The 54,895-nt window shown below is 51.6% G+C and carries 66 protein-coding genes, 1 pseudogene and 1 other annotated feature (1 of these 68 cut by a window edge); of the genes and pseudogenes, 19 read left to right on the forward strand and 48 right to left on the reverse strand.

Annotated elements, in window-relative coordinates:
* Nucleotides 1-109: 109 nt before the first annotated feature.
* Nucleotides 110-568 (reverse strand): IS200/IS605 family transposase, encoded by a 459-nt coding sequence (gene tnpA / locus OGY06_RS11935; protein WP_057069660.1) that lies wholly within the window; start codon nt 566-568, stop codon nt 110-112.
* 197 nt (nt 569-765) lie between these two features.
* Nucleotides 766-3,363: a type I DNA topoisomerase gene (topA, locus tag OGY06_RS11940; protein WP_003833325.1), complete on the reverse strand. Its 2,598-nt coding sequence runs from the start codon at nt 3,361-3,363 to the stop codon at nt 766-768.
* Between the two features lie 398 nt (nt 3,364-3,761).
* Here topA and OGY06_RS11945 point away from each other — a divergent pair, with 398 nt between their 5' ends.
* Nucleotides 3,762-4,013, forward strand: coding sequence for a YciN family protein (locus OGY06_RS11945; RefSeq protein WP_003020616.1), 252 nt, complete (start codon nt 3,762-3,764; stop codon nt 4,011-4,013).
* Nucleotides 4,014-4,121: 108 nt separating this feature from the next.
* Here OGY06_RS11945 and sohB read toward each other — a convergent pair whose 3' ends face one another.
* Nucleotides 4,122-5,168 carry a protease SohB gene (gene sohB, locus OGY06_RS11950; protein WP_032934465.1) on the reverse strand — a complete coding sequence of 349 codons (1,047 nt, stop codon included), beginning with the start codon at nt 5,166-5,168 and terminating at the stop codon, nt 4,122-4,124.
* 221 nt (nt 5,169-5,389) lie between these two features.
* Between sohB and OGY06_RS11955 the strand changes: the two genes are divergently transcribed.
* Entirely contained in the window at nt 5,390-6,151 is a 762-nt protein-coding gene (locus tag OGY06_RS11955) for a YciK family oxidoreductase (protein WP_003833331.1), read from the forward strand.
* A complete protein-coding gene (cobO, locus tag OGY06_RS11960; RefSeq protein ID WP_003833333.1) occupies nt 6,148-6,738 on the forward strand; it encodes a cob(I)yrinic acid a,c-diamide adenosyltransferase in 591 nt (196 codons plus the stop codon). Before OGY06_RS11955 ends, cobO begins: the two co-directional genes overlap by 4 nt.
* A gap of 83 nt (nt 6,739-6,821) precedes the next feature.
* On the opposite strand, the gene rluB is transcribed toward cobO, so the two are convergent.
* The 3 genes from rluB to rnm all read right to left on the reverse strand — a co-directional run bounded on the left by rluB (nt 6,822) and on the right by rnm (nt 9,293).
* A complete protein-coding gene (gene rluB / locus OGY06_RS11965; protein ID WP_003020625.1) occupies nt 6,822-7,697 on the reverse strand; it encodes a 23S rRNA pseudouridine(2605) synthase RluB in 876 nt (291 codons plus the stop codon).
* Nucleotides 7,698-7,797: 100 nt separating this feature from the next.
* Nucleotides 7,798-8,418: an L-threonylcarbamoyladenylate synthase gene (locus OGY06_RS11970; protein ID WP_003833336.1), complete on the reverse strand. Its 621-nt coding sequence runs from the start codon at nt 8,416-8,418 to the stop codon at nt 7,798-7,800.
* On the reverse strand, nt 8,415-9,293 hold the full coding sequence (gene rnm / locus OGY06_RS11975; protein ID WP_008784938.1) for an RNase RNM: 879 nt from the start codon (nt 9,291-9,293) through the stop codon (nt 8,415-8,417). Before rnm ends, OGY06_RS11970 begins: the two co-directional genes overlap by 4 nt.
* 135 nt (nt 9,294-9,428) lie before the next feature.
* Here rnm and trpL point away from each other — a divergent pair, with 135 nt between their 5' ends.
* The 6 genes from trpL to trpA all read left to right on the forward strand — a co-directional run bounded on the left by trpL (nt 9,429) and on the right by trpA (nt 16,097).
* Nucleotides 9,429-9,473: a trp operon leader peptide gene (gene trpL / locus OGY06_RS11980; RefSeq protein WP_012905981.1), complete on the forward strand. Its 45-nt coding sequence runs from the start codon at nt 9,429-9,431 to the stop codon at nt 9,471-9,473.
* Nucleotides 9,450-9,544, forward strand: a sequence feature (Trp leader region). (Overlaps the previous gene by 24 nt.)
* Nucleotides 9,545-9,567: 23 nt before the next feature.
* Entirely contained in the window at nt 9,568-11,130 is a 1,563-nt protein-coding gene (locus tag OGY06_RS11985) for an anthranilate synthase component 1 (RefSeq protein ID WP_003833340.1), read from the forward strand.
* The gene (gene trpD, locus OGY06_RS11990) at nt 11,130-12,725 is read left to right on the forward strand and encodes a bifunctional anthranilate synthase glutamate amidotransferase component TrpG/anthranilate phosphoribosyltransferase TrpD (protein ID WP_286605368.1); all 1,596 of its coding nucleotides are present in this window, start codon (nt 11,130-11,132) and stop codon (nt 12,723-12,725) included. Before OGY06_RS11985 ends, trpD begins: the two co-directional genes overlap by 1 nt.
* The gene (gene trpCF, locus OGY06_RS11995) at nt 12,726-14,087 is read left to right on the forward strand and encodes a bifunctional indole-3-glycerol-phosphate synthase TrpC/phosphoribosylanthranilate isomerase TrpF (RefSeq protein WP_444979680.1); all 1,362 of its coding nucleotides are present in this window, start codon (nt 12,726-12,728) and stop codon (nt 14,085-14,087) included.
* Between the two features lie 10 nt (nt 14,088-14,097).
* Nucleotides 14,098-15,291: a tryptophan synthase subunit beta gene (trpB, locus tag OGY06_RS12000; protein ID WP_003020645.1), complete on the forward strand. Its 1,194-nt coding sequence runs from the start codon at nt 14,098-14,100 to the stop codon at nt 15,289-15,291.
* Entirely contained in the window at nt 15,291-16,097 is an 807-nt protein-coding gene (gene trpA, locus OGY06_RS12005) for a tryptophan synthase subunit alpha (protein WP_126317892.1), read from the forward strand. Before trpB ends, trpA begins: the two co-directional genes overlap by 1 nt.
* A gap of 32 nt (nt 16,098-16,129) precedes the next feature.
* Here trpA and OGY06_RS12010 read toward each other — a convergent pair whose 3' ends face one another.
* Together OGY06_RS12010 and OGY06_RS12015 are read right to left on the reverse strand one after the other, a co-directional pair.
* Nucleotides 16,130-17,602, reverse strand: a complete 1,473-nt coding sequence (locus OGY06_RS12010) for a GGDEF domain-containing protein (RefSeq protein ID WP_240389315.1) — start codon at nt 17,600-17,602, stop codon at nt 16,130-16,132.
* Between the two features lie 186 nt (nt 17,603-17,788).
* A complete protein-coding gene (locus OGY06_RS12015; RefSeq protein ID WP_063940823.1) occupies nt 17,789-18,064 on the reverse strand; it encodes a hypothetical protein in 276 nt (91 codons plus the stop codon).
* Between the two features lie 259 nt (nt 18,065-18,323).
* Here OGY06_RS12015 and OGY06_RS12020 point away from each other — a divergent pair, with 259 nt between their 5' ends.
* Nucleotides 18,324-18,761, forward strand: coding sequence for a hypothetical protein (locus OGY06_RS12020; RefSeq protein ID WP_240389314.1), 438 nt, complete (start codon nt 18,324-18,326; stop codon nt 18,759-18,761).
* A gap of 433 nt (nt 18,762-19,194) precedes the next feature.
* Here OGY06_RS12020 and OGY06_RS12025 read toward each other — a convergent pair whose 3' ends face one another.
* Nucleotides 19,195-19,911 (reverse strand): YebC/PmpR family DNA-binding transcriptional regulator, encoded by a 717-nt coding sequence (locus tag OGY06_RS12025; protein ID WP_063940825.1) that lies wholly within the window; start codon nt 19,909-19,911, stop codon nt 19,195-19,197.
* 426 nt (nt 19,912-20,337) lie between these two features.
* Nucleotides 20,338-20,976 (reverse strand): outer membrane protein OmpW, encoded by a 639-nt coding sequence (gene ompW / locus OGY06_RS12030; protein WP_003833354.1) that lies wholly within the window; start codon nt 20,974-20,976, stop codon nt 20,338-20,340.
* Nucleotides 20,977-21,268: 292 nt separating this feature from the next.
* Here ompW and OGY06_RS12035 point away from each other — a divergent pair.
* The 4 genes and pseudogenes from OGY06_RS12035 to yciA all read left to right on the forward strand — a co-directional run.
* Nucleotides 21,269-21,346 (forward strand): annotated as a pseudogene (locus OGY06_RS12035) (YkgJ family cysteine cluster protein); the annotation flags it as partial.
* Between the two features lie 28 nt (nt 21,347-21,374).
* On the forward strand, nt 21,375-22,118 hold the full coding sequence (locus tag OGY06_RS12040; RefSeq protein ID WP_003020663.1) for a YciC family protein: 744 nt from the start codon (nt 21,375-21,377) through the stop codon (nt 22,116-22,118).
* Nucleotides 22,119-22,172: 54 nt separating this feature from the next.
* Complete coding sequence (locus OGY06_RS12045) at nt 22,173-22,712, forward strand: septation protein A (protein WP_003020667.1); 540 nt, start codon at nt 22,173-22,175, stop codon at nt 22,710-22,712.
* 165 nt (nt 22,713-22,877) lie between these two features.
* Nucleotides 22,878-23,279, forward strand: coding sequence for an acyl-CoA thioester hydrolase YciA (gene yciA, locus OGY06_RS12050; RefSeq protein WP_003020670.1), 402 nt, complete (start codon nt 22,878-22,880; stop codon nt 23,277-23,279).
* A 64-nt stretch (nt 23,280-23,343) separates the two neighbouring features.
* Here yciA and tonB read toward each other — a convergent pair whose 3' ends face one another.
* Entirely contained in the window at nt 23,344-24,072 is a 729-nt protein-coding gene (gene tonB / locus OGY06_RS12055) for a TonB system transport protein TonB (RefSeq protein WP_168150127.1), read from the reverse strand.
* A gap of 215 nt (nt 24,073-24,287) precedes the next feature.
* Here tonB and OGY06_RS12060 point away from each other — a divergent pair, with 215 nt between their 5' ends.
* Both OGY06_RS12060 and OGY06_RS12065 read left to right on the forward strand, forming a co-directional pair.
* A complete protein-coding gene (locus OGY06_RS12060; RefSeq protein ID WP_003020675.1) occupies nt 24,288-24,584 on the forward strand; it encodes a YciI family protein in 297 nt (98 codons plus the stop codon).
* 151 nt (nt 24,585-24,735) lie between these two features.
* Nucleotides 24,736-25,404 (forward strand): SOS response-associated peptidase, encoded by a 669-nt coding sequence (locus OGY06_RS12065; protein WP_149335268.1) that lies wholly within the window; start codon nt 24,736-24,738, stop codon nt 25,402-25,404.
* Here OGY06_RS12065 and OGY06_RS12070 read toward each other — a convergent pair whose 3' ends face one another.
* Nucleotides 25,405-25,794: a HumD family translesion DNA polymerase gene (locus OGY06_RS12070; RefSeq protein WP_008323363.1), complete on the reverse strand. Its 390-nt coding sequence runs from the start codon at nt 25,792-25,794 to the stop codon at nt 25,405-25,407.
* Between the two features lie 2 nt (nt 25,795-25,796).
* On the reverse strand, nt 25,797-26,039 hold the full coding sequence (locus OGY06_RS23295; RefSeq protein ID WP_436537486.1) for a DNA polymerase V: 243 nt from the start codon (nt 26,037-26,039) through the stop codon (nt 25,797-25,799).
* 75 nt (nt 26,040-26,114) lie between these two features.
* Between OGY06_RS23295 and OGY06_RS12080 the strand changes: the two genes are divergently transcribed.
* Nucleotides 26,115-26,354: a DinI family protein gene (locus OGY06_RS12080; RefSeq protein ID WP_126957515.1), complete on the forward strand. Its 240-nt coding sequence runs from the start codon at nt 26,115-26,117 to the stop codon at nt 26,352-26,354.
* Nucleotides 26,355-26,439: 85 nt separating this feature from the next.
* Here the strand turns inward: OGY06_RS12080 and OGY06_RS12085 are convergent, their stop codons facing one another.
* A complete protein-coding gene (locus tag OGY06_RS12085) occupies nt 26,440-26,850 on the reverse strand; it encodes a hemerythrin domain-containing protein (protein ID WP_048217473.1) in 411 nt (136 codons plus the stop codon).
* A gap of 191 nt (nt 26,851-27,041) precedes the next feature.
* On the reverse strand, nt 27,042-27,374 hold the full coding sequence (locus tag OGY06_RS12090) for a hypothetical protein (RefSeq protein WP_003841689.1): 333 nt from the start codon (nt 27,372-27,374) through the stop codon (nt 27,042-27,044).
* Between the two features lie 78 nt (nt 27,375-27,452).
* On the opposite strand from OGY06_RS12090, the gene OGY06_RS12095 reads away from it, so the two are divergent.
* On the forward strand, nt 27,453-27,695 hold the full coding sequence (locus tag OGY06_RS12095) for a DinI family protein (protein WP_008322426.1): 243 nt from the start codon (nt 27,453-27,455) through the stop codon (nt 27,693-27,695).
* A 134-nt stretch (nt 27,696-27,829) separates the two neighbouring features.
* Here OGY06_RS12095 and OGY06_RS12100 read toward each other — a convergent pair whose 3' ends face one another.
* From OGY06_RS12100 to OGY06_RS12240, 29 genes are all read right to left on the reverse strand, one after another.
* Complete coding sequence (locus OGY06_RS12100) at nt 27,830-29,188, reverse strand: phage tail fiber protein (RefSeq protein WP_164562736.1); 1,359 nt, start codon at nt 29,186-29,188, stop codon at nt 27,830-27,832.
* 57 nt (nt 29,189-29,245) lie between these two features.
* Complete coding sequence (cor, locus tag OGY06_RS12105; RefSeq protein ID WP_164562735.1) at nt 29,246-29,485, reverse strand: phage exclusion lipoprotein Cor; 240 nt, start codon at nt 29,483-29,485, stop codon at nt 29,246-29,248.
* A gap of 108 nt (nt 29,486-29,593) precedes the next feature.
* Nucleotides 29,594-30,268: a hypothetical protein gene (locus tag OGY06_RS12110; protein WP_164562734.1), complete on the reverse strand. Its 675-nt coding sequence runs from the start codon at nt 30,266-30,268 to the stop codon at nt 29,594-29,596.
* Nucleotides 30,268-30,582, reverse strand: a complete 315-nt coding sequence (locus tag OGY06_RS12115) for a hypothetical protein (protein ID WP_003826224.1) — start codon at nt 30,580-30,582, stop codon at nt 30,268-30,270. Before OGY06_RS12115 ends, OGY06_RS12110 begins: the two co-directional genes overlap by 1 nt.
* Nucleotides 30,582-33,791 carry a TipJ family phage tail tip protein gene (locus tag OGY06_RS12120; RefSeq protein WP_286605375.1) on the reverse strand — a complete coding sequence of 1,070 codons (3,210 nt, stop codon included), beginning with the start codon at nt 33,789-33,791 and terminating at the stop codon, nt 30,582-30,584. The genes OGY06_RS12115 and OGY06_RS12120 overlap by 1 nt, the downstream gene beginning before the upstream one ends.
* 54 nt (nt 33,792-33,845) lie before the next feature.
* Nucleotides 33,846-34,442 (reverse strand): tail assembly protein, encoded by a 597-nt coding sequence (locus tag OGY06_RS12125; protein WP_181640962.1) that lies wholly within the window; start codon nt 34,440-34,442, stop codon nt 33,846-33,848.
* Nucleotides 34,430-35,161: a C40 family peptidase gene (locus OGY06_RS12130; protein WP_286605378.1), complete on the reverse strand. Its 732-nt coding sequence runs from the start codon at nt 35,159-35,161 to the stop codon at nt 34,430-34,432. The genes OGY06_RS12125 and OGY06_RS12130 overlap by 13 nt, the downstream gene beginning before the upstream one ends.
* 12 nt (nt 35,162-35,173) lie before the next feature.
* Nucleotides 35,174-35,947: a phage minor tail protein L gene (locus tag OGY06_RS12135; RefSeq protein ID WP_164562730.1), complete on the reverse strand. Its 774-nt coding sequence runs from the start codon at nt 35,945-35,947 to the stop codon at nt 35,174-35,176.
* A gap of 8 nt (nt 35,948-35,955) precedes the next feature.
* Nucleotides 35,956-36,306, reverse strand: a complete 351-nt coding sequence (locus OGY06_RS12140; protein ID WP_164562729.1) for a phage tail protein — start codon at nt 36,304-36,306, stop codon at nt 35,956-35,958.
* A 78-nt stretch (nt 36,307-36,384) separates the two neighbouring features.
* The gene (locus OGY06_RS12145; RefSeq protein ID WP_164562728.1) at nt 36,385-36,882 is read right to left on the reverse strand and encodes a type II toxin-antitoxin system death-on-curing family toxin; all 498 of its coding nucleotides are present in this window, start codon (nt 36,880-36,882) and stop codon (nt 36,385-36,387) included.
* 10 nt (nt 36,883-36,892) lie between these two features.
* Nucleotides 36,893-37,072: a hypothetical protein gene (locus OGY06_RS12150; protein WP_016156674.1), complete on the reverse strand. Its 180-nt coding sequence runs from the start codon at nt 37,070-37,072 to the stop codon at nt 36,893-36,895.
* A 476-nt stretch (nt 37,073-37,548) separates the two neighbouring features.
* Nucleotides 37,549-38,211: a hypothetical protein gene (locus tag OGY06_RS12155; RefSeq protein ID WP_164562727.1), complete on the reverse strand. Its 663-nt coding sequence runs from the start codon at nt 38,209-38,211 to the stop codon at nt 37,549-37,551.
* Complete coding sequence (locus tag OGY06_RS12160; RefSeq protein WP_164562726.1) at nt 38,180-38,662, reverse strand: hypothetical protein; 483 nt, start codon at nt 38,660-38,662, stop codon at nt 38,180-38,182. The genes OGY06_RS12155 and OGY06_RS12160 overlap by 32 nt, the downstream gene beginning before the upstream one ends.
* 102 nt (nt 38,663-38,764) lie before the next feature.
* Nucleotides 38,765-41,812, reverse strand: coding sequence for a phage tail tape measure protein (locus OGY06_RS12165; protein WP_286605383.1), 3,048 nt, complete (start codon nt 41,810-41,812; stop codon nt 38,765-38,767).
* Nucleotides 41,812-42,099, reverse strand: coding sequence for a DUF1799 domain-containing protein (locus OGY06_RS12170; RefSeq protein WP_164562724.1), 288 nt, complete (start codon nt 42,097-42,099; stop codon nt 41,812-41,814). Before OGY06_RS12170 ends, OGY06_RS12165 begins: the two co-directional genes overlap by 1 nt.
* A gap of 17 nt (nt 42,100-42,116) precedes the next feature.
* Nucleotides 42,117-42,455, reverse strand: coding sequence for a phage tail assembly chaperone (locus tag OGY06_RS12175; protein ID WP_164562723.1), 339 nt, complete (start codon nt 42,453-42,455; stop codon nt 42,117-42,119).
* Between the two features lie 41 nt (nt 42,456-42,496).
* Nucleotides 42,497-43,429 carry a phage tail tube protein gene (locus tag OGY06_RS12180; RefSeq protein WP_164562722.1) on the reverse strand — a complete coding sequence of 311 codons (933 nt, stop codon included), beginning with the start codon at nt 43,427-43,429 and terminating at the stop codon, nt 42,497-42,499.
* Between the two features lie 46 nt (nt 43,430-43,475).
* Complete coding sequence (locus tag OGY06_RS12185; protein ID WP_038641028.1) at nt 43,476-43,925, reverse strand: DUF4128 domain-containing protein; 450 nt, start codon at nt 43,923-43,925, stop codon at nt 43,476-43,478.
* The gene (locus OGY06_RS12190) at nt 43,915-44,514 is read right to left on the reverse strand and encodes a hypothetical protein (RefSeq protein ID WP_164562721.1); all 600 of its coding nucleotides are present in this window, start codon (nt 44,512-44,514) and stop codon (nt 43,915-43,917) included. The genes OGY06_RS12185 and OGY06_RS12190 overlap by 11 nt, the downstream gene beginning before the upstream one ends.
* A 1-nt stretch (nt 44,515) precedes the next feature.
* On the reverse strand, nt 44,516-44,869 hold the full coding sequence (locus OGY06_RS12195; RefSeq protein WP_164562720.1) for a hypothetical protein: 354 nt from the start codon (nt 44,867-44,869) through the stop codon (nt 44,516-44,518).
* 1 nt (nt 44,870) lies between these two features.
* Nucleotides 44,871-45,353: a DnaT-like ssDNA-binding protein gene (locus OGY06_RS12200; protein ID WP_164562719.1), complete on the reverse strand. Its 483-nt coding sequence runs from the start codon at nt 45,351-45,353 to the stop codon at nt 44,871-44,873.
* A 2-nt stretch (nt 45,354-45,355) separates the two neighbouring features.
* Nucleotides 45,356-45,541, reverse strand: a complete 186-nt coding sequence (locus OGY06_RS12205) for a hypothetical protein (protein WP_164562718.1) — start codon at nt 45,539-45,541, stop codon at nt 45,356-45,358.
* Nucleotides 45,542-45,580: 39 nt separating this feature from the next.
* Nucleotides 45,581-46,720: a major capsid protein gene (locus OGY06_RS12210; RefSeq protein WP_126957528.1), complete on the reverse strand. Its 1,140-nt coding sequence runs from the start codon at nt 46,718-46,720 to the stop codon at nt 45,581-45,583.
* A 17-nt stretch (nt 46,721-46,737) separates the two neighbouring features.
* Nucleotides 46,738-47,490, reverse strand: coding sequence for a DUF6651 domain-containing protein (locus OGY06_RS12215; RefSeq protein WP_164562717.1), 753 nt, complete (start codon nt 47,488-47,490; stop codon nt 46,738-46,740).
* Nucleotides 47,491-47,615: 125 nt separating this feature from the next.
* Complete coding sequence (locus OGY06_RS12220) at nt 47,616-47,759, reverse strand: hypothetical protein (protein ID WP_158513308.1); 144 nt, start codon at nt 47,757-47,759, stop codon at nt 47,616-47,618.
* A 2-nt stretch (nt 47,760-47,761) separates the two neighbouring features.
* Complete coding sequence (locus tag OGY06_RS12225) at nt 47,762-48,868, reverse strand: structural protein (RefSeq protein WP_065944816.1); 1,107 nt, start codon at nt 48,866-48,868, stop codon at nt 47,762-47,764.
* 1 nt (nt 48,869) lies between these two features.
* Nucleotides 48,870-50,273: a DUF4055 domain-containing protein gene (locus OGY06_RS12230; protein WP_164562715.1), complete on the reverse strand. Its 1,404-nt coding sequence runs from the start codon at nt 50,271-50,273 to the stop codon at nt 48,870-48,872.
* A 4-nt stretch (nt 50,274-50,277) separates the two neighbouring features.
* Nucleotides 50,278-51,849 (reverse strand): terminase large subunit domain-containing protein, encoded by a 1,572-nt coding sequence (locus OGY06_RS12235; protein WP_164562714.1) that lies wholly within the window; start codon nt 51,847-51,849, stop codon nt 50,278-50,280.
* Nucleotides 51,846-52,418, reverse strand: a complete 573-nt coding sequence (locus tag OGY06_RS12240) for a terminase small subunit (protein ID WP_164562713.1) — start codon at nt 52,416-52,418, stop codon at nt 51,846-51,848. Before OGY06_RS12240 ends, OGY06_RS12235 begins: the two co-directional genes overlap by 4 nt.
* A 22-nt stretch (nt 52,419-52,440) precedes the next feature.
* On the opposite strand from OGY06_RS12240, the gene OGY06_RS12245 reads away from it, so the two are divergent.
* Entirely contained in the window at nt 52,441-52,911 is a 471-nt protein-coding gene (locus OGY06_RS12245; protein WP_164562712.1) for a hypothetical protein, read from the forward strand.
* 505 nt (nt 52,912-53,416) lie between these two features.
* On the opposite strand, the gene OGY06_RS12250 is transcribed toward OGY06_RS12245, so the two are convergent.
* The 4 genes in view from OGY06_RS12250 to OGY06_RS12265 are tightly spaced (at most 29 nt apart) and all read right to left on the reverse strand, a layout consistent with a single transcriptional unit that may run on beyond the window.
* Nucleotides 53,417-53,641: a hypothetical protein gene (locus OGY06_RS12250; protein ID WP_164562711.1), complete on the reverse strand. Its 225-nt coding sequence runs from the start codon at nt 53,639-53,641 to the stop codon at nt 53,417-53,419.
* 29 nt (nt 53,642-53,670) lie between these two features.
* Complete coding sequence (locus tag OGY06_RS12255) at nt 53,671-54,189, reverse strand: DUF2514 domain-containing protein (protein WP_257681159.1); 519 nt, start codon at nt 54,187-54,189, stop codon at nt 53,671-53,673.
* Nucleotides 54,189-54,761, reverse strand: coding sequence for a lysozyme (locus OGY06_RS12260; RefSeq protein WP_164562709.1), 573 nt, complete (start codon nt 54,759-54,761; stop codon nt 54,189-54,191). Before OGY06_RS12260 ends, OGY06_RS12255 begins: the two co-directional genes overlap by 1 nt.
* A protein-coding gene (locus OGY06_RS12265) for a phage holin (RefSeq protein ID WP_016150024.1) crosses the window boundary here: on the reverse strand, nt 54,733-54,895 show its 3' portion. Its footprint extends 116 nt past the window's final position; only the last 163 of its 279 coding nucleotides appear in the window; the start codon falls outside the window, past its right edge; its stop codon occupies nt 54,733-54,735. The genes OGY06_RS12260 and OGY06_RS12265 overlap by 29 nt, the downstream gene beginning before the upstream one ends.

Consider the following 54,895-nt stretch of genomic DNA (forward strand, 5'->3'; position numbering starts at 1 on the left):
AATAAATATCCTCCGGCATAGCCGGAGGTTTTTCTGATGCGCCTATAAGGCTCTGTTACCAGCCGCGCCCTAACAGGCGCATACGATCTGACATTTGCATCAGACTTCGTTACTTACGGCCCGTAAACGGGCTACCCGGATAAGGGATCGATAACTGCTCGCCCATTTTATCCTCTGCAAGCTGGTGCTTTATGTATTCCTGTATCCTTGCTGTGTTCTTACCCACCGTATCTACGTAATACCCACGACACCAGAACTCCCTGTTCCTGTATTTAAACTTCATATCACCAAACTGCTCATACAACATCAGACTGCTTTTACCTTTCAGATAACCCATAAAACCGGATACGCTCATTTTGGGCGGGATTTCCACAAGCATATGGATATGATCTGCACAGCATTCCGCTTCCAGGATCCGCACGTTTTTCCACTCACACAGCTTTCTTAATATGCTGCCTATCGCCCTACGTTTCTCCCCGTAGAATGCTTGTCTTCGGTATTTGGGCGCAAAAACTATGTGATATTTACAGTTCCATCGGGTGTGCGCTAAGCTCTTTTCGTCCCCCATTGGGACCCCCTTTTGATTTCTTGTTTAACCCTTGCAGTTGCCAGACCGCAAGGTGTTTTAACAAATCAAAAGGGGTTTTAATAACTGGCCCAAAGCTGAAAGCTTTCCGGAACCCCCAGCCTAGCTGGGGGTTTTCTGTGCACAACAAAAAGGGCCGCTTACGCGACCCTTTGAGGAGGAACTCAGCCAGAATGCTGTTATTTCTTCCCTTCTACCCATTTGCCGTCAACGAAGAACGCGGACCAGCCCGTCGCCTTACCGTCTTTCTCAGCGGCAACGTATTGCTGCTTGGTTTTACGGCTGAAACGAACCATGGACTTGTTACCATCCGGGTCAGTTTGCGGTGCGTCTGCCAGATAACGCAGTTTTTCCGGCAGGCGATCGCGGAAGCGATACAACTCTTCCACCAACGGCGCACGAGTCTCACGTGATTTCGGGAACGTATTGGCCGCCAGGAAGATACCTGCAGCACCATCACGTAACACGAAATACGCGTCAGATTTTTCACACGGCAGTTCCGGCAGCGGAACCGGATCTTCTTTCGGCGGAGCAACTTCACCGTTACGCAGGATCTTACGGGTGTTTTTACACTCGTCGTTGGTACACGCCATGTACTTGCCGAAACGTCCCATTTTCAGGTGCATTTCAGAACCACATTTTTCGCACTCTACGATAGGACCGTCATAACCCTTGATACGGAATTCACCCTCTTCGATCTCGTAGCCGTCGCAGGTTGGGTTATTACCACACACATGCAATTTACGCTTAGGATCGATGAGATAACTGTCCATTGCCGTACCGCACTTCTGGCAGCGGCGTTTGGCGCGCAATGCGTTCGTTTCCGCGTCATCGCCTTCAAGCACATTCAATACTTCGTTTTCCGGCACCAGGTTGATGGTGGTTTTGCAACGCTCTTTCGGGGAAAGTGCGTAGCCGGAGCAACCGAGGAAAACGCCAGTGCTGGCGGTACGAATACCCATCTTGCGCCCGCAGGTCGGGCAATCAATGCTGGTCAGTACCATCTGGTTCGGACGCATACCGCCCTCTTCAGGATCTTTCTCGGCTTTATCCAGCTGCTGAGTAAAATCAGTGAAGAAGTTGTCGAGTACGCCCTTCCATTCGGCTTCGTGATTCGCCACCTGGTCGAGGCTGTCTTCCATCTGCGCGGTAAAATCGTAGTTCATCAGTTCACGGAAATTTTCTTCCAGACGATCGGTGACGATTTCACCCATTTTTTCAGCGTAGAAGCGACGGTTTTCAACGCGAACATAACCGCGATCCTGAATCGTAGAGATGATCGACGCATAGGTGGATGGACGACCAATGCCACGCTTTTCAAGCTCTTTAACCAGCGAAGCTTCACTGAAGCGTGCTGGCGGCTTGGTGAAGTGCTGCGCAGGTGTCAGCTCGATAAGCGTCAAGGTATCGCCTTTGTCCACCGCCGGTAGGATGCGATCTTCATCGCCCTTACGCAGCGCGGGCATCACTTTGGTCCAACCATCGAAGCGCAGAATACGACCGCGCGCTTTCAGACGGAAATCACCCGCCCCCACGGTCAGGGTGGTGGAGTCATATTTCGCCGGCGTCATCTGACAAGCAACAAACTGGCGCCAGATCAGCTGATACAGTTTTTGCGCATCGGCCTCCATATCTTTCAGCGATTCCGCCAGTACGGCGACATCAGAAGGACGGATAGCTTCGTGTGCTTCCTGCGAGTTCTCTTTGCTGGCGTACTGGTTCGCGCTCTCCGGCAAATATTTTTTGCCAAAATTATCACTGATGTAATCGCGAACCATGGTGACAGCATCCTGGCTCAGGTTGGTTGAGTCAGTACGCATGTAAGTGATGTAACCCGCTTCATACAAGCGCTGCGCCATCATCATGGTTTTCTTCACACCAAAGCCCAGACGCGTGCTCGCAGCCTGCTGTAGCGTGGAGGTAATGAACGGTGCGCTCGGCTTGCTGCTGGTCGGTTTATCTTCACGTTCCAGGACGCTATAGCGCGCTTTTTCCAACAGGCTAACAGCGGCAAGCGTTTGTTCCCGATTTACAGGACGGAACGGTTTATCATTTTGATGCGTCACTTCAAGCGGCAACGCGTCACCGCCCGGCGTGGTCGTGTTAGCATCAATTTCCCAGAACTCTTCTGGAACAAATGCTTTGATTTCGCGTTCACGCTCAACCACCAGACGCACAGCCACAGACTGTACGCGACCGGCAGACAGACCACGCGCAATTTTTTTCCACAGCAGTGGCGACACCATATAGCCCACAACACGGTCCATAAAGCGGCGCGCCTGTTGCGCATTAACACGATCGATGTTCAACTCGCCCGGTTTTTCAAACGCCTGGCGAATAGCATTTTTGGTAATTTCGTTAAACACCACGCGACTGTAGCGAGTGTCGTCGCCACCGATGACTTCCCGCAGGTGCCATGCAATGGCTTCCCCTTCGCGGTCAAGGTCGGTTGCGAGATAGATGTGGTCGGCTTTTTCAGCCAGTTGCTTCAGTTCAGAAACAACTTTCTCTTTACCAGGCAGCACTTCATAGCGCGCATCCCAGTTGTGCCACGGGTCAACACCCATACGGTTGACGAGAGCGCCACGTTCATCCTTTTTGGGCTTTTTAGCCGTTTTGGTGGAGGTTGAGTCGGCGCTCTTTTTAGTTGCTGAGCCACTGGTCGGCAAATCACGGATATGACCGACGCTGGATTTCACCACGTAGTCATTACCCAGATACTTGTTGATCGTTTTGGCTTTTGCCGGGGACTCAACGATGACAAGAGCTTTACCCATATTCACCTTTACCTAATTTGATTCTTCCAGAATGCGTCGCACGTTGATTCACCTTCCACTGGCGACGAGACATCGATATGGTCTCTGCGTCGGCGGATATCAACCCCTTAAACTGATTTGCGCTTGTAATGTAACTCTCATGTAACTGAGTTAACAGGCTTTTTTGCTCACAAACGCTCTAGCACGACGAAGTATTGGTCGAATGTCAAGCAAATCTGTTGCCAGATTGACGAAAGCGTCACACTGTACCTGATAAAATGCGTTACGCAACTTTATTAGCATGCAAAAACAAATCTCGCCAGTTGTAACACTGTCGTAAAACCTTCATTTATGTCAGGGAATATTTGCCCATAAGGCGGGCTCAGCGTAGACTAATGTCCTTGTTTAAGGAGTAAATCATGCATAAAGACACTCAACCCATCGATCGCGAAACACTGCTGATTGAAGCCAACAAAATCATTCGTGAGCATGAGGACACGCTGGCGGGGATTGTCGCCACCGGCGTTACGCAGCGAAACGGCGTGCTGGTTTTCAGCGGAGATTACTTTTTAGACGAGCAAGGGCTACCAACGCCCAAAAGTACGGCTGTGTTTAATATGTTTAAACACCTGGCGCACGTACTTTCTGAAAAGTATCACTTGATCGATTAATACGAGAAATAATTTGCCGGATGGCAGCAACGCCTTATCCAGCCTACATTGATGCATATTTGTAGGCCGGATAGGATATGTGAGCAGCGCTATCCGGCAATGACAATTTTACATCAGTGGCTTCTGCCCCCGCTGCCACCAGCGCATCAGCAAACGATCGGCGCTCTCCGCCGCACTACCGGTAAAACGATCCATCAGCTTTTTACGCTGCAGATAGCGAACGTTCAACACTTCACGACCTTCCATCAGCCCGAGGATCACCTCATCGCTGGTATTGATCTCATCCACCAGCCCATTTGCCAGCGCCTGTTGACCAAACCAGTGTTCACCCGTGGCAACCTGTTCAATGTCCAGAGTCGGACGCATGCGATGCACAAAGTCTTTAAACAGATGATGCGTTTCGTTCAGATCTTCGCGGAATTTCTGACGTCCTTCTTCCGTGTTTTCACCGAGTAAGGTCAGCGTACGCTTGTACTGTCCGGCGGTGTGCAGTTCGATATCAATATCTTTCCCTTTCAGGAAGCGATTAAAGTTCGGGATCTGCGCCACCACGCCAATTGAGCCGACGATAGCAAACGGCGCCGAGACAATTTTATCTGCCACGCAGGCCATCATATATCCGCCGCTCGCAGCGACTTTATCCACCGTGACGGTTAGCGGTATCTGCTTATCGCGCAGACGTTGCAATTGCGATGCTGCCAGGCCATAGCCATGTACCACACCACCCGGGCTTTCCAGACGAACCACCACCTGATCCTGAGGTTTAACAACCGCCAGCACCGCCGTCACCTCTTCGCGTAATGCGCTGACTTCATGGGCATCCATACTGCCTTTAAAATCAAGCACCCATACACGAGGTTTATCAGATGACGTGCTGTCACCCAGTTTCGCTTTTGCCTTGGCGGCCTTCGCCTCCAGCTTCTGTTTCTTTTTCTGCGCCTTATGCCAGAATTTTTGCTGATGCCCATCCAATAAGGCCAGCGACAGATCTTCCTTCATCTCTTTATATTGATCGCTGAGGTTAATAACCCGCAATTCCCCACGCTGACGTTTGCGTTGTGTCGCGTTTACGATCAGCATCACCACCACTGCAATAGCCACCACGACAGTGACAATTTTTGCCAAAAACAGCCCATATTCAGACAACAATTCCACAAGACCCACCTTGGTTAAACAACGCGACTTCCGCTCAGTGTACAACAGGCGTGTCACCTCGTCTTGCTTCATACATCCAGTGCTGAATCAGTAAAAAGCATGACAAAGCGTTCATTTTGCGGTGTTATTGCCTTTGGCTGATTGAAAAAGAACAGGGTTTAAGGCATAAAGCCCAAAAGTTATTGCGAACGAGATGGCCAGGGCGTCGCCGAGGAGTAGCCGTGCATTACCAACCTAAACAAGACCTTTTACAGGGCCGCATTATTCTTGTCACCGGTGCCAGCGATGGTATCGGACGCGAAGCCGCGCAGACCTATGCACGCTATGGCGCGACCGTTATCCTGCTTGGGCGTAACGAAGAAAAACTGCGTCAGGTTGCCCGCACTATCGCCAATGAAAACGGAACACAACCACAGTGGTTTACACTGGATTTACTGACCTGTACCTCTGAAGAATGTCACCAGCTTGCGCAGCGCATTGCCGCACATTTCCCGCGTCTGGATGGCGTACTGCATAACGCCGGATTACTCGGCGATATTTGCCCAATGAGTGAACAAAACCCGCAGGTCTGGCAGGATGTAATGCAGGTAAATGTGAATGCTACTTTTATGCTGACTCAGGCATTGCTGCCGTTGTTACTCAAATCCGATGCCGGATCGCTGGTCTTTACCTCTTCCAGCGTCGGCCGCCAGGGACGCGCCAATTGGGGAGCATATGCCACCTCAAAATTTGCTACCGAAGGGATGATGCAGGTGCTGGCTGATGAGTATCAAAACCGTCATCTGCGCGTAAACTGTATCAATCCTGGTGGAACACGTACTGGCATGCGAGCCAGCGCATTCCCCACGGAAGATCCACAAAAATTGAAAACTCCCGCCGATATTATGCCGCTCTACCTGTGGCTGATGGGCGATGACAGCCGCCGTAAAACCGGTATGACTTTTGACGCCCAGCCGGGCCGTAAACCAGGAATTGCCCAATGAGTGAAGAACGCTATCAGCAACGTCAACAGCGCGTAAAAGATCGGGTTGACGCACGCGTTGCCGCCGCTACGGACGAGCGCGGGATCATCATCGTGTTCACCGGAAATGGTAAGGGTAAAACCACCGCCGCATTCGGTACCGCCACACGCGCGGTGGGCCACGGTAAAAAAGTCGGTGTCGTACAATTTATTAAAGGTACGTGGCCAAACGGAGAACGTAACTTACTTGAACCCCACGGCGTAGAGTTTCAGGTTATGGCAACAGGATTTACCTGGGAAACGCAAAACCGTGAGTCCGACACCGCGGCCTGTATGGCCGTGTGGGAACACGGCAAGCGGATGCTGGCCGACGATGAACTGGATATGGTGGTGCTGGACGAGCTGACCTATATGGTGGCATACGACTATCTGCCGCTTGAAGAGGTCATCACTGCCCTAAACGCGCGCCCTGCCCATCAAACGGTGATTATCACCGGCCGTGGATGTCATCGCGATATTCTGGAGTTAGCGGATACGGTCAGCGAGCTGCGCCCGGTCAAGCATGCGTTTGAAGCGGGCGTGAAGGCCCAGATAGGGATCGATTACTGACACCAGGCCGGATAAGGCGCTTGCGCCGCATCCGGCTCCACGCTAACGCCTGATAGCGCTTTGCTTATCAGGCCTGGTCATGATTAACCGTTGTTGCTACGGCCACCCGGACGACGGCTGCTACCGACCTGTGAGTGGCGCTTCACCGCACGACGGATCTGATTTGCCTTCATGCGACGACGATCTTTCTCGACGGCAACTTTAGATGTCGTTTCCGGCTTCAGCTCCACCAGTTCACGCAGATAGTTGGTCTGCGCGAGGTCAAGCTCGGTCCAGCCACCACGCGGCAGGCCTTTCGGCAGCGGGATATCACCGTAACGAACACGAATAAGACGGCTTACCTGCACACCTACAGCTTCCCACAGGCGACGGACTTCACGGTTACGCCCTTCGGTCAGCGTGACGTTATACCACTGGTTGATCCCTTCACCACCGCTGAACTTGATCGTTTTAAATGCCGCCGGACCATCTTCCAGCTGTACGCCACGACTCAGATCGCGCAGTTTTGCATCATCAACCTGACCAAACACACGTACCGCATATTCACGTTCAACTTCACGGCTTGGGTGCATCAGACGGTTAGCCAGTTCACCATCGGTGGTAAACAGCAGTAAACCGCAGGTATTCACGTCCAGACGCCCTACGGCAATCCAGCGCGCATCACGCAGTTTTGGTAAACGATCGAACACGGTCGGACGACCTTCCGGGTCGTTACGGGTACACAGTTCACCTTCTGGCTTGTAATAGGCCAGAACGCGGCAGATTTGCTCCGCAGACTCTTTAACCGAAATCAGATGACCGTCGATACGGATTTTCAGACCCGGAGTGACTTCAACGCGATCGCCGAGCGTGGCAATTTTGCCATCAACGCTCACGCGACCCGCGGCAATAATAGATTCGATTTCACGGCGAGAACCGTGGCCAGCGCGCGCCAGCACTTTTTGTAACTTTTCGCTCATAGAGCTTCCTTTAGATGTCGCCTTCACAGGCGTCGAACAGGAGAATCAACGGCGCCAGTCAGCGCCATTTTAAGGCCGCGTAGTATAGCGGTTCGCGCCCTTATAAGAAAGGTTTAACGTCGCCGACGCCTTCACGTAACACCACCGGGGAATCGTCGGTTAAATCGATGACCGTGGTCGGCTGCTGACCGAGATAGCCACCGTGGATAATCAAATCCACCAGTTTTTCCAGACGGTCTTTAATCTCTTCCGGGTCTGACTCAGTAAATTCACTGCCCGGCAGCATCAGCGATGTAGAGAGCATCGGCTCACCCAGTGCTTCCAGCAGCGCCAGCGCAATCGGATTCGATGGCACACGCAGGCCGATGGTCTTACGTTTTTCCTGCAACAAACGGCGCGGAACTTCTTTCGTTCCTTTCAGGATGAAGGTGTAGTTACCCGGCGTGTTGTTTTTAATTAAACGAAAGGCCACGTTGTCGACAAACGAATAGGTCGACAGTTCAGACAAGTCACGGCACATCAGCGTAAAGTTGTGCCCGTCCGGCAGGTGACGAATGCGGCAAATGCGCTCCATGGCGCCTTTATCTTCAATTTTGCAGCCCAACGCATAGCCGGAATCGGTTGGATAGACGATCACCCCACCTTTACGCACGATTTCAACGGCCTGATTGATCAGTCGCTGCTGCGGGTTTTCGGGATGAATATAAAAAAACTGGCTCATACTTTCCTCTCTGTGATCTCGGGCTGCTCCCAAAGTTGCCAGACGCCTTCTACGCCTGCGGGCAACCAAAGTTTACGACCCAACTCAATCCATGGGCAGGGTAAATGAAAATCAGACCCTTGCGATGCCCACAGTTGATGCGAACGCGCAAGCGTCGCCAGATGGGTGCGTTCATTGGGAGACTGCTGGCACTGTGCTACTTCCATCGCGTCGCCGCGATGTTCAGCAAAATGCGCAACCAGTCTTTTCAGCCACTTAGCGCTAAGATCGTACCGCCCAGGATGAGCCAGAACAGCCTTACCGCCAGAATGATGAATGACATCAATAGCTTGTTCTATTGTACACCACTGTGGCGGAACGTAACCGGTTTTCCCACGGGCAAGATATTTTTTAAAGACATCCGCCATGGTTGTGGCTTTTCCGCATTCCATCAGGAAACGCGCAAAATGGCCCCGCGTAACCGCCCCGCCATCAGCCAGGCGTAACGCCCCTTCCCACGCGCCGGGGATATGCGCTTTGTCGAGTCGTTCGGCAATCAGGCGCGCACGCTGCTGACGACGTTCCGTTTGTTGCGCCAGAAACTCACACATCATGGGATGGGCGATATCAATGTTCAGACCCACTATATGGATCTCATGGTTTTCCCAGACCGTTGATATCTCGACGCCAGGGATTAAATTTAAGGCTAAACCTGAACGTGAAATTTCTTCTCTTGCCGCCGCAATGCCGGCCGTGGTGTCATGATCGGTGATCGCCAGTGTACCGACTCGCATCTCTACCGCACGGTGTACTAAGGCTTCTGGCGTTAACCGCCCATCGGAGGCTGTAGTATGACTGTGCAGGTCATAAATCACTGCGTAATTCGTGTCGCTCAAGGCGGCTCCCGTTTCAATAAATGTCGTATCACGCCCATCATAGCGGTTTCGATAAATATACTGAAATCAGGTGTTGACTTTATTCCATTGAACTAGTTAACTAGTACGCAAGTTCACATGAAGAAGGTATCTGAGATGAAAGCAACATTTGTTCTGCACGGTTGGTGGCGCACTTCCTGATTTCGGGCAGTGTCTTACGTCTGCAATATGCAACCAGATACCCGGCCCGCCAAATGAGCGGGCTTTTTTTTGAACAAAATTAATGAGAATAACGATGCAAACTCAAAAACCGACACTCGAACTGCTTGCCTGCGATGCCGCCTACCGAGAGAATCCGACGGCGCTGTTTCATCAGGTGTGTGGCGCACGTCCAGCAACACTGCTGCTGGAATCTGCAGATATCGACAGCAAAGACGATCTGAAGAGCCTGCTGCTGGTCGACAGCGCATTACGCATTACCGCTCTAGGTGACACTGTCACTATTCAGGCGTTGTCCGCAAACGGCGCATCGCTGCTGCCCCTGCTGGATGCTGCCCTGCCCGCTGGCGTTGAGAACGAACAACAGCCGAATGGTCGTCATCTGCGATTCCCCGCCGTCAGCCCGCTGCTGGATGAAGACGCCCGCTTATGTTCTCTTTCCGTATTTGACGCTTTTCGCTTATTGCAGGAGCTGGTTAATGTTCCAGCGCAAGAACGTGAAGCGATGTTCTTCGGCGGTCTGTTTTCTTACGATCTGGTTGCGGGTTTTGAAGAGTTGCCACAGCTTGAAGCGGGCAACCGTTGCCCTGACTACTGCTTCTATCTGGCAGAAACGCTGATGGTTATCGACCACCAGAAAAAAAGCACCCGTATTCAGGCCAGTATTTTTACCCCCAATGATGCTGAAAAACAGCGTCTTAACGCTCGTCTGGCGCAGTTGAGCCAGCAGCTTACCGAGCCTGCGCCGCCATTGCCGGTCACTGAAGTCCCGCAGATGCGCTGCGAGTGCAATCAGAGCGATGAAGAGTTTGGCGCCGTAGTTCGTGGCATGCAAAAAGCGATTCGCGCGGGCGAAATTTTCCAGGTGGTGCCATCCCGCCGTTTCTCGCTGCCCTGCCCATCTCCGCTGGCGGCCTACTATGTGCTGAAGAAAAGTAACCCCAGCCCATACATGTTTTTCATGCAGGACAACGATTTCACGCTGTTTGGCGCCTCCCCGGAAAGCTCGCTGAAATACGATGCCACCAGCCGCCAGATTGAGATCTACCCGATTGCTGGTACTCGCCCGCGCGGTCGTCGTGAGGACGGTTCGCTTGATCGCGATCTCGACAGCCGTATCGAGCTGGAGATGCGTACCGACCATAAAGAGCTTTCTGAGCACCTGATGCTGGTTGACCTTGCGCGTAACGACCTGGCGCGCATCTGTACACCTGGCAGCCGCTATGTTGCTGACCTCACCAAGGTCGATCGTTACTCCTTCGTTATGCACCTGGTTTCGCGCGTGGTCGGCGAATTGCGTAGCGATCTGGATGTGCTGCACGCTTACCGCGCCTGTATGAATATGGGCACGTTAAGCGGAGCGCCAAAAGTTCGCGCCATGCAGCTTATCGCCGAGGCAGAGGGTCGTCGCCGTGGCAGCTACGGCGGTGCGGTAGGTTACTTCACGGCGCATGGCGATCTGGATACCTGTATTGTCATTCGCTCCGCCCTCGTGGAAGACGGTATTGCCACCGTACAAGCCGGTGCCGGGATTGTTCTGGATTCTGTACCGCAGTCTGAAGCCGATGAAACCCGTAATAAAGCGCGCGCGGTTCTGCGTGCTATCGCCACCGCGCACCACGCACTGGAGACCTTCTAATGGCTGACATTCTGCTGCTCGATAATATCGACTCTTTTACCTATAACCTGGCGGATCAGCTGCGTACTAATGGTCACAACGTGGTGATTTACCGCAACCATATTCCGGCCCAGACGTTGATTGACCGCTTAGCAACGATGAAAAATCCGGTGCTGATGCTCTCTCCAGGCCCAGGTGCGCCAAGCGAAGCAGGTTGCATGCCGGAGCTGTTAACCCGTTTGCGCGGCAAGCTGCCAATCATCGGTATTTGTCTGGGGCACCAGGCCATTGTTGAGGCCTATGGCGGATATGTGGGCCAGGCTGGAGAAATCCTGCACGGCAAAGCGTCCAGCATTGAACACGACGGTCAGGCGATGTTTGCCGGTCTGGCGAATCCGCTGCCGGTGGCACGCTATCATTCACTGGTTGGCAGCAACGTTCCTGCTGGATTGACCATTAACGCCCACTTTAACGGCATGGTGATGGCGGTACGTCACGATACCGATCGCGTCTGCGGCTTCCAGTTCCATCCGGAGTCAATTCTGACCACCCAGGGCGCGCGATTGCTGGAACAAACGCTGGCCTGGGCGCAACAGAAGCTTGAACAAACCAATACGCTGCAACCCATTCTGGAGAAACTGTATCAGGCCCAAACGCTGTCCCAGCAGGAAAGCCACCAGCTGTTCTCTGCCGTGGTACGCGGTGAACTGAAACCGGAACAACTGGCTGCGGCGCTGGTAAGCATGAAAATTCGTGGCGAACACCCGAATGAAATTGCCGGTGCGGCAACCGCGCTGCTGGAAAACGCAGCCCCGTTCCCGCGCCCTGATTATCTGTTTGCCGATATTGTCGGTACCGGCGGTGACGGCAGCAACAGTATCAATATTTCTACCGCCAGCGCCTTTGTTGCGGCGGCTTGCGGACTGAAAGTTGCCAAACACGGCAACCGCAGCGTCTCCAGCAAGTCTGGCTCTTCGGATCTGTTAGCGGCATTTGGCATCAATCTGGATATGAACGCTGATAAATCCCGTCAGGCGCTAGACGACCTCGGGGTGTGCTTCCTGTTTGCGCCGAAATATCACACCGGTTTTCGCCATGCCATGCCAGTACGCCAGCAGTTGAAAACCCGCACGCTGTTTAACGTGCTCGGCCCGTTGATTAACCCGGCGCATCCGCCGCTGGCGCTGATCGGCGTTTACAGCCCGAAACTGGTGCTACCCATTGCCGAGACGCTGCGCGTGCTGGGATATCAACGAGCAGCCGTGGTTCACAGTGGTGGCATGGACGAAGTTTCGCTGCATGCGCCGACCATTGTGGCAGAGCTGCACGATGGGGAAATCAAGAGTTATCAACTGACGGCAGAAGACTTTGGTCTGACGCCTTACCACCAGGAACAGCTGGCTGGCGGCACGCCGGAAGAAAACCGTGACATTCTTAGTCGCTTGTTACAAGGTAAAGGTGAAGCCGCTCATGAGGCTGCTGTTGCCGCAAATGTCGCCATGTTAATGCGCCTGCACGGTGAAGAAGATTTAAAAGCCAATGCGCAAACCGTGATTAATGTACTGCGTAGCGGTGCGGCCTATGACCGCGTCACTGCACTGGCAGCAAGAGGGTAAATGATGCAAACCGTTTTAGCGAAAATTGTCGCAGACAAGGCGATTTGGGTAGAAGCCCGTAAACAGCAACAACCGCTGGCCAGCTTTCAAAATGATGTTCAGCCTGGCTCACGTGATTTCTACGATGCGCTGCAAGGTGCGCGCACCGCCTTTATTCTGGAGTGCAAAAAGGCATCTCCATCAAAAGGCGTGATCCGTGATGATTTCGACCCGGCACAAATTGCTGGCGTCTATAAACATTATGCTTCCGCGATCTCTGTACTGACCGATGAGAAGTATTTCCAGGGGAGCTTTGATTTCCTGCCCATCGTCAGCCGCATCGCACCGCAGCCGATTCTGTGCAAGGACTTTATTATCGATCCTTACCAGATTTACCTGGCACGTTTCTACCAGGCGGACGCCTGTTTATTGATGCTGTCGGTGCTCAATGATGAGCAATATCGTCAACTCGCCGCCGTCGCCCACAGTCTGAAAATGGGCGTACTGACCGAAGTCAGCAACGAAGAAGAGCTGGAGCGTGCTATCGCACTGGGCGCCAAAGTCGTTGGTATCAACAACCGTGATTTACGCGACCTGTCGATTGATCTGAATCGTACCCGTCAACTGGCGCCGCGACTAGGTCACGGTGTTACCGTCATCAGCGAGTCCGGGATCAACACCTATGGTCAGGTGCGCGAGCTCAGCCACTTCGCCAACGGTTTTCTGATTGGCTCCGCGCTGATGTCGCATGATGATCTGCACGCCGCCGTGCGTCGCGTACTGCTCGGCGAGAATAAAGTCTGCGGTTTAACCCGGGCTCAGGATGCAAACGCGGCATACGAAGCGGGTGCCATTTACGGCGGCGTGATTTTTGTCCCCACATCACCGCGCGCGGTCAACGTTGAACAAGCGCGAGAGGTCATGACCGGCGCGCCGCTGCAATACGTCGGGGTATTTCGCAACTCAGATATTACCGACGTGAGCGCAACAGCGGCAGAGCTGGGACTAGCTGCCGTGCAACTGCACGGTAACGAAGACCAGGCCTATGTTGACGCCCTGCGCGAGGTACTGCCCGCACAGGTACAAATCTGGAAGGCGCTCAGCGTCAGCGAGACGTTGCCAGCCCGTGATTATCAGCATGTCGATAAATACGTCTTCGACAACGGCCAGGGCGGCAGCGGTCAACGCTTTGACTGGTCACTTTTAGGCGGACAATCGCTGGATAACGTTTTACTGGCAGGCGGACTTGGCGCAGATAACTGCGTTGACGCGGCAAAAACCGGCTGTGCCGGTCTCGATTTCAATTCTGGCGTAGAGTCACAGCCGGGCATCAAAGATGCACGTCTTCTGGCTTCGGTCTTTCAGACGCTGCGCGCATATTAAGGAAAAGGACATGACAACATTACTCAATCCGTACTTTGGCGAATTTGGCGGTATGTATGTGCCACAGATTCTGATGCCTGCCCTGCGCCAGCTGGAAGAAGCTTTTGTCAGCGCGCAAAAAGATCCTGAATTTCAGGCGCAGTTTACAGACCTGCTGAAAAACTATGCGGGTCGCCCAACCGCACTGACCAAGTGCCAGAACATTACTCAAGGCACCAATACAACGTTGTATCTCAAGCGTGAAGATTTACTGCACGGCGGCGCGCACAAAACCAACCAGGTGCTGGGTCAGGCGTTGCTGGCGAAGCGCATGGGTAAAACGGAAATTATCGCCGAAACTGGCGCGGGTCAGCACGGGGTTGCATCTGCTCTCGCCAGCGCATTGCTGGGTCTGAAATGCCGTATTTATATGGGTGCGAAAGATGTTGAACGTCAGTCGCCTAACGTTTTCCGTATGCGTTTGATGGGCGCTGAAGTTATCCCCGTTCACAGCGGTTCCGCAACACTGAAAGATGCCTGTAACGAAGCGCTTCGCGACTGGTCTGGCAGCTACGATACCGCGCACTACATGCTCGGTACGGCGGCTGGTCCACACCCCTTCCCGACCATTGTGCGTGAGTTCCAGCGCATGATCGGTGAAGAAACCAAGGCGCAGATTCTGGAAAAAGAAGGCCGTCTGCCGGACGCCGTTATCGCCTGCGTGGGCGGCGGTTCTAACGCCATCGGTATGTTCGCCGATTTTATTAATGAAACCAGCGTAGGTCTGATTGGCGTAGAGCCGGGCGGTCACGGAATTGAGTCTGGAGAGCACGGCGCACCGTTGAAGCATGGTCGTGTCGGGATTTACTTCGGCATGAAGTCCCCGATGATGCAGACCGAAGAAGGACAGATCGAAGAGTCTTACTCTATTTCTGCAGGGCTGGACTTCCCATCGGTTGGGCCACAGCACGCGTACCTGAACAGCATTGGCCGCGCAGATTATGTTTCAATCACCGATGATGAAGCACTGGAAGCCTTCAAAACGCTGTGTCTGCACGAGGGAATTATTCCGGCACTGGAGTCCTCCCATGCCCTGGCGCACGCGTTGAAAATGATGCGTGAAAATCCGGAAAAAGAGCAGTTACTGGTGGTTAATCTCTCCGGTCGCGGCGACAAAGACATTTTCACCGTACACGATATTCTGAAAGCGCGAGGGGAAATCTGATGGAACGTTACAAAAACCTGTTTGCACAGCTGAAGGACCGCAAAGAAGGCGCTTTTGTCCCCTTCGTAACCCTGGGCGATCCGTCTGTTGAGCAGTCACTGAAAATCATTGATACGCTGATTGAAGCCGGTGCCGACGCGCTTGAGCTCGGCATTCCGTTCTCCGATCCGCTGGCAGACGGTCCGACCATACAGGAAGCCACCCTGCGAGCGTTTGCCGCCGGCGTTACACCGTCGCAATGCTTTGAAATGCTGGCGCTGATTCGCCAGAAGCATCCGACGATTCCCATTGGGTTGCTGATGTATGCCAACCTGGTCTTCAGCAAGGGCATTGACGAGTTTTACGCCCAGTGCGAAAAAGTGGGTGTGGATTCTGTGTTAGTGGCCGATGTGCCTGTTGAGGAGTCAGCTCCGTTCAGAACTGCAGCGCTCCGCCACAATATTGCACCAATTTTCATCTGCCCTCCGAACGCTGATGAAGAACTGCTACGCCAGATTGCCTCTTATGGCCGTGGCTATACTTATCTGCTTTCACGTGCAGGTGTGACCGGTGCAGAAAATCGTGCGGCATTACCGCTGTATCATCTGGTTGAAAAGCTGAAACAATATGATGCTCCGCCTTCTTTACAGGGCTTTGGTATTTCTGCGCCTGAACAGGTCGCTGGTGCTATTGAAGCCGGTGCTGCCGGCGCAATTTCCGGCTCGGCAATTGTGAAGATCATTGAGAAAAATGTTGCGGCACCGGATCAGATGCTGGCTGAGCTGAAAGCGTTTGTCAGCGCGATGAAAACCGCCACCCAGCAGTAAGTTAAATCAACCGCCAGTGACAGCTGGCGGTTTCACCCTTCTTTCGTGTGCTTCATTCTATACATAGCGCTATCCGCATTCTGAATGGCCACATCCAGTTCATCGTTCACCTCTGCAATTCCCCACGATACTGACAATGGCACGGTATGGCCGTCCACAACGAACACATGACTGGTCACCTGCCCGCTAATACGTTGCGCGATTGCTATAGCGTCAGTTGCCTGCGATCGAAACAGCAGGATCATAAATTCATCCCCGCCGGTACGAATCACAATATCGTGGCTGGTGCGGGTGTTTGAAAGCATCCTGTTGGCGATAATTTGCAGCGCGCGATCGCCTGCCGCGTGGCCCCAGGTATCATTGACGGCCTTGAATTTATTGCAGTCCAGTAGCACCACCGAACAGTGTGATAAATCCCGACGCTTGATAATGTCGAGTATTCGGCGGTTAAAACAGCCGGTCAGAGTATCGATATAAACCTTGAGGTCGCTTTCATTCAGCCATGATTTGAGTGAGAAACTGATCATGATGAAAAAGAACGGCGCCAGCAGAATCACGATCCCAGCATGTGTGTCGCGTACCATAAAACGACCTAATGATAGCGAATAGTGCAGTGCATATTTCTCCGAAAAATTGCGCACCATAAAGCGGGATTGACTTGTACATTTGCCGGATAAACAGAGACTCTCATGGTTTGTTAAATTCACCAACTCCACGTTCAGCTCCGGTGGAATTTGGTTGTCAAATGCCTGGGCTAACGCTTCCTGCAATTCGGGCTTTGAATGGTCATAGACCAGATAGGCTACGATTTGGTCTGATATCTCTTTGCCAGACAGATCGTAGATATAACTCACCACGCTGTAAGCTTTTTCACCGGTAATTTTATCGGTATAAAAATTCGTCGAACTAAGGGCTTTGTTTTTGACGTTTTTTTGCAGTAATCGGGTATAGAAATCGACGGGCGGGTAGAAAAATTGAGTGATATCCCGCGCCATTTCAGAATTTGAGAAACTGAAATTGCGTGAATCGGAAGCCATAAACCAGTAAAAATAATCTGAATTTTTGGCGATGATATAACGATGTGCATCGAAGCTGCCCGGGTTTAGCTCATTGACCATACCGCGAATAAATTCAGCCGCCGTATACATACACAGCGCGTTGTGACTGGTTTGCTGGGCAACCAATGTCCCCGTCGCCGAATGCAGTCGCTTTGGATCGGCGTTAATTCCCCATTCATCCTCATCCCGGAGAACAAATTTTGAAATATCGCCGCATTGTTCCCCCGTTTTGATATGGTGATAACGCTCACCAATCGCATCGGCGATCAGCTCGTTATCGTTAAAAATGTCCATCATGCGCGCTTGCAGGCGGTTGACACCTTCGCTGGCAGCGGCCATTCGCTGTTCATAAATAATAAACAGAAACAACGAAGTAAATATCAACGTAATGAGCCCTGATACCAGCAGTGCCTGCCTGTTTCTGAGCTTATCCTGCACAATCTTCACGAGTCCACCCTGATAGTTAACAGTATTGCCAAATCGGTTACCCGTTTATGTTGTTGCATAACAGCGTTGTACGTTGATAGAGAATGTTTGCCACTCCGAAGCAGGTAAGTTGATGTAGCCCGCAGTCGCGCGCTTAGATTACATATTTATACAATAAAATCACATATTTGTTAACATAAATGCAAACTAATCATCACCTTCGATAGGATATCCTGCCCGCCGGATGGCCTCGCGGCAGTCGTTTACGCCTGCGGCATAGCCCGCCTCAATCTCGCAAACCGGACTTGCGCTGCAATAAGGTAGTGTAACTGGAGTCGCAATAATTTTCTCCAGCACCTCAATTTTATCCATGTAAAGTAATAACTCACGTGCAGCACTCACGGCAAACGCTGCCGTTTGATCTTCGGAGAACGGTTCCAGAAGTGTGATTTTTTGCTGTAGCAGATGGCGGGTCAACATCATCAGCAATACCCTCAAAGTTGGTTTGCTTAAAGAGTAGCACTACATCAAAGGGGAGAAAGGCTCGATGTTTTCCCCAGAATGTTTAAATGAAGAACGAGGGGAATGTTTCCTGGTTGCTAACTACTGTCAGGCATGCTCGGAATCTATACAGTTCAATCATCCTGGTTGTGCAGCTATTAATTAAGTTGACTTCAAAAAGTCCCTTGCGAGACACTGCTTTAAAGCATACCAAATATGGGTGAACTTGTTGAGACATCTGTTGATTAAATTAGTTGTGTTAAGCGTTGGATTTTTAAGCGCTGGGGACATACTGGCAAATACTCCGGAACAGGTAGTCACCGCTTTCCAGAGGGATTATAAATATTGGAATGACCAGTCATTCCTGAGAAATCAGAACGATGGAAAGCAAGAAGTTATGCTCCAGGCCCAGAAGGGTTGGAATGAGCTTTTGAAAAAATATACAAAACCTGGTTTTCAGGGCGAGCCTATAGCTTTTGGTTCTGAGTCTAGTCATGACCCTGAGCAAGAGAAGATCATATCGGTTCAGATTACTGAAAAAATAGCGGTCGTAACGACCAAATTATCAAGGCAGTATTATTCACCTATTTATGAATATCAATTGTCCAAAGAAAATGATACCTGGTATCTATCTCAGATCTTTTTAGTTGATGACGATGGAAAATATCCGAGTTTGTAATAACAGTGTACTTGTACACATTGTTTCCATACTGCCTGAGACTGTCAATCGCTGGACGACTCTGAGCGTGAAGCGGACCAGACTATCTGATGAAAAGTCTGATGAAAAGCTTCACTCATACTGTCGGGACAGCGATAAGCGAGGAACTCACGTTGTGCTTGCATCAGGATGACCTGGAATGATGGAGTTAACATCTCAATTGTTCATAGCAGCGCTGAGTGGATTCAGGATATCGCGGGGCGTATTGGACGTATAACGTTTATCGCGTACCTAAGAAGTTAAGGCCAGAGATTTTAATTATTACATTTTCTTTTTTAAGATAGTGGTTTTTATCTATTTTTTAGAATAAACATATCTGGCCAGATATTCTTCTTCATAACAACTCTATGAGTTAAAAAAATCTGCCATAATGACAGATTCTTTTAATCTATCATTAGAGATTTGCAACGTTATGATATACTTTTTGAACATCATCGTCATCTTCAAGGGCATCAACAAGCCCTGCAAAGACTTCTAAATCTTCTGGTGAAAGTTCAATTTCTGATTGAGCAATCATCTCTAATTCTGTGGTAGTGAATTCAGTAATCCCTGCGGCTTTTAAAGCTGCAATGCCTTTGTGAAGATCTGTAGATTCCGTATAAATAACGATGTTTCCTTCTTCTTCGGTTACATCACGAACATCTACTTCAGCATTAAGCAAAATTTCAAAAATGTGGTCAGGATCTGTCCCTTCAAATACAATCACTCCGGTATTGTCAAACATATAGCTGACAGAACCAGCCGCTCCGATATTCCCGCCTTTTTTATTAAAAATTGAGCGGACATTAGCAATCGTACGGTTAACATTTGAAGTCAATGTTTCAGCGATAATCAGTGAGCCACTGGGACCAAAGCCTTCATAACGCCCTTGCACGAACGTTTCATCGCTGCCGCCTTTGGCTTTATCAATAGCTTTATCAATAACGTGTTTTGGAACCTGCGCTTGTTTAGCACGTTCAATAACGAATTTTAAAGATGTATTTAATTCTGGGTCTGGTTCGCCTTGTTTAGCAGCAGCATAAATTTCTACACCGAATTTTGCATATACATTAGACGTTGCTCCGTCTTTAGCTGTTTTTTTAGCAACAATATTTGCCCACTTACGTCCCACTGGAATGATCTCCTCAAAAATTCATTTACATAGCCGACAGGTAAATAACCTAGCCTTACATTATATCATGACGTATAAATCCTCGTCCATGAAAAATAAAATATCCAAATTTTACGATATGTTACTTTAATTTTATCAATAGTTAACATTTTGGATAAATTATCCCCTGACTATCTTCAGGTTTTTTGTGCGTAATAAATGAACCGCAACAATAAAGCATAAGAAAAGAGAAACAAAAGTGATATTCCAGATAAACACACTTGCTATTAAAGTTAGCGCAGTACAGCTTATAGCGAGGTATCGACACACAAATTTTGTCAGGCCAGAGGCGCAAAATAATGGCCGTTCAAGACAACGACACGTGTGGAAAAGAATGGAAAAACTGGCCATTTGATGACCAGTTTTGCAGGGGGTTTGCAGAAAAACTTAAAAACGATAACCCGCAGAGAACATAAACACCCACGGATCAAGGCGTACGCTGTCTCGCTGCTGTACACCGCCCATTTTATAGCTTGCAGTGGTGTCGATATCCATGTACCACACCGACATGTTAATCAGCCAGTCACGGTTAATCAGATAGTCCATACCAACTTGCCCTGCTGCGCCCCAGGAATCTTTCAGACTCAGGTCCGATAACCCTGTTTCTTTACCGTTATCGTTAAAGCCTTCATCGAAGAAGGTCGTGTAGTTCACCCCAACACCTACGTACGGACGCAGTTTACTGCTGGAGTCACCGAAGTACCACTGCGCCATTAACGTCGGCGGTAAATGATGTACGGTGGCAATATCACCCGTTGCAGCAGTGCCGATTTTATGGCGGAACGGCGTAGCTGCCAGTAATTCAACACCGATATTGTCGGTTGCCATGTAGGTAAATGTCAGACCCAACTGCGTGTTATTGCTGACATCAAAGCCACCTAAGCTGCCCAGCGTACCACCTGCACCTTCCGTCGGCCTGACGGTGGCAGAACCTGCACGAATAAAGAACTCTCCAGCTTCATGCGCAAATGCGTTACCAGAGAGAAGAGTTGTTAAAGCCAATGCTGCAACTGTTAATTTTTTCATGTCCGCTCCATCGTTATGGTTATAAAAGCGGAACGAATATACCCACATTGGAGTAATAAGTGATCTAACATGGATCACATTGACTTTGATAATTTAACATTTATTGATCCAGATTAAGTTAGAACTTGCATTCAAAATCCTGGTTAAATTAATTCAGATCAATTTTGATATATTTTCAATGTGCAAGTACCTCCAGCTCATTGCTGATGGGTGATGGATATCTGCGCGTGATGCGCAGATAACAAACAGCGTTCATGCTCGACGCTGAAGTCATAGCCAAAAATTACTGCAGCTTTACAAAGATATGCTTTTCCATACATCGCGCGATGCTGCCACTGTAGAGTTATCCAGGGTACAATTGCCCGCAAATGAACACCTGCAAAACTCAAGGAGAGTGCATGTCTATCACGGCGAAATCCGTTTACCGTGACACGGGAAACTTTTTCCGTAATCAATTCATTACCATCTTGCTGGTATCGTTGTTGTGCGCGTTTATCACAGTGGTGTTAGGGCATGCCTTTTCCCCCACTGACGCACAAATTGCGCAACTCAGTGAAGGCGATCAGTTAACCAGCAGCGTGGGGCTGTTCGATCTGGTGCAAAACATGACCCCGGAGCAACAGCAAATTTTGCTACGCGCTTCCGCGGCGTCGACGTTTTCCGGTCTGATTGGTAATGCCATCCTCGCCGGGGGTGTCATCCTGATGATTCAGCTGATTTCAGCAGGTCATCGCGTCAGCGCATTACGTGCCATCGGCGCCAGTGCGCCAGTGTTACCGAAGCTGTTTATTCTGATTTTTCTGACTACTCTGCTGGTGCAAATCGGTATTATGCTGGTTGTTGTACCCGGTATTCTGCTGGCGATCCTGCTGGCACTCGCCCCTGTGATGTTGGTACAGGACAAAATGGGTGTCTTTGCCGCGATGCGCAACAGTATGCGTCTGGCGTGGTCGAATATGCGACTGGTTGCGCCGGCAGTGATCGGTTGGTTGCTGGCAAAAACGCTGCTGTTGCTTTTTGCGCCAAGTTTTGCAGTACTTACGCCGAATGTAGGCGCGGTATTGGCGAATACGCTGAGCAATATGATCTCCGCCGTGTTGTTGATCTATTTGTTCCGCCTGTACATGCTGATTCGCCAATAAACCCTGAACGCATTCCGGGCTTGTACCCGGTGCTTTTGATGACGGAATCGAAGAATGAAGCAGTTTCTTGATTTTTTACCGCTGGTTGTCTTTTTTGCTTTTTATAAGCTTTATGACATCTATGCTGCGACCTCGGCGCTGATTGTCGCGACGGCTGTAGTGTTGATTTACAGCTGGGTTCGCTATCGCAAGGTCGAGAAGATGGCGTTAATCACCTTTGTCCTGGTGGCCGTATTTGGTGGCCTGACTATTTTTTTCCACAACGATGAATTCATTAAGTGGAAAGTAACGGTGATTTACGGGCTGTTTGCTGGTGCTCTGTTGGTTAGCCAGTGGGTAATGAAAAAGCCGCTAATTCAGCGCATGTTAGGTAAAGAGCTGACCCTGCCGCAGCCGGTGTGGTCGAAACTTAATTTAGCCTGGGCCGTCTTTTTCATCCTGTGTGGTCTGGCGAATATCTATATTGCATTTTGGCTACCGCAGAACATTTGGGTCAACTTCAAAGTGTTCGGCCTGACCGCCCTGACTTTATTCTTTACGCTGCTGAGTGGAGTCTATATTTACCGTCATCTGCCGCAAGAAGATAAATCGTAATACATGCTCGCCAGATCTGCGGATCTGGCGAATTTTTATCCCCTCGCGTTCCATTGTGCTGACAACCTGGCTTACATCTGCTCTGCACGCCGCATCCCCTCTATTCTCAACGCACAAATTCTAGTAGCATCGCGCCTGTAATCTTTCTCTATAGTCGGTTCTACAATGACAACAACGAATAACACTCCCCAGGGTGAACTGGTTTTACGTACTCTGGCCATGCCCGCAGATACCAACGCGAATGGTGATATTTTTGGCGGTTGGCTGATGTCACAAATGGATATAGGTGGCGCGATTCAGGCCAAAGAGATCGCACATGGTCGTGTGGTAACGGTGCGGGTTGAAGGAATGAGCTTTTTGCGGCCGGTCGCCGTTGGTGATGTAGTGTGTTGTTACGCGCGCTGTGTGAAACGCGGGACAACCTCAATCAGCATCAATATTGAAGTTTGGGTGAAGAAAGTCGCTTCTGAACCTATTGGGCAGCGCTATAAAGCCACCGAAGCTCTGTTTATCTACGTTGCCGTTGATAAAGACGGGAAACCGCGTCCAATTCCCACGTTGGCCTGATAGCACACGCCAGTAATGCTATCCGGCAATGATCAAGAGTGATGATTGCCGGACGGCCTGATGCTTACTCGATTTGCGTTGTGCCGTTTAATTTGAAAACAATATTCACCACGAGTCCGGAACCGGGTTTACCTGCCTCATAACGCCATCTACGCATCGCATTTTTCACTTCACGCTCAAACATATTGGCAGGCTGTGCAGACAGGATCTCCACATTTTCAACCCGACCATCCGGCGTTACGTTAAATTTGACCTTTACCCGTCCTTCAATGCGCAGCGCCTGAGCTCGCGCCGGATACTGAGGCTGATTACGGCTTAAAGCGCGTGGACCTGATGGCGCACTGACCACCGGTTTGCTGGTAGTTGCCGGCGCGGTATTGGTCATTGTTCGAGTAGGTGCCGTATTTTCCAGTGGGGAGGCCGGGCGCGGTTCTGCTGGTTTAACATCGCGTTTCGGTTGCTCTTCCACCTTTTTCACCGGTTTTGGCTTGGGTTTAGGCTTGGGCTTCGGTTTTTCAATCACCACCGGTGCCTCTTTTGGTGGCTCTGGAATCGGTTCTGGTTCCGGTTCAGGCTCGACAACGGGTTCCGGCGGCGGCTGAACGGCCTGAGGCGGTTCAAGGTCTGCAGGCGCGACCATCGTGACAGAGATCGGCTGCGCTGGCGCAGGCAGTTCAATAACCTGATGTACCGAGGTATACAGCAAACCAGCCACTACGGCACCATGAATGCCGACAGACAGTAACGTTGGCCAGGGAAAGCGACGAGGTAAATCAAGGGTCATTGAAGTCATAATCGTTTCAGTAAAAAAACCAGGCCCTGATTTTAAATGCAAATAGCAATCATATTCAATAAGCCCGTGGCGGTAACTGACATTTAAAACGCGATTTTATGATAAAAAACCGCTTTCAGAGTATGGCCTTAACATATCAGTTATCTTTCCGTTGCAGTTGTTAGGCCTTTCCAATAACGTTATTAACGACTTTTACCGTTCAAGGAGCTCTACCCGTGCTGTATGTTATTTACGCTCAAGATATCGCAGACTCTCTCGAAAAACGTCTCTCCGTGCGCCCTGCTCATCTGGCTCGCCTGCAACTCCTTCATGACGAAGGTCGTTTGCTCACGGCGGGCCCCATGCCAGCGGTCGATAGTAACGATCCCGGTGCGGCGGGTTTTACCGGCTCGACGGTGATTGCCGAATTTGAATCTTTGGAGGCGGCACAGGCGTGGGCGGAAGCCGATCCGTATGTCGCGGCGGGCGTGTATGCGCAGGTTTCAGTAAAACCTTACAAAAAGGTTTTTTGAATTTAAATAATTAACCTTAAATTCAAATAGATAAACACAAATATTCATCCAAAATCAAATTTAAGGGCGCATTTAGGTACACATTAACCTACGCGCCCTCTCTTTTAGTTACCACCTATACTTTCAGTCTGACATATGGCTGGAGGTTTCTATGTGTGGACGCTTTTCACAGTCGATGACGCGTGAAGACTATCTCGTCCTTCTCGCTGACGAAGTCGAACGAGACATTCCATATGACCCGGAACCGATCGGGCGTTTTAACGTGGCGCCAAGCACCAGAGTTCTGCTTCTGAGCGAACGTGACGAGAAACTCCATCTCGATCCTGTTATCTGGGGATACGCCCCAGGGTGGTGGGATAAACCACCACTAATTAACGCACGCTCTGAAACTGCGGCCACCAGCAGAATGTTTAAGCCTCTGTGGCAACACGGTCGCGCAATTTGCTTTGCTGATGGCTGGTTTGAGTGGAAAAAGGAAGGCGACAAAAAGCAGCCCTACTTCATTCATCGAGCCGATGGCCAGCCGATATTCATGGCGGCGATCGGCAGCACACCATTCGAACGTGGAGATGAAGCAGAAGGATTTCTGATAGTGACGGCTGCTGCAGACAAAGGACTGGTAGATATTCACGACAGGCGGCCACTGGTACTGTCACCAGATGCTGCTCGCGAATGGATGAGGCAGGACGTTGGAGGGAAAGAAGCTGCGGAAATTGCGGCCGATGGTTCTGTGCCGGCTGAGAAATTTACATGGCACGCCGTGACACGTGCCGTCGGGAATGTGAAAAATCAGGGAGCAGAACTAATACAGCCAATATGATTACATTACCGGACAATCATCAAATTCCGCGTTCCTGGCATCATTAATGATGTACGTGATCACCCCGAATATAGCGGGTGCAGAACTGTAACCGTCATCATCTACTGGCAGTGCCTCCCTTCTCCCGTTATCCAGATTAACCAGGTGGGGCTGAGGATGAGTCCGATATCGCTTGATCCTGAATTCTCCGTCTATCGCGCATATCAGCAGCGAGCCATCACAGGGAGAAAGTGAGGCATCAACAACAAGCAGCGCCCCCTGGATTATCCCTTCCCTGAAATGTGAACGCGATGCCCGCATGAAATACGTCGCTGCGGGCTGACTGATTAGCTGCTGGTCGAGAGAGATCCTTGTTTCAACGTAATCTGCCGCAGGTGAAGGAAAGCCCATGGCTAGAGTCCTCCGTTTGGATTGAACAGCTGGAAGGTACGGTTCTCGCCTTCCTGCGTTGATATATCGCGGAATGTTGTCACATACCACTCGATCCATTCGTTGGCCTGCTTCATCGTCCAGTTCCAGTTAACCTTACTCAGTTCCTGGACAAACCGCTGAGTGGTGACGGTCTTCCGGCCATTTGGTTCCTGATTTATCGAAGCATACCAGGCTATTTCAATATCGCTGCGTCGTGGCATCATTACGCCCTCTCTTGAATACCGGATAAAAACACAGTATAAATACTGTATATCCATCCAGTAAAGAGGCAATGAGCAATGTTCGTGGAACTCGTTTATGACAAGCGTAATGTTGAAGGGTTGGCGGGGGCCAGAGAGATCATCCTGGCTGAGTTGACGAGGCGAGTGCACCAGATTTTCCCTGACGCCGAAGTGAGGGTGAAGCCGATGCAGGCGAACGGCTTGAATAGCGATGCTAGCAAAAGCGATCGGGAAAAGCTGAACCGCATGCTGGAGGATATGTTTGAAGAATCCGATATGTGGTTAGTTTCGGAGTAGTGCCAGCTTTTACCAAGTCCTTTTCATACCTTTCTGGATACGGGAAACCAAATTCCCGTATTGGATGAACCATTGCCGCCCTTTTTTAAAGCTGCTCTACCAGCGGATAAAAATTATGATCCTCGCGCTGCATTCGTTCATGCACCTTGCGCAACACTACATTCGCGTCGCGGCGAAATGCCTCGTCACAATTGATAAGCTTATTTGCCGTATTCCAGCGACGGGAAAACTTTTCATACTCGGCAACAATATCAGCCATCTCGCGCTGAAAATTTACGCTCATTGTTTTTAGCTTTTGATCGTTCACCTTTTCCAGATAAGGATATAAAAACTGATCTTCGGCAGAAAGGTGTACTTTAATCACAGAACTCATACTGATAACGGTTTGAGCGATTTCTTGCGCATGAGCCGTCACACCCGCCCGGCTAAGCTCCCTGAGGCGGCTAATTTTATGGATAATCTCGGCATGCTGGATCTTCATTTTATCAATATTCACTGGGGAATCCCTTAATGAGCTTTGCAATTTATAACATATATATTAAATGCATCTTTAAAAATAAGCAATCTGAGTTGTTTTTATTAAATTTTATAAATTTACGTTATGTAAATACATAATAAACAAAATTTGAATGCAAATATAAAGAGATCTATTGCCAATCTTCGGAATTTTTCTATCGTACATATGTCTCAAAACTGCGCCAATGCCGCCTCAAGAGATATCGCAGCATCAGTGCTGTTGATAAAGTGCGTCACCCGCCTCATAACCTCAGCCTCTTCAGCTGCATCACCTTCGATCGCTTCGCCGTCATCCGTGATTAACGCTTTCCCCCTAAGCTTCGCAAACTGCGTCCGACCTCCGGACAGAATCAACAGCGCATCACCCTGCTGTGGGCGCGTGACCGGGACGATGATCGCATAACCCGCCGACGTCTCGAGGATGCGACTGTCGGGAGTCATGCAGACACTGGCTGGCGTAACCCGCTGCTCTATATAGTCGGTAGCTGGTGAAGGAAAGCCCATGTTTACGCCCTCTCTTGAATACTGCATAAAAACACAGTATAAATACTGTATATCCATCCAGTAGAGGGGCAATGAGCAATGTTCGTGGAACTCGTTTATGACAAAAGGAATTTTGATGGTCTGCCCGGTGCAAAAGATATCATTCTGGGCGAGTTAACCAAGAGGGTTCACCGGATCTTCCCCGATGCTGATGTTCGGGTAAAACCGATGATGACACTGCCGGCGATCAACACTGACGCCAGCAAGCATGAGAAGGAACAGATAAGCCGGACTGTTCAGGAAATGTTTGAAGAGTCTGATATGTGGCTGGTTTCAGATTAAACACCTTGAACCGTCATATTGCTTAAGTACAATCCGCCGTGACTGGAAATCATTCAATACTCGCACTATCGAACGTTCGCCAGTCGGCCGCAATCATGCTCTTGCATACGGCGTGGTTGCGGCAACCATCATTTTTACGACTGGGTATCATGCTGATTTTGCTGGCGCTCACGTTCAGCTATTTCCATGGCTTCCTGTACTTCCTGTTGTTTAATATTCCAGAGGCTGTTCCTGGGCATCTCAACGCGCAGGTCTACCCAGCGACCAGCGGGGATATCAACCGGTTCACCATCCAGCACCGTTTCAGTAAACGAATCATCTTCATTTTTAATACCAATCAGATTCCGGGCAAATGCTGGCGCACTGTGGTGAGTTCGGTGATATGTTTTAAGCGTTATGGAACCATCCGGATCGATTTCATAATCCACCCACAGTAAAGGCAGTCCATTTGTATTGGCTGGAATAACGAAACCACCATCCACGCCTCCCCATATCGGTTCAGAGTGAAAACCCAGGACTCCGGATATCTTATAAATGCCGGTGTCGATGCGCTCAGTCATTACGCCTTCGGCTTCTTCGTTGAGTTCTGCCGTACCATCACCTTTCAATTTGATGACCGGTGAAGCAGGTTTAAGGTTACCGTTAGAATCTATGGTGGTATTTCCGTTGTTGTAATGTTTACGAATTAAAGGCGAGCCACCGACCTGCTGAACAAGAGTCAGGAGTGTTGCATCACTACCAGATAAATAAATCTGAAAGTTATGCGTGTTGCTGTAACTTATTTTTACCCCTGCCCCCCACTCAGTCCAAAACCCTGTCGGACCACCACCGTTCATAAATAACTGAGATCCTGTAACAGGCGAGCCAATATCAGCATTGTTAAGTAGCGCCGCCACCCCCCCCAGCCCAAATGCACCAACCATCATGATGTCACCGAGAGACGCCCCTGTATTTTTTGTCGCTGCGCTTCCCAGCCCAAGGTTTCCGCGGGCGGTGTGTGTATCAGGCAAATCCCCAAGATTCTGTTCCTTTACAAGTTTTTCACCCAGCTCCGTATTTATACTGCTTAAAGACTGATTAATATTACTCAGTGTTGCAGAAATCCCGCCCCATGCAGGTCCTGTGAATGAACTTTCATCGGGAAGTTTTACTGTCACATCTCCGGTACCAGAAAAAAGCTGCTGCCAGTTCTGTTTGTCGTAGTTCAAGCCTCGCAGGGCTTCTACACTTTGTGCCACCAGCGCCGCGGTAACCATATTCAGCGCCACACGGGGAACAGCTGACCAGGCCGCGCCAGATTGTGTTGGCCCGGTAAAATTGCTGACCAGCGTCAACGCTGTACCGCTTTCCACTGATTTAATCGGGAGCGTATAGGGAACGCCTCCGACAGTGACAACAATAAAATCTCCGGCCGCCACCTCGGTGGTAAACGCGGTCCCGCTGCCAGCAACCGCAGCAGATTTATTCGTCAGGGTGAGTGTTCCTGCTGACATGGATATCTCCTGAATTCAGATAATAAAAAACCCGCCGGAGCGGGTTATTTTTGTATTTCATTGAGGGCAATTCGAACTGGTGAAATTATTTTTATTCACCCATCGCCAGTTAAAGGGATAACCGGCCCTGTACTCAGTCTGATTAACAACTTTTCGCACACCGTAAATTTGCACTGACTGGGGCTGTCCACCAAGCACTAACTCAGCCTGACAAACCGGTTTCTTTTTCTCCAGAACAGGTCCTGAACAGGCTGAAAGCACCAGGCAGACAATAACTGGAATAATTATATTTTTCATTTCGATACCAGAGTTAATTATTTAAACAAAAAATAACCAATGACATTGAATAATAAAAATAGTTTTAATAGATCAATATTCTAAAATTGATCGTTTAAATCGATCAGTTTAATCATATGCAGCTGTGTTTATCGCCGTTATCACAATTCCGCTATTCGTTGACCCTATAGTGGCACCACTGGCGGTGGTTGAACTTTGCCCCCTAATTCTTGTACCTCCAGTGTCGTCATGGCAACCCGTCCCCACATCAACGGACTGAAATATTGGCTGTCCACCAGGTGCAGAACCAGCGTGGATGATGACAGATCCCAGCCCCATCGGATTTACGGCCCATTTCCCCGGCATTGTGACATCGATATTAATTCCACCCGTAGCCGCTCCAGGTGTCCCGATAGTTGTCAGATCTGTCAATACCCTTGATTCGTTTGTAAGAACCAGTGTGCCTGATTCGTCCCATATAGCGATACCGTGACTGGGTAAGGTTTGCGGAGTTATTGCGAAAAAATATGCTTCAAGAGTAAAAGCAGCCCTTCTATAGTTCGAAGCAGAAACATTAAATAAGTTCCCTTCTTTTACGGCTGATATTTTTGCCGCAGCACTTGTTCTTGCGAATACAATACCTGCCTTTTGATTAACAATATTTTCCTCAATGACCGCAGAGTTAAAATCACCATTATAATTTGAGTTTAACGACACTTTTTTATAAAGTGTCAATGGTGTGGAATCCGGAGTAACAAAAGGATTTCCATTGGGTAATGCTAGCAAAACACCATATTTTGCCATTACACCTTCTCCGCAAAAACAATCAGCTGAACCTGATTTGCAGGATAGTCGTTAACACCGTCTCCCGTTGATGGCTGAATTGTAATTGTGTTACCGGAAGCAAGAATGTTTCTTTTGTTTGTGTACGCAATCAAACTTGCCGCCTCCGCAGTCCCTACTGTAAAGCCAACTTTCAGGCCCGGTTCCAGGTTGAAAGAATAAGAGCCGGTTTTCTGATCCACTAACAGATCGATTATACCAACTACGCTGATTGGTTTGATTCCGTAGTTATTAGGGACGCCATTAGCGTCCCATGTCTGTATCCCCCATTCCATCAAAACACTCCTGTTAATTTCCCAATCTGCACGCGAAGAACGCCATTCCCGTCCTTAACGCTCTGGGTTGTGTTGGTGATTTTCATTGCCCCCTCCCCGGCAACTGCTCCATTCATTTCAAACGTTCCGTCCGATTTCATGATGGTGCCCGTTTGTCCCTGAACATAATTAGCGGAGCGCAGTTCGCCAATTTTTGCCAGCGTGATTTGGCCATACTGGATAAACGCATCGCTGATAAACACCTGACCATTCACCACTGCAAAGGGTGAATATTGCGTATCACCGCTGCCACTCATCAGGACGAACTGATTGGCGTTAAATCCGACACGAGTGACTACCGGCTTACCCGCCTCCGCCAGCACCGCAATCGACATTCCGGCGTTATACATCACACCGTTAATCCGGACCCCAGTTTTGAGGGTGTAAATCGCAGAGGCTCCGGTAGCATCAACCACGGCAGTAAGCTTGTCCTCCAGTGCGGCAGTTACATTATTGAACTGCGCCTGCACCTGCGTCGACATTTCAGCCATGGCCTTATCGACCTGTGCAATGGTCGTTTTAACCACCAGAATATCCGCGCGTACTTCGCCGTACTGCGCCCACTGGTGTTCCACGGTTGCATGGTTGGCCAGCGCATTCTGCAACGCGGCTTCCAGGTTGGTATCAATGTCGCTTGTCAGGCGGTCACCGTCTGCAGACGTCAGGAAGTCATCAGCAATATCGCCCAGGTAGTCGTCAGCATTCGCGTTGGATTGGCCACGAACCCAGTCGGTCCAGTCACTCTGATTACCAATACGGTCGACCAGGCGAGCCCGGTACCAAAATTCAACACCAGCCTTTAAGCCCAGTTGTGTGTAGGTGTGTTGCGGATAAGGAACTCCGGCAAGCAGCAGAGGGTTATCACCGTTGCCGTTTACTGAATACTGCAACTCGGTCTGGAGCGTGTCACCTGTATCAGCCGGGAAGGACCAGTCAACCTGAATACCCCAGTTGATTGCAGTGGTACGAAGTCCAATCGGTTTTGGAACTTCACCGGTGCGGCCGGTAAGATGGGTCAACGCAGAGGTGGCCCAAAGGCTAGACGCTCCCCCAGAGTTAATCGCACGGACGCGCACAAGGTAATCACCGGAATAAATCCCGGACACTTCTATATTGCGCAGGCCTGTTTCGGGAATATTGATCCACTCATTATCACCACGTTTCCACTGTGCCTGATACGCTACGATATCTGCCTGGGTTTTCCCGTTTTTATCTACTGGCGCATCCCAACTCACAACCATGGTCGCAATACGCTGCCCCTGACGAACGGAATCATAGCTGCTGATCGTGATGCTTGTCGGCTGCCCTACCAGGCCTGTCGGTATCAGGCTAATCGGCGGCGTATCCAGGCGGGCATTGTTATCAACGGCATCATATTTCGCCCCGTTGTACTCTGCACCGGTAATGCTGTAGGTGTTCTCTTCATCGTTAAATGTCAGATTGGTTACGCGGAAATATTGGAGGCGCAGCTGGCCTGCGTCGATAACAAAAATGGCATTAGGTAGTGGCTCAGCGGTAAAGGCAGTTGCCAGTATCAGTTGCTGGCCGTTAACCGCCTGAATGGTTCTGCTCTCAACGGTACCGCCCTGGGTACGAATCATCAGCGTATCGCCGGCCAATGCGCTTGTTCCCCGATCGGTAGTTACAGATTTTAGCCCGGCATCGTAGTCAGTAATTCGCCCACCATAGACACGGCCAGACAGCCGCTCATCGGCAAAGGCGAACACTGTCCCAGGTACATAGGCGAAGCCATCGAGTCCAGTCTGAACAGTGATAATGCGATCCAGCGAGTTGGAGTAGACGGCCCACCCTCCGCGGCGCTGCGCCTCGCTTTCACGTGTACAGCCAATAGCCGTCAATTGCGTCTGCTTAAACTTGAACTGCTTAACCAGCTCGGGAAACATCACTGCCGTTGTGCGATCCTGATAGTGGTTATCCGGATCACTAAAGTTAATCAGCGCAGAGCTATATCGGTTCTTTTCACTGCCGCTGGAATAGGTTGGTTTCCCGACCACCGAGGCACGGGTGAGGATCTGGAGTTTTGACGTATCCGCAGGCATATCAGAGACAACATTGAACATGTTATTGCCCCAGAACGTCATACCATTGAAACCAGCCGCAATATCCTTAATCACCTGCCAGGCATCAGCCTGAGCCTGAATATAAACGTCAAACATAAAGCGAGGCTCGGTACCGCTGCCACCCTTACCATCCGGCACCTTCTGGTCGCAGCGCTGGGCAATACGGTACAACTCCCATTTATCGAGCATTGCTGGCGTAACCCTGCGACCCAGCCCGAAGCGCGGCTCAGTAAGAATGTCGAACCAAATCCATGCAGGATTGTTCGTCCATCCCCATTTGAATGTACCGTCCCATGTACCGCCATAAGTACGTGTAATCGGATCGTAGTTCTGAGGGATGCGGATTACTCGGCCTTTCGGTTTGCAGGATATCTTCGGGATATTGCTGAATGACTTTGCGTTGAATGACACATACAGCAGTGCGGTATGCGGATAACGGAGACGCGCGTCAATCACCTCGGTGATCGCCTGTACCTGCGTTTTGTTCTGGAGCATTTGGCTGGTACTGTCAACAGTATCCCGGACAACCCGAATCTGCCAACCGGTGCTGGCTTTGGGAAGATTAATACGGTGGGTTAGTTCGTAGAGCGAACTGAGCTTTTCTGTGACGGTTTTAGTCATGACTGTCGAGTAAGCCCCACCGTCCACAGCAAGGTCGATATGGTACTGAACCGTTGTGCCGACAATATCCCCATCGTTTTCCTGCTGTTGAAGGCCAGGAATACCAATACGTACCAGCGCCGCGTCAATCTGGGTGTTACTGATCGCACGAGTCCATGGGGTAACTTTCGTCAGCGACACGCCAATACTTGTTTCATTTTCAACTGCCGGGAAGCCGGGGATCGGGGTCTGAACCTGAGTACCTGGACGGAAGTCCCAGGTAACGTTCTCAAAGTTCATGGTGCCGTCGGCGTTGCCAAGCGGCGTACCATCGAGAAAAATACGGGTGGCATCCAGCTCACCAGCAAACTCACCTTCCCCCAGCGCCAACAACATACGACAACGCGCCATTGATTGGGCTGAATCAGGCTGTTCTACAGGCGTGTGCTGTTTCTGGCTGCCGCCCTTCGCACCAGTAATCGTTGCCATATTGCGTCCATAAAAAAGCACCCGGTTGGGTGCTTAATATTGAAATGATTTTTATCAGATATCTTCAGCCACAATTCCCGCTGAGATTATGGCACCACCGATCTCCCGCTCCCCATAAAGTGCGGCAACCGGATTACCCATTGCCAAGGTGTTTACTGAGCTGCCGAAAGCATAGCTGGGTTTGTTATCGGGGTCATCTCGCCCCTGAAGTCCTTTTGGTTGGGGTGATAGCATCTGGTAGATACCTCCGGCCATCAAGCCAATGCCTGCCTGCAAAGCATAGGATCCCCACGTTGCCCCACCCCATGCCTGCCCAACCGTAAGCCCTATTACCCCGACCACCACCAGAACGGCCCCGAGTATGGTCTGAAATAACCCGGCTTTTTTTGCGCCTTCCATAATCGGCGCGATACGGATATCACTATCCCCCGCCAGTTCCTGGAAGTCCTGCACGCCGATGTTGCGTTTACCGCGGAACACCGCGAACGTCATTCCGTTTTTCTTCGCGCTCATCAGGTAACTTTCCAAACCGTCCAGGTTGATACATAACGCCTTCACGGCTTCAGCTGACGTCTGCACCGCCAGCTTATGCACGCGCCCAAATCTCGCACCCAGCGCACCGTACAGGCGAATTGTCGTTAACCGCGCCATGGTTTTATTTCCTGAGATAAGTTTTTATGTCGGACGCATATCATCGTCCGGTCTTTGAAATAGCCGGGCGAGTACGGCGTGATGCAGGATGGTTGCCCGTAGAGATGATGAAGCAGCTCACCTTCTTCGGTAATGATCCCCGCATGGTTCCACTTATCAGATTCAACCTGCATGATGACCATGCAGCCTGGCGACGGGCCGCATTCTATGAAGCCCTCTTTCTCCCAGTTATCGAAATAGAGGTTGTCCGGATACTGGCTTTCCCACCACGGGTAGTCGACCCGGAAATCAGTCAGCGTTACACCCTGGGTGGAATGCCAGTCCATGATCAACCCCCAGCAGTCGTGAGAGCCAAGAATGAACGGGCGGCCGATTAGCGGAATAGCATCCGGGGTTATTTCGGCGTATTCATCGCAATCAGGCGCATATATTCCCCATACCACACCTGACTGGTTGCATTGCTGGCGATCGAGGTCTGAGGGGATAGCCCTGGCGCCATCGCCAGGATGCGAGTGAATGACTCGAATAATGGTCCCTGCATCCTCGGCATTTGCCCAGTACTCACCATCAATACGGAAATGCTCAGATGGGTTTTCATGACTGTTCGGTACCGGAATGTATCGCTGACGCCGTCCTGACTGGATGACAAAGCCGCAGCACTCGCGTGGCGATTCCTCCAGAGCATGCGCCCGGATAGTATTCATTATCGTTTTGTTCATATTGAAGTCCGGTTATCGGGAGAAGAGAACAGTTGCCGGGAATCCACCAAAATCGAGGGTGGCAGTATTGGGTTCAGCCAGGCCCGCACCAAATCGCTTGCGGCAATCGCTCAGGCAACCACCGCACACGTCCAGCGCAGGGTCAGCGACCGCATTCCCCTTCGCATCAAAATGTGCTGTTCCGTTGTAGGTGCAGCCGTCACCGCTTCGGTACTGGCCGCGCAGCGCCCACTCGCACAGCGATGTAATTTGACGGGTGGGGATTACCAGGCTCTGCAAGTCCGCCGGGCTACTGAGCGACCACGTAACCACCTCATCATCCTCGGAGGTTTTGGTATCCAGCCAGAAGGTCTGGAGCGTGAACATTGTCGGGTCTGCCGTCGGGTTCACGCCGCCTGGGAAGTTAACCGCGTCCAGATAAACGGCGTAGGTGTCGATGATGCTTACCTTCGCGTTAACCATGTCCTTGAACTGTAGGCAGAGCGCAGTGATATGCCCGTCAAGGTTCGATACGCTCAGCTTCGGCTCAGCGGCCTGGTCGGTCGAGAGAGCGAGGTCAGAAATCTGGAATGGCCAGAAGTCGAAGGTCTTTCCATCCCAGATAATTGGCTTTGGTCCAAGCTTTGTCTCATCGCCGGCGGCAGCATCAATCTCCGCCGGAGTATGAGGAAACGGGCTGTAGTGAAAGCGGTGGATCCCGCCGCTAAACTCAGACGCATCAACCTCTACCAGGCGGACTCGACCGCTCGGTGCCAGCATTGCAGCTGTATCAATCAGTGCTGTCATGCTCCACCTCAGGCATAGACGCCATAGGCGCGCTTAATCGTGAATGTCAGTTCTGCGAACTTACTGCTGATCTGGTTCTTTCGCACGGAGTCGGCGACAACGCGGTACAGCCCCTTCTCTTCGCCCGGCGGTGTGATGATGAAAGCCTTAACGGTATGAGCCAGGAGAAAGTCCCGAACGGTATTCACTTCAGAATCAGCGCCCACATGCTTCATCGGTACCTGAATAGCCGTCGAGTTAATGCCGTTCTCGGCTACCTGCTCGTAACCATCGCCAAACTGAGCCGTTCGCACCGTCTGGCTGTATTCCACTGCGCCAGCACCCAGTTGAGAGTGCCAGTTATATGTCTCAACGACCATATTTGCTCCATAAAAAAACCCGCCGAAGCGGGTTATATAGTTCAGTATTAATCTGCAAAAAAACGCCTCTCAGCGGATTCAGTTATTCGATATGATTCGAATGTATTGCGAGGTCGCCACGAGAGCCTGTAGCGAATTGCCGCCAGTTGCACATAATGTTCTGGAATCATACTCGCGAGACCAGTGGCATAACCAATTTTCCAGATCATCCACTGAATAATCCTTACGAGCCAAACCCTCTGCGATTGTAACGACCTCATCGCTAGGTGCTGTAAGCTCATATCCATTCAGCAACAGGAATACGTAACCGGTCATAATGGCGGTGCGTTTGTTTGCATTTGCGAATGGATGATTCTGGATCAGACTTTCAATTAGAACAGCAGACAGACGAAACATATCGTCTGTCTGCTCATAATATCGAATGGTACTTGGCCGGGACTGTGAAGAACTGAGGTTATTCGGATTCAGCACACCTATTGGTTCATTTGGCGTCTGAGTCTCGATCAGAGACTTGTTGATGTAAACTATATCTTCAATGGAAAGATAATTGATTCCTTCAACATACTCTATCGTCATCCGTTTTTACTCAGACCTTTGAAAGTTCTTCCATCGCCTTCTCGTAACGAGCAAATCCAAATTCAAAGGCATTTTTAACTTGACCAGTATGTGAACATGCTTCGCTGATCGCTGCACGAGGTTTCGCCACTGTGGATTTGTCACGAGGCGGAATGTACAAGCGATCTGCCTTTTTTAATGCGTGACCCATGATTATCACCCTCATGCACGTTTGGCAGTGCTTTCTCAAATTGTAGGATGCAAACACATCCAAAGAATTCATGACCACTCTTAGTGGTTGAGGACAATTTAATACCATTCTTCTTATTTGAGCAATGGGTCTATGTCTGAAGATGGATGCACGTTCGACGACATTTCCGAAGCACTTAAAGCACGTTGCAATCAGTTTCACCGAAATTACCTCTAAGGTGATTGCAGAATCACAACATGATCGTGCAAAGTTGCAATACGTTCCAATGCGTTTCAATCTGTACCAATGCGCACAAATAGCACTTTTTGCACAAAAACAGACCCTGCTTACAATGCATTGCGCCATAAATTGCTGTAGTATCTCGCGCCCTCTGAATGCGGCGCTCAAATTTCAACCGTATTCACCAGCCCGTTGGCAACAAAAAGCCCCGCGTCAGCGAGGCTTTGTGTAGTTTTAGCGCTTGGGGAGGCTGGTTCTTACTTCGGAAGTCTCAATTCGAGAGTGCCAATAATATCGCCATACTTCTCCTCAAGGGCATGGAATGCAACTTTCGCCGCTTCTGGATCAGTTAAGTAGAGGAGCCGAATTGCTTCTGCTTGGAGGTCAATCTCATGGGCTAAATGATTGGCTTCCATCACTATGGTGTTTATATCAAATGAAGCCTGCATGCGGCGCTCTGTAATTTCTCTCTTTTTAACTGGGTCTTTCTCAGCCTTATATTCATGCTGTTGCAACTTTATGGTCTGATCTACTGCATTCAGCTGCTCTCGTGACCAATGAGAAATAATTAGTCCGTTAAATAACCCATGGGAAGACCAACTGTACGCAGCTGCCCTGTCATTACAAACCCCAAAAACTATACGACCAAAGGATGAAAACAAATCAACTCTACGCCATCTAGAGTCCAAGGAAATTCCATGCCTCCACTTTGCTTTGACAAAATGAACATCTTCATGACCGCATGCATTGATGATGTCTCGTCTTAACTCGTCGCCCAGAATTTCTAAATCCCCACCACACCCAAAGCTCACAAGTGATGGCTTGCTGCTGGAAATTATGTTCTGAATGGCCTCGGCGCGCGTTAATGTTGGGATTATCATCACTCGCTCACATGTTTTTGTAATAGCCGACCTTGGCATCAAAGTCCTGCTTTGCGAGAGGCGTCTGGCTTGTCACATAGGCTTCCCATGAGCTGTAGGCATTGATAAGTGCATGCTTCTCATCGGCATTTGCCGTAGCCACCTTCATGGCCTCAAACACGCCTGACGCATTTTCTTTGCGCTTGTCTTTCCTGTTAGCCCCGCACGTCGCTATTGCATCGCCTACAGAATCATTCCACCCAACCAACTGCAGGATCTCCAGCCTCTTTTGAATCACGAACTGATCCGCAGACGCATTCCGTGCCTGAGTCGACAGGTATTCAGCAAACTCCATTTTGTTCTTTGGTGCCTGAGAGGGGTTATCAATATTTACATCACACTTCGAAAGCTCATCATACTTGGCTTGTTTTTGTGCGTTATTGCCTGAACCATTCCCGGCACACGCAGAAAGAGCCATTGCTAACACCACAGTCGTGAAGACCTTTTTCATTATCATCCCCTGATTAGTATGGTTTTGAGCATAATAACCAGGAGATGCGGTGGTGTAACCAGGCATGGGTGATATTACTGTCTCAGAATCAGAGTCAGACTACTACTTTGACTGGAACTGCCTGCCAAGCAAGCCATCGCTTCGTGCAGCTCTCGCCAGGATCTCAGTCACCTTGGCTTCAATTTCCTTTCCTAAAGCCCTGGCGGCGGCATTCCCATCCCCAGATGTGGTTGATGATGCGTTGCCCTTATTGTCCACATAGATGTCTATGTTGACCTGCGGTTGCGTACCCCCCCCACCTTGCGCCCTAACACCAAGCCGTCCGGCGGAATCACGCGTCAGCGGCATGATCGCCTCAGCACCAGCCTCAGCGAAGACGCCGCCTTTGGCAAACTTAGACGCCCCCTGAAAAGTAAAAAACTGAGGTGAGTCGTATACCCCGTTGACGTACTGATGCAGGCCTTGTGACTCATACACCCCACCTTTTGCGTTCGGGGTAAATGACGGAACCGCGAAGGATTGCCCAGCACCCACCGAAGCGCTAGAGCCACCACTAATCCACCCCATGGCCGCCTGCAAGGTGTATGCGACCATAAGCCTGTTGGTAACATCCAGGATCATCCTGAGCATGGACTTGCCGAACTCTTTTATCGATGCCTTTCCTGTCATCATGAGATCGGTAAGCATGTCAGATAGCCCGGTCAACGTTGAACCGGCAACACCTTTCACAGCGTCGTAAGTATTTGTCGCTGCTTCCAGATACTCATTCCACCCACTAACGGCGCCAGCCTTCCAATCACCGCGCAGCTTATCCTCTTCGGCATAGTAACTTCGAAGCGCTGCCAGCTCTTTCTCGTAGCCCGCATCTTCAAGTTTTCCGCCGCCGTTCAGCCATCCCTGACGAAGCTGAGCCTCCTCAGTCATTCGTTGAGCCAAGCGGCTACTCAAGCCAGACCCGCTTCTGAGTGCCTCGGACTTCTCTGTCATCTGGGTGACGTACTTGTTAGCCTGCTGTGCTAGGCCGTTAATCTTCTGCTGTGCTTCTACTTCCTTGTTTTTCTGATCCACCACCTTGGCGGCGTTCAGAATAGCCTCTCGACTCGACAGTAGAGATTTCTCCTGCGCGGTCAGCGCGCGGGTTTTGGCTGCCTCGTCCAGTTCAGCGAAGTGCGATTGCTGTTTGCTGAACTCGGTGTTTTTGGCGTGGATATCTCCGGTCACTCGAAGAGTTTCGAGGGTTTCCGTTAACGTTCTGGCCTGAGCGCGGTAGTTCTCCAGCGTGCGATCGCCAGCATCCAGAGTGGCCCTTGCCTCTCTGGCCTTTTTGGTCGAGTCTTCTGCAAGCTTCGAGACTGCGTCCCTAGACTCGCGACTGGATCCTCCCTCACCTTTAACCGTGGCCCCTCGCGCTTCGGTTTCATAGCTTGCCTGTGCATTAGGCGCAGTGACCCGCTTCCAGAGTTCATCGTAGCGTTTTTTGTTCGCTGCGATCTCTTTGTCAGCTTCCTCCCCGGCCTTTCTCATAGCCTCAACATCCATGCCGAGGAAATTAGCCAGCGCACCGCCGCCAGGTATTTTTTCAGCCCAGCCAGCGATGGTTCCGGTGAATTTGGAGTCCAGTGACGTGATATTGAGGAACAGGTCTTTGATCGAGGCCTTAACTAACTCAAAGATATCGATTATCTGGTTACCCCAGGCACGTACGGTGATACCTATATCGTCAAAGGTGTCAGATGCTGTTTTCTTCAACCATTGCCAGTACTGCCCGATATTGTCCGTGGCCTTATTGGTCTCTTCCGCGCGCTTTGCCATGACGCCAGCAAACAGGTCTATGGCTTCCGTAACTGCCGCCTGCTCACCCTTCTGCTTACGCAGTTGAATGATGTGCTTCATCATGGCTTCATCAACAAAGCCGTACTGCTCATTCAGGCTCGCCAGGCCCTTTACCGGGTCACTGACAATCTTGCCGAAGTCTGACATTGCCGCTTTGGTGTCGCTGCCAGCCTTGCCCATCAGCGTGATGGAGGTGGCGATCTGCTTCATCTGGCTGGCGGTATATTTACCAGTGTCATTCAGCGTAACCAGCGTATCTACGGTGGAACTGATGGATGTATTTGTCTTGCCGGCCACCTCTTCAGCAGCCTCATTTAGCTGCTGCATTGAGGCGAAGCCAGCGCCGCCCATCATGATGACCGACCGGGCAACCTGGTCGAACTGTTCAGACGAACTGTATGCCGCAGCAGACAGCAGGCCAATTGTGCCGACCAGACCTGCCAGCGCAATCGTGGTTGGGTTAATCATCCCGACCATGCTGCGGATATATTCGCCAACACCCGACAGCGCCCCCTGGACCGAGCCAAACTGGTCTTTAATTTGCCCGCCCTGCTGGAGCAGAATCAGGAACGGAGACTGCCCACCAGCCAGCTGCGTGGCGATATCGGTGAACTGTGCAGGAAGCGTGCGCATCGCAGCACTGTACTGGCCGACCGATATACCGGCACGACGCGCCGCTGCTTCCTGTCGGGATAGTGCCTCTGGCAGCACGTCAGCCACGCCAGACAGACGCTCCCGCGTCTGGTTGAGGATTGTATTGAAGTGCTCGAACTGCGCGCCGTTGATGCGCCCAGCTTCGAAATGCGCCACCAGCTGCGCGTGCTGCTCATCCAGTGAGTTGAATGCGCGGATCGTCGGGTCGATAGAGCCCAGCAGGTTCTTCAGCGCAGCGGACTGCTTCTCAGCGGCCTGAGTCGCTGCCAGTTCGGCTTGTGCCCTGGCAGCAGCTTCGCCGGTATCCGTCAGCTTTAGCCGCGTATCGTCGAGGATTTTGTTGTAGTGCTGAAAATCATCGGTATCCAGGAAGCCTTTGGTCTGGAAGTTACGCAGGGCGGCCTGCTGTTCATCCAGCCGGTTAAGCGCCTTGTTTACCGGGTCGATATTCTCCAGCAGGCCTTTCAGCGCCATCTGCTGCTCTTTGATACCTTCGCTGCCCTGCTTCGCAGACTCAGCACCAGCACGGAATACGCTGTTGAGGTCATCAGCTTTGCCTACGGCACCCGCCGCGGCTTCACCGAGTTTATCCAGTTCATTGCTGGCTGTTTTCAGATCGGATACGTCAGCACGCAATGTGATCGAGGCGATTTGGTCACTCATCAGGCCGTCTCCTTATGCATCACTTTGAGAGCCTCGCTTTCCATGATTCGAATATCAGCCATGCAGGCCGCCGCATCCTCAACCCCGTGCAGTTCGAACACCCAGGGGAGAACGTTGTAATCCAGACCGGTCGCACCGCTCGCACCGACACGCCATTGGGTGGCCAGCGCGGAGAAGACAGTGAAGGCCTCCCATATGGATGGCAGGATCCCCACTTCATCTTCGACGTCCTCAGGCGTTAAACCAAAAGCACTTAGCTCCGCCAGAGTCGGCCCCGGCGTATACAACGCTGCGGCGACCTGTCTCAGTTTTTTTCGCGCAATCCCATAAGCTCTTTGGTGTAGGCCAGACCGATGCTGTCGAACGCGCGAGGATAGTTCTTCAGGAGGACAATTACGTTATCGCGGGTGAAGTCATCCGGTAGCGCCCAACCTTCTACGATTTCCAGCAGATAGTCGGCCTGCGGCTCACTAGCAGCCTTCTTGCTTTCTGCATCCTTTTGCAGCTTCTCGTCCATAGCCCGCAGTTCCTCCAGCGTTTTATGGCGGAAAGTGAAGGTCAGTTTGCCGTCTTCAGCGCCGGCGCGCGGGATACTGGCGGTTACGGAAAAGGTTGGGTTTGGAATCAGGGAGAATTTGGTCATTTGTTCATCTCGGTAAGGCCCGGCTTACCGGGCCAGATTAATCAAGTAATGCTGACGGTGCATCCGGCAGAAGTGAGTGTCTTGCCTGCGGCGTCGGTAACTTCACAGGTATACACCCCAGCATCAGAAGACTGAGCGGACGGAATGTTGAGCGTGGATGCAGTTTTGCCCGGAATAGCTGTGCCGTCCTTCTTCCATACGTAGGTATATGGCGCGGAACCACCCTGCATGACCACCGACAGATCCAGAGCTGCGTTAGCAGCAACAGACTTGGTTGGTGGCAGGTCAGTCAGGAATGCCAGTGGAGTAGCGGAGGAATCGGCAATCGGGTAAATCTGCATATCCGATTCGAAGTTCATGCGCGCTTCATTACTTTCAACAGCATTGATTTCAGTACGTGGTACACGCTGGAAGGATACTTTGGCAGAGTAGTATCGATCGGCTTTGCCGCGCGGGTTGTGGAACCAGACCGCTGTAGTATCGCTGGAGTCGTCCAGGTCAATGAGGCGTTTGTAGATCGCCAGTTGCGGGTCATGCGCGAAGGTATAGACCTGAACCACGGCGTTTTTGAATGTCGGGATGGTACGGGCTTTATCATCCTCCAGGAACTGCACACTGATGGTCTGTTGGTCACCGCCTTCGGTGGACAGCGTCATAACCTGAGGCATGGTGATCCACGAATCAATTTTACGCAGCGTACCTGCCCCGGTACCCGCCGGAAACTTCTTAGTGTCGGTGGTATCGAACGCTTCCAGCACGATTTTCGTACCAGTAACTGACTTGACACGCACTACCATGTTGTCGAGCTTCAGCCAGCCAGAGCTAACCTGGACGACATCGCCCGCGAGGATGCCAGCAGCCGAGGCAACGGTCAGTTCGCATTCCGTCGCATTGGATGCCGCAGTGAAGACAATCGGCGCAAGATACGCCTTGGCCACGTTTACACGCGACCCGTTAGGGATTGCGAATGCCATTGCATTCTCCTGAATTTAAGTAATAAAAAACCCACCAGGTGGTGGGTCAGTAATCAGCGCGGTACTGCATGCTGACGGGGATGGTGTAGGTGATGGAGCCGCTGCTGCCGTTTGGTGCAGAGGTCGGACGGTCCTGTATTGGCTGGCGAATCTGAGGCGGCCCGTTGATATAGACGGTCAAATCACCAGCCACCAGAGCGAGGCCTTCGGGAAATCCACCCGCAATCACACTGGCAAATGTTCGCGCCTTGCCGACGCCCATTCCTGCGGGGGTGACTATGTTCACCTGGAAAATGCCCTGATAAGTGCGAAGCTGCCCAGCAAAGTCTTGTCCGATAGTTTGTGCCGGGAGTATATAGACCCTCCCGTACGGGACATCATCTGGCGGTTCAAAAATGATGTTTGGCCAGGCTATCGGCATGTCAATCGCAAGGGCGATATCAGCAAGGCGCGACTCGAGCAACTCCGCAATTAGCATTGATTGGTCACCGGCCATTACGTACCTCGCTCATCGCCTCACGAAACAGCTGCGCTGCGTCCAGTGCAGTGATACCTACCATGCCGCCGGGGGCCTGATTCGAGTGCCCGTTCTCCAGTGCCTGTGCGTATGGCAGGTTATTTGTGAAGTAAATCGAGCTGACCTGCCCCACCCTGAACACTTCAAGCACCGCCAGACCGCGGGAGTTGGAACCCTGGCCGGAGGCATCCGGAGTATCGTTGGATTGGGTCGGTTGGCTATCAAACCCCACATACCAGTTGTTCTTGAAGCGCCCGCCGACATAACCATCTGGCTTTTTGATGTCCATCGAGTCGTTTACCTGTAGGCCACGTTTAAGCCGCCCTGATTTGGTCAGGTTGGCAGGATCATCGCGAAGGGCAGCATTGTGTTCACGCACTGCAGTGTTATAAGCAGAGGCCGTTTGGTTCACTTGCCAGGTCTCCGGCTGCCCGACTGGTGACATCTCCACCAGTCTCCCCAGGATTTTGATACCCGTCCGGCGCACCGCCTCGTCAATCTCCTGCTTTGAGCCATCAACGAACAGCTGAATAGCAGCCAGGAACGGCTGATTTACGGAACTGGTCATATCAGGTCCTAAGCTGGATGTTGTAGGAGATCAGCACGTCTGCCGGCTTAACCGGATTCGGCTGTACCACACGCCACTTCTTTCCGTCGATATCGATAAGGTCGCCAATGCGCACTTCGGTTTCAAACGTGGCTGCCAGTTTCTTATCGCCAGTAGCAATCAGAGAACCGTCGATTTCGCGAGCAGAATACTCTGTGATCACGCCTGTTACAGTGGCAGTAACAGCAGGGATAACAACTTCTTTCCCGTACTGATCGCGGGTAGTAGTACCTCCGCGAGTCAGTTGGTAGGCTTTGCCGTTCTCCGTCAGCAGCCGCGTTGCCGTGGCGCGCATGCGGCGATAGTCGATTGCCATGCTACCCCCTTTCGACCCGGACCTGGTTGCCGCCCACTACAAGCCCGCGCAGTGCGGAATAGAACCATGGGAATGACGGAGAAGCTTTATTCGTTCCCGGCTCATACTGGACTGTTACCGCACCCTCAACGCGCTCCATCGTCACCGCCCCACCGCCAGCGACCGACGGGGTGAGGTCAATCTCCTGCGATTCGATAGCCAGGCGACATTGAGCATCAATCAGACGCTGTGGAATAGCATCATTCGGCAGGTCAACACCATCGAAGCGCACGCCGGAACGCGGCCAGGATAGAGGCTGTGATGCGCTGTAACGCTGACCGCGCCAGGCCTTCCCTTCCAGAAAGTCCATTGCCTGCATCAGCATCTGGCCGCACTCATCATCATCTGCAGGAATGCTATATCCGCGCCCGGCGGCAAATGCCCGCAGGTCTGACACGCTGGCGTAGCTGTTGAAGTCTGGAGAGTGGGGATCGGCAACCAGCATGTTTATTCCTCCAGACGCCAGTCCAGCGCCAGCCAGTTATCCACTTCATCATGATGAACCTCAGCGCTCAGCGGGCCGCCGGGGAACTCTGGGGTGTCACGTACCATGACCACCAGCTCAATACCCTGCTGAGCTGCAAGCTTTTCCGCTTCACGCTGAGAGCGCTGCTCTTTGGTTAATCCGGCCATTGGGCCTCCTGAAAAACAAAGGGGCCGAAGCCCCCTGGGTTAACCCATGATGATGGCGGAATGACGTGGCGCCACAGCAGCCACACCCCATGCCAGCCCCACTTCATAACGCACCTGACGGTACTGGCGGTACAGCGCCACCTGGAAAGTGATGCCAGATACCGGGTCGGTCACATTCATGACGTCATCAGCAGTATCGCCACCTTCAGGCATCGCCGGGGTACGGCTGGCCAGCAGGAATGCCCCGCGGTCAAACGCCATGTTCGGTACGAATTCGCTCAACACGGTGACATCAGCCTGATCTGCCAGATCCTGACGGAGGCCAGGCGCGCTAATAGTGATAGTGGAAGACGTAGCCGCAACGACCAGATACTGATTGTCATCACCGGCGAACTTCACCGCAGTACCTGCAGCGATACCGCCGGTACCGACAGAGATAGCGATGATGATATCGCCCTCTTTCTTCGCGCCATTGACCTTATAGCCAGCAGCAGCGCTTTTCGCGGTACGCTTGATGCTGAAGGATTCGTGGAGGTTGAAGCCCATGATGCGACCGATAACACCTTCACGCAGCAGCTGGTCGGTTCCCGCTTCGTTTGCTTTAAACAGAACTGATTGTTTGCCACGAATGGAGGCCATCGCTTCGCCGCCCAGTACCATACGCATGTCGGTGGTCGGTGCGCCGTTATCAGTCAGGATTTGACGCGCCAGCGCCGCATCGGTCAGATCGTCTTTGATGCTGAACGGCGTGTCTTTCGGCGTACCAACCGCACGGGATGAGTTGAGGAACAATGCAGCCAGGTCGGCATCAACTTCGTTCGCCAGAGCGCGGAACGCCTGTTTGAACTGGTCAGCCAGGATGGTGTTGTAGGTACCGGCCGGGCCAAGCGCCAGTTGCTCTTCACCGTTCCATTTGACTGGAGCCATTTTGGATTTGGTGATTTTGACATCAACACCACCGATGGTCTGGTCGCCGGAATTCGGCGCTGACGGACCAGGGACAATATCTTCAGTGGTGGCTGCAGGTGCGACTGGCGCACGTACGGTCTGGTCTTTTGCAGCAGCATCCGCTTTCGCGTCTCGCGCCACCGCAGGAATAAAACCAGTTTGCTCGCGGGACACTACGTCCAGCGCTGTATAGATGGTCGGGATCAGACCAGTAAGGGTATTGCCTGCCATTTATGGCTCCTTTCGATTTAATCGACGATGCTGACGCCGTCTTTCAGCGCTGCTTGCTTGCCAGCGTTATCCAGGGAATCAAACGCACCGCGTTTCATGGTTTTTTGCCCGGCCTGGTGCTGCGACTGGTGAGAGCCGCCGCCGCTGTTACCGGACGCTTTGAGGATGTAATCTTTCTGCGGATGCGACTCGACCAAAGACTCCAGGGCCTCATCAAAGCTGGCTAACTCGCCGGGCTTGGCGCGTGAGAACACCTTATTACCCTGGCCGTCGTAGGCCACAACCTTCCCTTCTTCGATTTTGAAGTTCTGACCGAAGTAGGAACGCACGAACTCAGTCGGGATCGCCATCTTCTCGGAAATGAACTTAGAGCCACCGAAGCGGCCGCCGATCATCTCGTCGTAGAGCTGGGTTTCCAGTTTCTGGCTGCGCTCATTGGCTTCGTCCAGTTGCTGCTGGAAGACCTTGGTGATTTCGGCTTTAACCTGGTCAACGGCGCCAGCGTCGATCAGCTTTTTCTGGTCGATTTTGGTCATCATCTCCAGGGCTTCAAGCGCCTTGGTCGGGTCGGTGATGCCAGCGAATTTGGCGAGACCGGCTTCCGCCGCTTCCTTCGCCTCACGGTGAGTTTTCGCTTCACCATTCAGCGAGGTGATTTTGGTCATCGCTGCGACCGCGTCGAACGGGATTTCTTTGCCGTCGTCATGGACGTACACAGGCATACCGTTTTCAACGACCACATTGCCGTTAGCATCGAGTTTGAGTTTCATTGTTTTGCTCCAGCCTTCCGGCCATTGGTAATAGGTCATCCGACCCGATCACCGCGTCGCATCCGCTCAGCGGCAGGCATAAAAAAGGCCACCCGAAGGCAGCCTTGAGTTGAATTTTGTAATGCTCAGAGCTTATTGGTTATTTGCTCTGCGATTTTTGCGTCTTCTTCTGACAGCTCACCAGATAAGGCATAGGCAATCATCGCAATCATGATGAATTTGCGCTCAGCATCAGTCAGGGTGACAGTTTTGTCTTTCTCGTTTTGCATGGTTAACCCTCAAACGCCGACGCATCCACGCGGCGCAGTTCATCCAGGGTGAGGAACTCCCCGGCATCGTTAAACATCTCCGGTACCGTGATTTTGCCGTCACGCAGCATCATCGCGCGGGTAACGCCCAGCACCTGCTCCTGCCGAGCGTACGGCTGCCGGGTAAGCCAGTCGGCGTAACTGGTGTGCGCAGGAATCTGGCCGTCCATCGAGGCGCGTGTGGCGCTGCTCAGTTCGCCAGAGGATATCTGCAACTCTTCCCACGATTTCGTAATCAGGACTTCGCCGGAACGACAGCAGAAGTGGATTTTGCCGGGTCCGCGTAGATACGGGACCACATGCCCCAGCGGCTTGCCGTCGAGCGTGTAGAGCTTGCGGTCGCGAATGATGCACCACTGACTCGTATGAGTATCAAGCGTGGAGGACCACTGCTTGGCCTTCACGATATCGCTGTTGGCCCGGGCGAACTCCTGGCGCGCAGTGGCGGCCATATGGTTCACCGCAGTGCGTGTCACGACGGCAAGGTCGCGGCGGGATGCGTTAATCACCCCATCTTCACGGTTGAGTTTCGGCGTACCAGCGATGCGCCTAACAATCTGCTCTACCGTTTCACCCTGGAGGAAACCGGAGCGTACAGCGTTAGTGATTTTGTCCAGTCGATCCGATTCAAGCTTCTGGCCCCACTCCTTCAGCAATCGCCCCTGGAAGGGCTGCGCCACTGCCGCAGCGTAAACCTGCTCGGGTGCGATGCTCTGGAGCGGAACATGCTGGAGAATCTGCTTGGGTATGATGCTGCTGAACAGGTCCAGCTGATACCCGGCTTCATATTCAACGTAGCGCGTCAGCTCACGCGTCAGCGCAGCGTTAACCGGTTCGTAGGCCTCTGCGTTGAGGTCACGCACACCAGCGAGCAGCGACGCCAGGCGGCGGGCGCTGTACGTATCAGCTCGCTTGCCGTCCAGCAACATCAGCAATTTGGCAGCCAGGTCAGTATCCATTCTGTTCAGCAACGCAACCATGCGCCGAGCGACACCGGTGCCGTAGCGCGTCACATAAAGGCCATGCGCTATGGTCTCGTCCTGGAGGCGATCGTTTACGGAGCGGGCCATGTCACACCTCGTCCAGTGGTGGCTCGGTCAGTGAAGCGGATTCAGTAAGCAACTCGCTCAGCACTTTGTCCGGATCGGCATCCGGGTCAATCAGGTTGAGCTTCTGAAGCGCCTTTATCGCATCGACACGACGAAGGTCACCACCCTGGCGCAGGGACTGAATGGCCAGTGCCGCTGGAGGATTGAACTCTTTCGACTCGACATCCAGTTCGGTGCGGACATCTACGTTACCGCCTTCTGATTCACCGATATACTCAGCCATGATTTGCAGGATGTTGTCGATCGCATCTTCCAAGCTGGTTGCCATGGTGTAGAGCGGTGACTGCTCCTGCATCTTCTCCTCTGAGGTCTGGTCAACAGACTTGGTTGAGGTGTTGTCAGTGCGCAACAGTTTCGCGCCTGCCTGGCGCATCTGCTCCACGAGGTCAGCCAGCGACTCTTTGCCAGCGCCGATGGAAGAGCCAGTATGCTCAACGTATTCGAGTCCCTGCTTTTGTCGGTCACTGAACTTTGTCGCCGAAGAAGTGCCGATGACCAGTTCCTCTCCATCTTCCAGACCGAACACAGTCAGCAACGGCACGCGCGCTACATGCAGGATGTTGTCCTGCTCGCTCTGGCTCTGCCAGTGCTTAACGTTCAGAAGCGCCATGTTGAGCAGCGGCGGTGAGCCACACATAAAGCCAGTGCGCTTGGTATAGAGCGTGACCAGCGTGATGTCTTGCCGGGATGTTTGCCACTCCTCGTGTAGCGACCAGCTCGCCTGGCCGTCGGCACCAGTGGCCTTGCGGTAAATCTGCACCTGCCCGGGCGTCAGCAGGCGAATCTGTTCGACCTTCGTCTGCCCAAAGTCGTCGCCATCCTCCACCACGATCTCTTTGATGCGCAACGCCGTGAGCTGCACCTTGCCGCCGACCATCTTCGACTTCCAGCCGATAACCTGGCGGGGGTTAAGCATCGTGACGTATGGCCGCGCGCCAGTAGCTTTCTCGTCAGCCTTAGTCTTCACCTGTTCGGCATCTATCCGGGGATAATCCACCAGCGCATGCGAAAGGCCGTACTGCATCGCCAAGCTGAAGAATGCCTGCGCCCATACATCGAGGCGACTACCTTCAAGATCCACGTTCTTCGAGAACTCGCGCAGCTGATCTGGGACGTTCTCGCCCAGTTGGATGGGCTCAGCAAAAACGCGGCCAACATTCTGGTTGATCGTCTCTTCATACGCAGGGAGTAACGTGGCCACCGCCAGGCGCTTTTTGTAATCCTCTTTGTCTTCTTTCGGCCAGCGAGGGAGATAAGCCTCGCCAAGCTGGCGCATGTACAGCGTGCCGCCCATCAGAGCGTCGTTAATGTCCCACGCCTGCACCATGTTCCCATAGTCCAGATTGGGTGTTGAAATATCAGGCATGGAGTTAAATCCGTAGGTTGGTGACTTTGCCGACTTTCTTCGGCGGTGAATGCAGCACGGCGTAGCGCGTACCATCCCAGTCGTGGTCTTCCTGCTGGGTGTCTACATCGTCAGGGTTCTTACTGTCGCGGACGAGCACCGGAACACGGCTTATCCAGCCCCTGCAGTAGTTGAATACGTAGAATGCTGGCTTCTCAGGCATCCCTGACTCCAGCTTTTTACCTTCAATTACAGCCTCAAGCATGTCAGCAAACAGGGCTGCACCGTTCACGCGGGATCCCGGCTTCTTGTTGGATGGGACCCATTTAACGCCCTGCGATTCCATCTTCTGGGCAATGGATAATTCATCATCACCGGTGTTGTAGATCGCCCCATCAGCCGGTCCGGGGGTAACCTTCTTGCAGATACCGGGCATGATGTTCAGTTGCCCCTGTGTAACACCGTTGAGCTTTATTTCTTCGGGTTCAGCTAGTTCCTCGCCCACCAGCCGCTTATCAACCCACGCCACGCCCTTGGCGACGTTGGTGGATGACATATTCAGGCCTTTGTTCAGCTCGTCCGGCGGGCAGCCATACCACTCACCAATCAGAATCAGCGACCCGGCAGGCGGGCAAAACTGGCGACCGTCAGGCAACTCAGCGGCAGTGCCGTCGGCGCGAGCCCACCAGAGGTTAGAGAACGGCTTGGATTCACCCCAGTCATGAGAGCGATCAACCGTCCAGCAATCAGGTATGCGGAACGGCTTAATGACGTGATGCGAAGCATTCCACAGGTGATCAAAGCGACCACCGCTGGTGACATCCCATGAACCCTCTACCCAGGCTTTGCGCCGGTTAGGGTCTTTGATTGCCATCAGCGTCGCGATGTACTGCGGATCCAGATACGGGTTCTCTTTGAACGAACCGTGGATAGCGACACGCGTCAGCGTCACGTCCTCTTCTCGCTCGGTCTGAGGGTTAAACACCTTCTGCGTTTCGCGAATGATGGTGCCGCGCGGCGCAGGCTCAATGAAGCGCTTCTTAACCCATGTGTGGCCGATGCCAAACGGGTTTGTGGTGCTGAATGTCTCCAGTGGAATCGGCTTCAGCAGTGAGCCATCATCCCTCGGGTAGTTCTCGGGCCGAAAAGATGATCGCCGGCAGGAGAACATCATCTCGTAGAACTCACCCGACTGCTGCTTGGTCAGCTCGTTAAAGCCGATGAACGGGAACTCCTGACCGTGATAGTCCCAGTAGTCGCCCTCCTCCTTCCCGAAGCGGAACAGCAGCTCTTCGCCAGTTGGCCACACCCAGCGCAGCTCAGATGCTGACGCCAGATAGCGCGCACCGTCGTTAAACAGGCGGTACATACGCTTCGACTGGGTGATGATGTCGGTGAGGTTTTTATACTCGGTATCGAATATCACGCCACGCCAGAACGAGCCGTAGCCCAGACCAACCAGGCGGCGAAAGCGCGCCAGCTGCGCGGCAGTTTTACCCGGACCGCGCGTTCCCTCGTAGAGAATTTCGTTACAGGGGCAGCTCAGGGAGAGCGATTGCGATCCCGGCAGAGGTTTCCAGACGGCTTTGTAATTCATCCACCAAGAACCTCGCTCTGCTGCTTCTGTGCTGCCGCTTCCCAGCTATCCACGTTGTCGCTAGTCGGTACCAGCATGACGTTGTGGGTCGCTACGACTTTCTGCTCAACCTGCTCTTTGAAGGCCTGCACGCGAACGTGCTTACCGAGCAACTCAAGGTTCTTCACCTTGTCAGGCCATTTAATCTTTTTGAGGATGGTCTCCGCCGTCTCCTCGTCGAAGTTCTGAATGGTGGTGCTGATATCCAACCCGGTGAGCGTCGTTCGCCACGACTTGGGCCAAAGGCTAATCGCCTTGAGGCTGCCGTCGTCATTCAGGATGTCCAGAACATCCATCTTGTCGATTTCAACCAAGCGCCGGAGCACATAATCGGCATCAATACCCACATCTTCGTTGCGCTTCGTTTTGAGTTCGGCGATTCTGTTTTGGATGTCAACTTTTGACAATAACTTGGCGGCGATGCGGTTGGCAGTTTTGACGCTGTACCCCGCCCGAATAGCCGCTTGCGTGGCGTTTAAGTCGATGAGGTACTCGCGACAGAACATTTCTTGTTTGTCGGTGAGTGCCATGTTTTATTCCAAAGGATTGAGTATGTCAGAAATTGTTAAACGCTCTTCTAAAAGCGCTGGGGATGCAGGTGAATACTTCATTGCCTATATGCTGTCACGCCTGGGAATATCCGCAGCACTAACAACGAGTGGTTCTAGCGCTGTAGATATAATTGCCACTATTGACGGTTCAAAGAGTATCAGTATTCAGGTTAAAGGCTCTTGGGCAAGAAGCCAGCCACGTCAATGGATGGTCGGCAAGCACATGCCTGCTGCCTCTCCTGATTTCTTTTACGTGTTCTGCAATATGTCTGAAGATATAGCCAATAAAACCTTTCCCGAAGTTTTCATCGTTCCGAGCGAAGTGGTCGCCAGCCATGCCACTTGGCATCACAGTGCCCCCCTATTCAAAATAAGCAAAGCTGATGAGGGGCAGTATCTTGACCGTTGGGATTACATAGCCGAGGCATTACTAGCAAAGTCATTACATACCAGCGCCAGAGCTTTTGCATAAAGCCATTACGATGGGTCTGCGCATGGTGATGGCAATAAAAAAGCCACCAGCGAATGCTTGTGGCTCTGTGAAATCTAATATTGGGAATTCAGCGAAATTCGAATGCTTAATTATCCTCTGTGCTGATACTGATTGCAGTACTCTTTGATGTTATCAACGCTGTTGTCTTTACACCCAGTTAACAGAGCAGAAGGCTCATTCGAATTTTTGATAAAGCTATCGATATTTATATCACACACGTAGACCCAATGGGCTCGACCAGGTATATGGTCCGGATTCCCAAATCGGTAAAACATAACTCGTTTAATTTTCGAAGAATGGGGGCCATCACTATATAGTTCGAACTTATCGCAAGGATTTGTCAGTATTGTTGTATGCAACTCAAGCATTCTCACCTCCTATACCCATAGCCAATCTATGGAAATGAAGATGTTGGGGCTAACGCAAAGATTTCAAATTACTTTCTCCATTATCAAGCCCACCAGCAGATGGGCTTTGTAATGGATTAATCTACAGGCTGGATATCGATGTAATACTCTTTGCCCTGCACAAACTGTTCGAACGCAGCCGGATTCGAGACAACCATCTGCAACTGGCCACCAGGTGTGTACTTTGACCACGTCTTGTTTTCTTCGGTGTCCGCAGTAACGGGACTCATGTGGATTGTACGGTGTGAATCGTCTTCGGCTTTCTGGATGAAGTGACAACGAAATTTTGCGCGAACGGTCATTTAGATACCTCAATTAGCAAAAAGCCCCGCTATTGCGAGGCTACGGGATTGTTATTTGACTCTCTCACCGAGTCGTAAATGCGTTCACACGTCACTCCGGCGGCATAGCGTTCGTCAGCGATTCCAGCATATCGCTGAGCTTCTGCTGCAATATTTCCGAGCATGTTAGCGAGCATTCCGGCGTCGGCTCCGGCTGTTTTGCTTCTGACGGCAGCGGCAAGATCTGAGGTGTGCTTTGCGGCGTCCAGGCGTGCGGCAAGCTTTGTTGCTTCGGTGCGCAACTGGCTAACAGTGGCAGACAGGCCAGCAGCAGTGGCAGCAGATTTAGCGGCTTGTGCTTGTGCATCTCTTACAGCCTCATCACGGGCAATAATACGCCCTTGTTCAATCATGCGGGCTGCGGTCTGTGCGTTCGCTGTTTGCGATGATTCCGCGCTGTCACGCTCGGCCCACTTCTTTTCCCAGCCACGGTTATTCCATACGCTACCAGCAATAAACCCAGAGACCACCAGCAATGCAACGACAATAAGTTGAGAGCGCAGGTTCATCAGAACACTCCCGGAACTGACACCGGAATGCCAGGGTTAAGCGGCCCGAGTCCATCCCCCAGAACCTGAGGTTTCTCTGCCCACAGGCAAACTTCACGCTCAATCTCACGCCTCGTGATTAAACCCTTCCACTGCTTACCACCGGCATATGTCCAGCGTCGCAGTTGTTCACATGCGCCTTTCGAATCACCCAGGTTGATTTTTCGTAGCAGTGTGGAGGCTTTGAAGTTTCCCGCGCCAACGTTATACACAAATGAGTACAGCGCCCCCCTCATCGTTTCGGGGATAGGAGCGTTGATATATGGGTTAATCTGACGGGCGACAATATTCAGGTCTTTATCCAGCAGCGCCTGGCACTCTGCTTTGGTGTAGGTCTTGCCGAGAATAATATCTTTACCAGTATGGCCCCAGCAGACAGTCCAGACCCCAACAACATCCCGATAAGGCTGATAGCGCACACCTTCAAGGCCATCATTACCCGTTGGGCCAGTAATCAACGCTGCAGCGATAGCAATAGCGCCAGCGGGTATAGCTGCAATAACGCTATTCTTCAGCTTTGGTGGTATAGCCATTGCGCCGATCCTCCCGTTCTTTCCAGCGGAAATACCAGTTCACTGCACAGGTGATTACCGTACATGCGATACCGACAATAATTGCCCAGTCGCTCAGGCTTAACCCTGCAATTCTGTCGGCCAACATCCAGGAC

It is taken from the genome of Citrobacter sp. Cpo147, assembly GCF_030332405.1.
Taxonomy (GTDB): domain Bacteria; phylum Pseudomonadota; class Gammaproteobacteria; order Enterobacterales; family Enterobacteriaceae; genus Citrobacter; species Citrobacter portucalensis.

What these genes read in the sequence shown, in the direction of transcription:
- tnpA (WP_057069660.1), bottom strand. Translation starts at nt 568, where the DNA reads ATGGGGGACGAAAAGAGCTTAGCGCACACCCGATGGAACTGTAAATAT.
- topA (WP_003833325.1), bottom strand. Translation starts at nt 3,363, where the DNA reads ATGGGTAAAGCTCTTGTCATCGTTGAGTCCCCGGCAAAAGCCAAAACG.
- OGY06_RS11945 (WP_003020616.1), top strand. Translation starts at nt 3,762, where the DNA reads ATGCATAAAGACACTCAACCCATCGATCGCGAAACACTGCTGATTGAA.
- cobO (WP_003833333.1), top strand. Translation starts at nt 6,148, where the DNA reads ATGAGTGAAGAACGCTATCAGCAACGTCAACAGCGCGTAAAAGATCGG.
- rluB (WP_003020625.1), bottom strand. Translation starts at nt 7,697, where the DNA reads ATGAGCGAAAAGTTACAAAAAGTGCTGGCGCGCGCTGGCCACGGTTCT.
- OGY06_RS11970 (WP_003833336.1), bottom strand. Translation starts at nt 8,418, where the DNA reads ATGAGCCAGTTTTTTTATATTCATCCCGAAAACCCGCAGCAGCGACTG.
- OGY06_RS11985 (WP_003833340.1), top strand. Translation starts at nt 9,568, where the DNA reads ATGCAAACTCAAAAACCGACACTCGAACTGCTTGCCTGCGATGCCGCC.
- trpD (WP_286605368.1), top strand. Translation starts at nt 11,130, where the DNA reads ATGGCTGACATTCTGCTGCTCGATAATATCGACTCTTTTACCTATAAC.
- trpCF (WP_444979680.1), top strand. Translation starts at nt 12,726, where the DNA reads ATGATGCAAACCGTTTTAGCGAAAATTGTCGCAGACAAGGCGATTTGG.
- trpB (WP_003020645.1), top strand. Translation starts at nt 14,098, where the DNA reads ATGACAACATTACTCAATCCGTACTTTGGCGAATTTGGCGGTATGTAT.
- trpA (WP_126317892.1), top strand. Translation starts at nt 15,291, where the DNA reads ATGGAACGTTACAAAAACCTGTTTGCACAGCTGAAGGACCGCAAAGAA.
- OGY06_RS12015 (WP_063940823.1), bottom strand. Translation starts at nt 18,064, where the DNA reads ATGATGTTGACCCGCCATCTGCTACAGCAAAAAATCACACTTCTGGAA.
- ompW (WP_003833354.1), bottom strand. Translation starts at nt 20,976, where the DNA reads ATGAAAAAATTAACAGTTGCAGCATTGGCTTTAACAACTCTTCTCTCT.
- OGY06_RS12040 (WP_003020663.1), top strand. Translation starts at nt 21,375, where the DNA reads ATGTCTATCACGGCGAAATCCGTTTACCGTGACACGGGAAACTTTTTC.
- OGY06_RS12045 (WP_003020667.1), top strand. Translation starts at nt 22,173, where the DNA reads ATGAAGCAGTTTCTTGATTTTTTACCGCTGGTTGTCTTTTTTGCTTTT.
- yciA (WP_003020670.1), top strand. Translation starts at nt 22,878, where the DNA reads ATGACAACAACGAATAACACTCCCCAGGGTGAACTGGTTTTACGTACT.
- tonB (WP_168150127.1), bottom strand. Translation starts at nt 24,072, where the DNA reads ATGACTTCAATGACCCTTGATTTACCTCGTCGCTTTCCCTGGCCAACG.
- OGY06_RS12065 (WP_149335268.1), top strand. Translation starts at nt 24,736, where the DNA reads ATGTGTGGACGCTTTTCACAGTCGATGACGCGTGAAGACTATCTCGTC.
- OGY06_RS12070 (WP_008323363.1), bottom strand. Translation starts at nt 25,794, where the DNA reads ATGGGCTTTCCTTCACCTGCGGCAGATTACGTTGAAACAAGGATCTCT.
- OGY06_RS23295 (WP_436537486.1), bottom strand. Translation starts at nt 26,039, where the DNA reads ATGATGCCACGACGCAGCGATATTGAAATAGCCTGGTATGCTTCGATA.
- OGY06_RS12080 (WP_126957515.1), top strand. Translation starts at nt 26,115, where the DNA reads ATGTTCGTGGAACTCGTTTATGACAAGCGTAATGTTGAAGGGTTGGCG.
- OGY06_RS12090 (WP_003841689.1), bottom strand. Translation starts at nt 27,374, where the DNA reads ATGGGCTTTCCTTCACCAGCTACCGACTATATAGAGCAGCGGGTTACG.
- OGY06_RS12095 (WP_008322426.1), top strand. Translation starts at nt 27,453, where the DNA reads ATGTTCGTGGAACTCGTTTATGACAAAAGGAATTTTGATGGTCTGCCC.
- OGY06_RS12100 (WP_164562736.1), bottom strand. Translation starts at nt 29,188, where the DNA reads ATGTCAGCAGGAACACTCACCCTGACGAATAAATCTGCTGCGGTTGCT.
- cor (WP_164562735.1), bottom strand. Translation starts at nt 29,485, where the DNA reads ATGAAAAATATAATTATTCCAGTTATTGTCTGCCTGGTGCTTTCAGCC.
- OGY06_RS12110 (WP_164562734.1), bottom strand. Translation starts at nt 30,268, where the DNA reads ATGGCAAAATATGGTGTTTTGCTAGCATTACCCAATGGAAATCCTTTT.
- OGY06_RS12115 (WP_003826224.1), bottom strand. Translation starts at nt 30,582, where the DNA reads ATGGAATGGGGGATACAGACATGGGACGCTAATGGCGTCCCTAATAAC.
- OGY06_RS12120 (WP_286605375.1), bottom strand. Translation starts at nt 33,791, where the DNA reads ATGGCAACGATTACTGGTGCGAAGGGCGGCAGCCAGAAACAGCACACG.
- OGY06_RS12125 (WP_181640962.1), bottom strand. Translation starts at nt 34,442, where the DNA reads ATGGCGCGGTTAACGACAATTCGCCTGTACGGTGCGCTGGGTGCGAGA.
- OGY06_RS12130 (WP_286605378.1), bottom strand. Translation starts at nt 35,161, where the DNA reads ATGAACAAAACGATAATGAATACTATCCGGGCGCATGCTCTGGAGGAA.
- OGY06_RS12135 (WP_164562730.1), bottom strand. Translation starts at nt 35,947, where the DNA reads ATGACAGCACTGATTGATACAGCTGCAATGCTGGCACCGAGCGGTCGA.
- OGY06_RS12140 (WP_164562729.1), bottom strand. Translation starts at nt 36,306, where the DNA reads ATGGTCGTTGAGACATATAACTGGCACTCTCAACTGGGTGCTGGCGCA.
- OGY06_RS12145 (WP_164562728.1), bottom strand. Translation starts at nt 36,882, where the DNA reads ATGACGATAGAGTATGTTGAAGGAATCAATTATCTTTCCATTGAAGAT.
- OGY06_RS12150 (WP_016156674.1), bottom strand. Translation starts at nt 37,072, where the DNA reads ATGGGTCACGCATTAAAAAAGGCAGATCGCTTGTACATTCCGCCTCGT.
- OGY06_RS12155 (WP_164562727.1), bottom strand. Translation starts at nt 38,211, where the DNA reads ATGCCAAGGTCGGCTATTACAAAAACATGTGAGCGAGTGATGATAATC.
- OGY06_RS12160 (WP_164562726.1), bottom strand. Translation starts at nt 38,662, where the DNA reads ATGAAAAAGGTCTTCACGACTGTGGTGTTAGCAATGGCTCTTTCTGCG.
- OGY06_RS12165 (WP_286605383.1), bottom strand. Translation starts at nt 41,812, where the DNA reads ATGAGTGACCAAATCGCCTCGATCACATTGCGTGCTGACGTATCCGAT.
- OGY06_RS12175 (WP_164562723.1), bottom strand. Translation starts at nt 42,455, where the DNA reads ATGACCAAATTCTCCCTGATTCCAAACCCAACCTTTTCCGTAACCGCC.
- OGY06_RS12180 (WP_164562722.1), bottom strand. Translation starts at nt 43,429, where the DNA reads ATGGCATTCGCAATCCCTAACGGGTCGCGTGTAAACGTGGCCAAGGCG.
- OGY06_RS12185 (WP_038641028.1), bottom strand. Translation starts at nt 43,925, where the DNA reads ATGGCCGGTGACCAATCAATGCTAATTGCGGAGTTGCTCGAGTCGCGC.
- OGY06_RS12190 (WP_164562721.1), bottom strand. Translation starts at nt 44,514, where the DNA reads ATGACCAGTTCCGTAAATCAGCCGTTCCTGGCTGCTATTCAGCTGTTC.
- OGY06_RS12195 (WP_164562720.1), bottom strand. Translation starts at nt 44,869, where the DNA reads ATGGCAATCGACTATCGCCGCATGCGCGCCACGGCAACGCGGCTGCTG.
- OGY06_RS12200 (WP_164562719.1), bottom strand. Translation starts at nt 45,353, where the DNA reads ATGCTGGTTGCCGATCCCCACTCTCCAGACTTCAACAGCTACGCCAGC.
- OGY06_RS12205 (WP_164562718.1), bottom strand. Translation starts at nt 45,541, where the DNA reads ATGGCCGGATTAACCAAAGAGCAGCGCTCTCAGCGTGAAGCGGAAAAG.
- OGY06_RS12210 (WP_126957528.1), bottom strand. Translation starts at nt 46,720, where the DNA reads ATGGCAGGCAATACCCTTACTGGTCTGATCCCGACCATCTATACAGCG.
- OGY06_RS12215 (WP_164562717.1), bottom strand. Translation starts at nt 47,490, where the DNA reads ATGAAACTCAAACTCGATGCTAACGGCAATGTGGTCGTTGAAAACGGT.
- OGY06_RS12220 (WP_158513308.1), bottom strand. Translation starts at nt 47,759, where the DNA reads ATGCAAAACGAGAAAGACAAAACTGTCACCCTGACTGATGCTGAGCGC.
- OGY06_RS12225 (WP_065944816.1), bottom strand. Translation starts at nt 48,868, where the DNA reads ATGGCCCGCTCCGTAAACGATCGCCTCCAGGACGAGACCATAGCGCAT.
- OGY06_RS12230 (WP_164562715.1), bottom strand. Translation starts at nt 50,273, where the DNA reads ATGCCTGATATTTCAACACCCAATCTGGACTATGGGAACATGGTGCAG.
- OGY06_RS12235 (WP_164562714.1), bottom strand. Translation starts at nt 51,849, where the DNA reads ATGAATTACAAAGCCGTCTGGAAACCTCTGCCGGGATCGCAATCGCTC.
- OGY06_RS12240 (WP_164562713.1), bottom strand. Translation starts at nt 52,418, where the DNA reads ATGGCACTCACCGACAAACAAGAAATGTTCTGTCGCGAGTACCTCATC.
- OGY06_RS12245 (WP_164562712.1), top strand. Translation starts at nt 52,441, where the DNA reads ATGTCAGAAATTGTTAAACGCTCTTCTAAAAGCGCTGGGGATGCAGGT.
- OGY06_RS12250 (WP_164562711.1), bottom strand. Translation starts at nt 53,641, where the DNA reads ATGACCGTTCGCGCAAAATTTCGTTGTCACTTCATCCAGAAAGCCGAA.
- OGY06_RS12255 (WP_257681159.1), bottom strand. Translation starts at nt 54,189, where the DNA reads ATGAACCTGCGCTCTCAACTTATTGTCGTTGCATTGCTGGTGGTCTCT.
- OGY06_RS12260 (WP_164562709.1), bottom strand. Translation starts at nt 54,761, where the DNA reads ATGGCTATACCACCAAAGCTGAAGAATAGCGTTATTGCAGCTATACCC.